Annotated in this window: 60 protein-coding genes and 1 tRNA gene (1 of these 61 running past the window's edge); 27 read left to right on the top strand and 34 right to left on the bottom strand. The window is 69.9% G+C overall.

What is annotated here, in order from left to right; genetic code table 11:
- The 5 genes from ACFVW6_RS16060 to ACFVW6_RS16040 form a co-directional block, all read right to left on the bottom strand.
- Positions 1-579, bottom strand: the 5' portion of a protein-coding gene (locus ACFVW6_RS16060) for a S1 family peptidase (RefSeq protein ID WP_378827148.1). Its footprint begins 126 nt before the window's first position; 579 of the gene's 705 nt are visible here — the first part of the coding sequence; its start codon is at positions 577-579; its stop codon lies off the left edge, out of view.
- 129 nt (positions 580-708) lie between these two features.
- Positions 709-1,860, bottom strand: coding sequence for a bifunctional RNase H/acid phosphatase (locus ACFVW6_RS16055; protein WP_378827150.1), 1,152 nt, complete (start codon positions 1,858-1,860; stop codon positions 709-711).
- Positions 1,861-1,864: 4 nt separating this feature from the next.
- Entirely contained in the window at positions 1,865-2,602 is a 738-nt protein-coding gene (locus ACFVW6_RS16050) for a C4-type zinc ribbon domain-containing protein (RefSeq protein ID WP_355279123.1), read from the bottom strand.
- A 161-nt stretch (positions 2,603-2,763) separates the two neighbouring features.
- Complete coding sequence (locus ACFVW6_RS16045) at positions 2,764-3,879, bottom strand: Nif3-like dinuclear metal center hexameric protein (RefSeq protein ID WP_378827153.1); 1,116 nt, start codon at positions 3,877-3,879, stop codon at positions 2,764-2,766.
- Between the two features lie 260 nt (positions 3,880-4,139).
- Positions 4,140-5,462: a pyridoxal phosphate-dependent aminotransferase gene (locus ACFVW6_RS16040; RefSeq protein ID WP_378827156.1), complete on the bottom strand. Its 1,323-nt coding sequence runs from the start codon at positions 5,460-5,462 to the stop codon at positions 4,140-4,142.
- 44 nt (positions 5,463-5,506) lie between these two features.
- Here ACFVW6_RS16040 and ACFVW6_RS16035 point away from each other — a divergent pair, with 44 nt between their 5' ends.
- Entirely contained in the window at positions 5,507-6,010 is a 504-nt protein-coding gene (locus ACFVW6_RS16035) for a low molecular weight protein-tyrosine-phosphatase (protein ID WP_355279119.1), read from the top strand.
- Positions 6,010-6,870: an SURF1 family protein gene (locus ACFVW6_RS16030; protein ID WP_378827159.1), complete on the top strand. Its 861-nt coding sequence runs from the start codon at positions 6,010-6,012 to the stop codon at positions 6,868-6,870. Before ACFVW6_RS16035 ends, ACFVW6_RS16030 begins: the two co-directional genes overlap by 1 nt.
- A gap of 13 nt (positions 6,871-6,883) precedes the next feature.
- On the opposite strand, the gene ACFVW6_RS16025 is transcribed toward ACFVW6_RS16030, so the two are convergent.
- Positions 6,884-7,435, bottom strand: a complete 552-nt coding sequence (locus ACFVW6_RS16025; protein ID WP_355279114.1) for a dihydrofolate reductase family protein — start codon at positions 7,433-7,435, stop codon at positions 6,884-6,886.
- 55 nt (positions 7,436-7,490) lie between these two features.
- Positions 7,491-8,423, bottom strand: coding sequence for a cobalamin biosynthesis protein (locus ACFVW6_RS16020; protein ID WP_378827161.1), 933 nt, complete (start codon positions 8,421-8,423; stop codon positions 7,491-7,493).
- Positions 8,424-8,541: 118 nt separating this feature from the next.
- Between ACFVW6_RS16020 and sigJ the strand changes: the two genes are divergently transcribed.
- On the top strand, positions 8,542-9,480 hold the full coding sequence (sigJ, locus tag ACFVW6_RS16015; protein WP_357347681.1) for an RNA polymerase sigma factor SigJ: 939 nt from the start codon (positions 8,542-8,544) through the stop codon (positions 9,478-9,480).
- A gap of 53 nt (positions 9,481-9,533) precedes the next feature.
- Here the strand turns inward: sigJ and ald are convergent, their stop codons facing one another.
- Positions 9,534-10,646, bottom strand: a complete 1,113-nt coding sequence (gene ald, locus ACFVW6_RS16010) for an alanine dehydrogenase (protein ID WP_378827163.1) — start codon at positions 10,644-10,646, stop codon at positions 9,534-9,536.
- Positions 10,647-10,749: 103 nt separating this feature from the next.
- Here ald and ACFVW6_RS16005 point away from each other — a divergent pair, with 103 nt between their 5' ends.
- Positions 10,750-11,013 (top strand): hypothetical protein, encoded by a 264-nt coding sequence (locus tag ACFVW6_RS16005; protein WP_378827166.1) that lies wholly within the window; start codon positions 10,750-10,752, stop codon positions 11,011-11,013.
- A gap of 90 nt (positions 11,014-11,103) precedes the next feature.
- On the opposite strand, the gene ACFVW6_RS16000 is transcribed toward ACFVW6_RS16005, so the two are convergent.
- Complete coding sequence (locus ACFVW6_RS16000) at positions 11,104-11,232, bottom strand: hypothetical protein (RefSeq protein WP_378827168.1); 129 nt, start codon at positions 11,230-11,232, stop codon at positions 11,104-11,106.
- Positions 11,233-11,398: 166 nt separating this feature from the next.
- On the bottom strand, positions 11,399-12,169 hold the full coding sequence (locus ACFVW6_RS15995) for an MBL fold metallo-hydrolase (protein ID WP_378827170.1): 771 nt from the start codon (positions 12,167-12,169) through the stop codon (positions 11,399-11,401).
- Positions 12,170-12,240: 71 nt separating this feature from the next.
- Between ACFVW6_RS15995 and ACFVW6_RS15990 the strand changes: the two genes are divergently transcribed.
- The 4 genes from ACFVW6_RS15990 to ACFVW6_RS15975 all read left to right on the top strand — a co-directional run bounded on the left by ACFVW6_RS15990 (position 12,241) and on the right by ACFVW6_RS15975 (position 14,656).
- Positions 12,241-13,197, top strand: coding sequence for a GlxA family transcriptional regulator (locus ACFVW6_RS15990; protein WP_378827172.1), 957 nt, complete (start codon positions 12,241-12,243; stop codon positions 13,195-13,197).
- A gap of 7 nt (positions 13,198-13,204) precedes the next feature.
- Positions 13,205-13,720, top strand: a complete 516-nt coding sequence (locus ACFVW6_RS15985) for a gamma carbonic anhydrase family protein (RefSeq protein WP_378827174.1) — start codon at positions 13,205-13,207, stop codon at positions 13,718-13,720.
- Positions 13,721-13,836: 116 nt separating this feature from the next.
- Entirely contained in the window at positions 13,837-14,019 is a 183-nt protein-coding gene (locus ACFVW6_RS15980) for a hypothetical protein (RefSeq protein WP_355279097.1), read from the top strand.
- Positions 14,020-14,032: 13 nt separating this feature from the next.
- Positions 14,033-14,656 (top strand): TetR/AcrR family transcriptional regulator, encoded by a 624-nt coding sequence (locus ACFVW6_RS15975; protein WP_378827178.1) that lies wholly within the window; start codon positions 14,033-14,035, stop codon positions 14,654-14,656.
- Here the strand turns inward: ACFVW6_RS15975 and ACFVW6_RS15970 are convergent.
- Entirely contained in the window at positions 14,650-16,506 is a 1,857-nt protein-coding gene (locus tag ACFVW6_RS15970) for an Eco57I restriction-modification methylase domain-containing protein (RefSeq protein ID WP_378827180.1), read from the bottom strand. The genes ACFVW6_RS15975 and ACFVW6_RS15970 overlap by 7 nt on opposite strands.
- Positions 16,507-16,714: 208 nt before the next feature.
- On the opposite strand from ACFVW6_RS15970, the gene ACFVW6_RS15965 reads away from it, so the two are divergent.
- Together ACFVW6_RS15965 and ACFVW6_RS15960 are read left to right on the top strand one after the other, a co-directional pair.
- The gene (locus ACFVW6_RS15965) at positions 16,715-18,568 is read left to right on the top strand and encodes a VWA domain-containing protein (RefSeq protein ID WP_378827182.1); all 1,854 of its coding nucleotides are present in this window, start codon (positions 16,715-16,717) and stop codon (positions 18,566-18,568) included.
- A gap of 123 nt (positions 18,569-18,691) precedes the next feature.
- Positions 18,692-19,387, top strand: a complete 696-nt coding sequence (locus ACFVW6_RS15960; RefSeq protein WP_378827184.1) for a nitroreductase — start codon at positions 18,692-18,694, stop codon at positions 19,385-19,387.
- Positions 19,388-19,391: 4 nt separating this feature from the next.
- On the opposite strand, the gene ACFVW6_RS15955 is transcribed toward ACFVW6_RS15960, so the two are convergent.
- The 4 genes from ACFVW6_RS15955 to ACFVW6_RS15940 form a co-directional block, all read right to left on the bottom strand.
- Entirely contained in the window at positions 19,392-19,757 is a 366-nt protein-coding gene (locus ACFVW6_RS15955; protein WP_378827187.1) for a DUF86 domain-containing protein, read from the bottom strand.
- Entirely contained in the window at positions 19,754-20,284 is a 531-nt protein-coding gene (locus ACFVW6_RS15950; RefSeq protein WP_378827189.1) for a nucleotidyltransferase domain-containing protein, read from the bottom strand. Before ACFVW6_RS15950 ends, ACFVW6_RS15955 begins: the two co-directional genes overlap by 4 nt.
- A 63-nt stretch (positions 20,285-20,347) precedes the next feature.
- Positions 20,348-20,815 carry a winged helix-turn-helix transcriptional regulator gene (locus ACFVW6_RS15945; protein ID WP_378827191.1) on the bottom strand — a complete coding sequence of 156 codons (468 nt, stop codon included), beginning with the start codon at positions 20,813-20,815 and terminating at the stop codon, positions 20,348-20,350.
- Between the two features lie 62 nt (positions 20,816-20,877).
- On the bottom strand, positions 20,878-21,507 hold the full coding sequence (locus tag ACFVW6_RS15940) for a TetR/AcrR family transcriptional regulator (RefSeq protein ID WP_378827193.1): 630 nt from the start codon (positions 21,505-21,507) through the stop codon (positions 20,878-20,880).
- A 101-nt stretch (positions 21,508-21,608) separates the two neighbouring features.
- Here ACFVW6_RS15940 and ACFVW6_RS15935 point away from each other — a divergent pair, with 101 nt between their 5' ends.
- From ACFVW6_RS15935 to ACFVW6_RS15920, 4 genes are read left to right on the top strand one after another with little or no spacing between them, the layout of a single operon-like run.
- Positions 21,609-22,946: an alpha/beta hydrolase family protein gene (locus ACFVW6_RS15935; RefSeq protein WP_378827196.1), complete on the top strand. Its 1,338-nt coding sequence runs from the start codon at positions 21,609-21,611 to the stop codon at positions 22,944-22,946.
- A 4-nt stretch (positions 22,947-22,950) separates the two neighbouring features.
- Positions 22,951-23,877 carry a fumarylacetoacetate hydrolase family protein gene (locus ACFVW6_RS15930; RefSeq protein WP_378827198.1) on the top strand — a complete coding sequence of 309 codons (927 nt, stop codon included), beginning with the start codon at positions 22,951-22,953 and terminating at the stop codon, positions 23,875-23,877.
- Between the two features lie 7 nt (positions 23,878-23,884).
- The gene (locus ACFVW6_RS15925; protein WP_378827200.1) at positions 23,885-24,601 is read left to right on the top strand and encodes an MBL fold metallo-hydrolase; all 717 of its coding nucleotides are present in this window, start codon (positions 23,885-23,887) and stop codon (positions 24,599-24,601) included.
- Positions 24,602-24,639: 38 nt separating this feature from the next.
- Positions 24,640-25,680, top strand: coding sequence for an MCE family protein (locus ACFVW6_RS15920; protein ID WP_378827202.1), 1,041 nt, complete (start codon positions 24,640-24,642; stop codon positions 25,678-25,680).
- Positions 25,681-25,888: 208 nt separating this feature from the next.
- On the opposite strand, the gene ACFVW6_RS15915 is transcribed toward ACFVW6_RS15920, so the two are convergent.
- Positions 25,889-27,436: a hypothetical protein gene (locus ACFVW6_RS15915; RefSeq protein WP_378827205.1), complete on the bottom strand. Its 1,548-nt coding sequence runs from the start codon at positions 27,434-27,436 to the stop codon at positions 25,889-25,891.
- 206 nt (positions 27,437-27,642) lie between these two features.
- On the bottom strand, positions 27,643-27,978 hold the full coding sequence (locus ACFVW6_RS15910; protein WP_378827207.1) for a hypothetical protein: 336 nt from the start codon (positions 27,976-27,978) through the stop codon (positions 27,643-27,645).
- Positions 27,979-28,112: 134 nt separating this feature from the next.
- On the opposite strand from ACFVW6_RS15910, the gene ACFVW6_RS15905 reads away from it, so the two are divergent.
- On the top strand, positions 28,113-28,559 hold the full coding sequence (locus tag ACFVW6_RS15905) for a DUF4279 domain-containing protein (RefSeq protein ID WP_378827209.1): 447 nt from the start codon (positions 28,113-28,115) through the stop codon (positions 28,557-28,559).
- 74 nt (positions 28,560-28,633) lie between these two features.
- Here the strand turns inward: ACFVW6_RS15905 and ACFVW6_RS15900 are convergent, their stop codons facing one another.
- From ACFVW6_RS15900 to aceE, 6 genes are all read right to left on the bottom strand, one after another.
- Positions 28,634-30,064 (bottom strand): acyl-CoA carboxylase subunit beta, encoded by a 1,431-nt coding sequence (locus ACFVW6_RS15900; RefSeq protein ID WP_218718887.1) that lies wholly within the window; start codon positions 30,062-30,064, stop codon positions 28,634-28,636.
- A 129-nt stretch (positions 30,065-30,193) separates the two neighbouring features.
- Positions 30,194-31,444 carry a KasA/KasB family beta-ketoacyl-ACP synthase gene (locus tag ACFVW6_RS15895; RefSeq protein ID WP_378827212.1) on the bottom strand — a complete coding sequence of 417 codons (1,251 nt, stop codon included), beginning with the start codon at positions 31,442-31,444 and terminating at the stop codon, positions 30,194-30,196.
- A gap of 10 nt (positions 31,445-31,454) precedes the next feature.
- Positions 31,455-31,754: a meromycolate extension acyl carrier protein AcpM gene (gene acpM, locus ACFVW6_RS15890; RefSeq protein ID WP_019046010.1), complete on the bottom strand. Its 300-nt coding sequence runs from the start codon at positions 31,752-31,754 to the stop codon at positions 31,455-31,457.
- An 81-nt stretch (positions 31,755-31,835) separates the two neighbouring features.
- Positions 31,836-32,750, bottom strand: a complete 915-nt coding sequence (locus tag ACFVW6_RS15885; RefSeq protein ID WP_378827214.1) for an ACP S-malonyltransferase — start codon at positions 32,748-32,750, stop codon at positions 31,836-31,838.
- 127 nt (positions 32,751-32,877) lie between these two features.
- The gene (locus tag ACFVW6_RS15880) at positions 32,878-34,209 is read right to left on the bottom strand and encodes a PucR family transcriptional regulator (RefSeq protein WP_378827216.1); all 1,332 of its coding nucleotides are present in this window, start codon (positions 34,207-34,209) and stop codon (positions 32,878-32,880) included.
- 14 nt (positions 34,210-34,223) lie between these two features.
- Positions 34,224-37,007, bottom strand: coding sequence for a pyruvate dehydrogenase (acetyl-transferring), homodimeric type (gene aceE, locus ACFVW6_RS15875; RefSeq protein WP_378828159.1), 2,784 nt, complete (start codon positions 37,005-37,007; stop codon positions 34,224-34,226).
- A gap of 445 nt (positions 37,008-37,452) precedes the next feature.
- Between aceE and ACFVW6_RS15870 the strand changes: the two genes are divergently transcribed.
- From ACFVW6_RS15870 to ACFVW6_RS15855, 4 genes are all read left to right on the top strand, one after another.
- A complete protein-coding gene (locus ACFVW6_RS15870; RefSeq protein WP_378827219.1) occupies positions 37,453-38,010 on the top strand; it encodes a hypothetical protein in 558 nt (185 codons plus the stop codon).
- Between the two features lie 117 nt (positions 38,011-38,127).
- Positions 38,128-38,550 (top strand): DUF3052 domain-containing protein, encoded by a 423-nt coding sequence (locus tag ACFVW6_RS15865; RefSeq protein ID WP_378827221.1) that lies wholly within the window; start codon positions 38,128-38,130, stop codon positions 38,548-38,550.
- 73 nt (positions 38,551-38,623) lie between these two features.
- Positions 38,624-39,088 carry a peroxiredoxin gene (locus tag ACFVW6_RS15860; protein ID WP_218718893.1) on the top strand — a complete coding sequence of 155 codons (465 nt, stop codon included), beginning with the start codon at positions 38,624-38,626 and terminating at the stop codon, positions 39,086-39,088.
- A gap of 32 nt (positions 39,089-39,120) precedes the next feature.
- A tRNA-Val gene (locus ACFVW6_RS15855) sits at positions 39,121-39,192 on the top strand.
- Positions 39,193-39,417: 225 nt separating this feature from the next.
- On the opposite strand, the gene ACFVW6_RS15850 is transcribed toward ACFVW6_RS15855, so the two are convergent.
- The gene (locus ACFVW6_RS15850) at positions 39,418-40,056 is read right to left on the bottom strand and encodes a TetR/AcrR family transcriptional regulator (RefSeq protein WP_378827224.1); all 639 of its coding nucleotides are present in this window, start codon (positions 40,054-40,056) and stop codon (positions 39,418-39,420) included.
- A 190-nt stretch (positions 40,057-40,246) separates the two neighbouring features.
- Between ACFVW6_RS15850 and ACFVW6_RS15845 the strand changes: the two genes are divergently transcribed.
- The 4 genes from ACFVW6_RS15845 (at position 40,247) to ACFVW6_RS15830 (ending at position 42,869) form a co-directional block, all read left to right on the top strand.
- Positions 40,247-41,122, top strand: coding sequence for an alpha/beta fold hydrolase (locus ACFVW6_RS15845; protein ID WP_378827226.1), 876 nt, complete (start codon positions 40,247-40,249; stop codon positions 41,120-41,122).
- Positions 41,123-41,126: 4 nt separating this feature from the next.
- Positions 41,127-41,618, top strand: coding sequence for a hypothetical protein (locus ACFVW6_RS15840; protein WP_378827228.1), 492 nt, complete (start codon positions 41,127-41,129; stop codon positions 41,616-41,618).
- 265 nt (positions 41,619-41,883) lie between these two features.
- Entirely contained in the window at positions 41,884-42,516 is a 633-nt protein-coding gene (locus tag ACFVW6_RS15835; RefSeq protein ID WP_378827230.1) for a histidine phosphatase family protein, read from the top strand.
- A gap of 23 nt (positions 42,517-42,539) precedes the next feature.
- Complete coding sequence (locus ACFVW6_RS15830; protein WP_378827233.1) at positions 42,540-42,869, top strand: hypothetical protein; 330 nt, start codon at positions 42,540-42,542, stop codon at positions 42,867-42,869.
- A gap of 33 nt (positions 42,870-42,902) precedes the next feature.
- Here ACFVW6_RS15830 and ACFVW6_RS15825 read toward each other — a convergent pair whose 3' ends face one another.
- The 7 genes from ACFVW6_RS15825 to ACFVW6_RS15795 form a co-directional block, all read right to left on the bottom strand.
- Positions 42,903-43,184 (bottom strand): hypothetical protein, encoded by a 282-nt coding sequence (locus ACFVW6_RS15825; protein WP_378827235.1) that lies wholly within the window; start codon positions 43,182-43,184, stop codon positions 42,903-42,905.
- On the bottom strand, positions 43,174-43,734 hold the full coding sequence (locus tag ACFVW6_RS15820; RefSeq protein WP_378827237.1) for an RNA polymerase sigma factor: 561 nt from the start codon (positions 43,732-43,734) through the stop codon (positions 43,174-43,176). Before ACFVW6_RS15820 ends, ACFVW6_RS15825 begins: the two co-directional genes overlap by 11 nt.
- Before the next feature lie 153 nt (positions 43,735-43,887).
- Positions 43,888-44,694 carry a class I SAM-dependent methyltransferase gene (locus ACFVW6_RS15815; protein WP_378827239.1) on the bottom strand — a complete coding sequence of 269 codons (807 nt, stop codon included), beginning with the start codon at positions 44,692-44,694 and terminating at the stop codon, positions 43,888-43,890.
- A 215-nt stretch (positions 44,695-44,909) separates the two neighbouring features.
- The gene (locus tag ACFVW6_RS15810) at positions 44,910-45,485 is read right to left on the bottom strand and encodes a hypothetical protein (RefSeq protein ID WP_378827241.1); all 576 of its coding nucleotides are present in this window, start codon (positions 45,483-45,485) and stop codon (positions 44,910-44,912) included.
- A 146-nt stretch (positions 45,486-45,631) separates the two neighbouring features.
- Entirely contained in the window at positions 45,632-47,257 is a 1,626-nt protein-coding gene (locus ACFVW6_RS15805) for a LuxR C-terminal-related transcriptional regulator (protein ID WP_378827242.1), read from the bottom strand.
- Positions 47,258-47,310: 53 nt separating this feature from the next.
- Positions 47,311-48,420 carry a flavin-containing monooxygenase gene (locus ACFVW6_RS15800; RefSeq protein WP_378827245.1) on the bottom strand — a complete coding sequence of 370 codons (1,110 nt, stop codon included), beginning with the start codon at positions 48,418-48,420 and terminating at the stop codon, positions 47,311-47,313.
- Between the two features lie 124 nt (positions 48,421-48,544).
- Entirely contained in the window at positions 48,545-48,886 is a 342-nt protein-coding gene (locus tag ACFVW6_RS15795; protein ID WP_378827247.1) for a DUF4377 domain-containing protein, read from the bottom strand.
- A 180-nt stretch (positions 48,887-49,066) separates the two neighbouring features.
- Here ACFVW6_RS15795 and ACFVW6_RS15790 point away from each other — a divergent pair, with 180 nt between their 5' ends.
- The 3 genes from ACFVW6_RS15790 to ACFVW6_RS15780 all read left to right on the top strand — a co-directional run bounded on the left by ACFVW6_RS15790 (position 49,067) and on the right by ACFVW6_RS15780 (position 51,374).
- On the top strand, positions 49,067-49,882 hold the full coding sequence (locus ACFVW6_RS15790; protein WP_378827249.1) for an SDR family oxidoreductase: 816 nt from the start codon (positions 49,067-49,069) through the stop codon (positions 49,880-49,882).
- Positions 49,883-49,998: 116 nt separating this feature from the next.
- Positions 49,999-50,598 carry a GNAT family N-acetyltransferase gene (locus tag ACFVW6_RS15785; protein ID WP_378827251.1) on the top strand — a complete coding sequence of 200 codons (600 nt, stop codon included), beginning with the start codon at positions 49,999-50,001 and terminating at the stop codon, positions 50,596-50,598.
- Entirely contained in the window at positions 50,595-51,374 is a 780-nt protein-coding gene (locus ACFVW6_RS15780) for a hypothetical protein (protein ID WP_378827254.1), read from the top strand. The genes ACFVW6_RS15785 and ACFVW6_RS15780 overlap by 4 nt, the downstream gene beginning before the upstream one ends.
- On the opposite strand, the gene ACFVW6_RS15775 is transcribed toward ACFVW6_RS15780, so the two are convergent.
- From ACFVW6_RS15775 to ACFVW6_RS15765, 3 genes are all read right to left on the bottom strand, one after another.
- The gene (locus tag ACFVW6_RS15775; RefSeq protein ID WP_378827256.1) at positions 51,302-51,655 is read right to left on the bottom strand and encodes a hypothetical protein; all 354 of its coding nucleotides are present in this window, start codon (positions 51,653-51,655) and stop codon (positions 51,302-51,304) included. The genes ACFVW6_RS15780 and ACFVW6_RS15775 overlap by 73 nt on opposite strands.
- Before the next feature lie 45 nt (positions 51,656-51,700).
- Positions 51,701-52,237: a DUF3145 domain-containing protein gene (locus ACFVW6_RS15770; RefSeq protein ID WP_355279011.1), complete on the bottom strand. Its 537-nt coding sequence runs from the start codon at positions 52,235-52,237 to the stop codon at positions 51,701-51,703.
- Positions 52,238-52,338: 101 nt separating this feature from the next.
- Positions 52,339-53,154 (bottom strand): serine hydrolase domain-containing protein, encoded by an 816-nt coding sequence (locus ACFVW6_RS15765; protein WP_378827259.1) that lies wholly within the window; start codon positions 53,152-53,154, stop codon positions 52,339-52,341.
- A gap of 38 nt (positions 53,155-53,192) precedes the next feature.
- Between ACFVW6_RS15765 and ACFVW6_RS15760 the strand changes: the two genes are divergently transcribed.
- Positions 53,193-54,389, top strand: coding sequence for a serine hydrolase domain-containing protein (locus ACFVW6_RS15760; protein ID WP_378827261.1), 1,197 nt, complete (start codon positions 53,193-53,195; stop codon positions 54,387-54,389).
- Positions 54,390-54,520 lie beyond the last annotated feature (131 nt).

Here is a 54,520-nt window from a genome sequence, read left to right as displayed (position 1 = left end):
GTCGACGGGGCCCAGGCCGGTGAGCCTGCCCTGGTTCATGCCGACCAGCCGGTCGCCGACGACGACCGGGCCGCCGGAATCACCGGGCTGGGAGCAGTACTGGTTGATCGAGGTGCCTTCGAGCTCACCCCACACCACGCCGCAGCTGCGACCGCTGGTGCGACCGTCCGAGCACACGGTGGTGCCGGGGCCGGGCGCGGCGCCGATGCCCGCGACGGTGGTCTGGCCGATGGTGCGAACGGGCAGCACCTTCGACGCGTCCAGCTGCAGGACCGCGAAGTCCAGGTAGTCGCCGTCGTCGGAGAACGCGACGGTGCCGATGACGCCCGCGTTCAGCGCCTGCTCGGCGCCGACCCGTGCCCCCGTCGGCGCGCAGTGCCCGGCGGTCAGACCCACCAGGCGACCGGCGTTGTCGTGGCCGATGGCGGTCAGCGAGCAACCGGAGTTGTTGTCGAAGACGATGCCCGAGGCCGCGCCGAGCACCACACTCGGATCGGCCGACACGCTGCCCGCACCAGCGGACGCGGTGAGCGCCCCCGCGATGGCCGCCGCGAACGCCGCCACCCGTAGAAACCTCATCAAGTACCTTTCTCGACGGCCGCGGTATCTCCGCACGCCCGAGATGCTTCTCGGGCGCCGGGGCATAGTCGTTACGCCGACCGCGAACCGGGGCCGACCGTACCGTGCCCGGGTGACAGGCGGCCAGCGCTAAAGATACGAGATGTCGTTGACCAGACGGACCGAAGCGCCACCGTCGGGATAGAACTCCGCGATGCACAGCGAGGCCAGGTCCAGGTGCAGGCGATACAGCAGCGACGGGCCGACCCCGAGCGCCAGCTGCAGCAGCGTCTTGATCGGCGTGACATGGCTGACCACGACGACGTTCTCGCCCGGATACAGCGCCACCAGATCGCGCCGGACCGATTCGATCCGCTCGCGCACCTGATCGAAGCTCTCGCCACCGGGCGCGGGCACCGACGGGTCACCCAGCCAGTCCGCGTGCAGCTGCGGATCGCGCTGCGCGGCCTCGGCGAAGGTGAGGCCCTCCCAGTCGCCGAAGTCGGTCTCGATGAGGCCGTCGAGCACCCGCAGCGGCACGTCGAGCGCGGCGGCGGCCGCCTCGGCGGTGGAGCGGGCCCGCTGCAGCGGCGAGGTCACCACCGCGGCGATATCGCCCTTGGCGGCCAGCATCTTCGCGGCCCGTTCGGCCTGTTCGCGGCCCAGGTCGGTCAGCGGCGGATTGCCGCGACCGGAGTAGCGGCGCTCGATCGACAGTTCGGTCTGCCCGTGCCGCAGCAGCAACAGCCGCGTCGGCCTGCCGATCGCGCCGGTCCAGCCGGGCGTGACCGGAATGCGCTGGGCGGCAGCGGAATCGCGGGTCTCGGTGGCGGGCACCGCGACCTGGTCGCCCGCCGCGTGCCCGGCCGCCACGGCGTCGCGGACGGTGCCGACGACCGCGCCGTCGTCCATCGCCTCGTTCGCCAGCCGGTCGGCATGGGAGTTCTCCGCGCGCGGAATCCAGGTGAAGCTGACCCGGTCGAACCCGGCGACCAGCCCGCGCGCCTGCTCGGCGAGCGGAATCATCGACGGGTGCTTGACCTTCCAGCGTCCCGACATCTGCTCGACGACGAGCTTGGAGTCCATCCGCACCGCGACCACCCGCGCGCCCAGCTCGGCCGCGGCGGCCAAACCGGCGATCAGACCGCGATATTCGGCCACATTGTTGGTGGTGACGCCGACGTATTCCTTGCGCTCGGCGAGCACCCGCACATGGTCGGCGGCGAACACCACCGCGCCGTAGCCGGCCGGGCCGGGGTTGCCACGCGACCCGCCGTCGGCCTCGACGATCACCTCGTTCATCCGGTTACAGCCCGGATTCCTTGGTGCGCACCATGATCGCGCTGCACTCGGGGCAGCGCAGGACGGCGTCGGGGGCGGCCTTGGCGATGCGCTGCATCTCGCCGCGATCGATCTCGATCCGGCAGGCGCCGCAGCGCCGGGCCTGCAGCAGGGCGGCGCCGACCCCGTGGGCCGCGCGCTGCTTGTCGTAGACGGCGAGCAGGTCGGCGGGGAACAGCCCGACCAGTCCGTCCCGGTCGGTCTCGCACCGCTGCTGGGCCACCGCGAGATCGGCCATCGCCTCGTCGCGCAGCCGTTCGGCGTCGGCGAGATCCTGGTCGGCTTTGCTCAGCCGGGCGCCGGCGTGGTCGTGATCGGCGGCCATCGCCTCGCGCTGTTCCATCACGGTCAGCAGCTCGTCCTCGAGCACCGAGCGGCGCCGCTCCAGGCTGCCCAGTTCGTGCTGGATCTCGGAGAGCTGCTTGGCGGCGACGGTGCCCGCGGTGAGCATGCCGCGGTCGCGGTCCTCCCGCTTGCGCACGGCGTCGACCTCACCCTCGAGCTTGCGGATGTCGCGGTCCAGATCGTCGATGCCGATCTCGACCGCGACGGCGGCGTCCTTGTAGCCGTTGCGCTCGGTCGACAGGCGCGCCACCTCCTGCTGTTCGGGCAGCGCGTTCCTGCGGTGCGCGATCCGCGTCAACTCGGCATCGACAGCGGCGAGCTGGAGCAGCTTGGACTGGACCGACGGTTCGACATTCAACGCGCACGAACTCCTGAACACGGTGGACGGATGGGTTCGTCAACCGTACCGCGCCCCGGGGCACGCGCACGCCATGACCCGAGGACCGGGCGACCGCTGTCGGGCGCGCGTGTCCCGGTACGCGCCCGCCCCCGTCGACGCGGGGAGGCTGGTCGCAGCGTTCAGCCCGTGACCGTCCATGGGTCGGTGCGCAGGGTGGAGACGCGGGTCTCGACGCCGGGCAGGGCCGCGCGGACGAACCGCTCCGCCTGCCCGCACCAGGGGAACTCGGTGGCCCAGTGGGCGGCGTCGATGAGGGCGGGGCCGCCGCGGCGGAGGTGTTCGTCGACGGGGTGGTGGCGCAGGTCGGAGGTGAGGTAGGCGTCGACGCCCGCGCGGATGGCCGCGGTCAGGTAGGAGTCGCCCGCGCCGCCGCAGACGGCGACCCGCCGGATGACACGGTCCGGGTCGCCCGCGGCGCGCACGCCCCAGACGGTGCGCGGCAGTCCGACGCCCACCCGGGCGGTGAAATCGCGCAGGGTCTCGGGCTCGGCGAGTTCGCCGATGCGGCCGATACCGAGCGAGGACGGCAGCGGCGCGCGCTCGGTGACGTGGTAGGCGGGTTCCTCGTACGGGTGGGCCGCGCGCAGGGCCGCCAGGACGGCCAGCCGGGAGGTCGGCGCCGCGACCACCTCGACGGCGTCCTCGGTGACGGTCTCGACCGTGCCGATCGCCCCGATCGCCGGGTTCGCGCCGGGCAGCGGCCGGAACTGGCCGGTGCCGGAGGTGTACCAGGCGGCCTCGCGGTAGTCGCCGATCGCGCCGGCGCCCGCGGTGAACAGCGCCGACATGAGCGAGGCGGTGTGCGTCTGCGGGACCTGGATCACCCATTTGTCCACGGAGGCCGCCGGTTTCGGGTCCAGCGGGCCGGTGACGGTCAGGCCGACGGCGGCGGCGAGCGCGTCCGAGACGCCGGGGTCGGCGGAGTCGGCGTTGGTGTGCGCGGAGAACAGGGCGCAGCCCGACCGGATCAGCCGGTGCAGCAGCGCACCCTTGGGGGTGTCGGCGGCGACGGTGTCGACGCCGCGCAGCAGCAGCGGGTGGTGCACGACCAGCGCCTGCGCGCCCCATTCGATCGCCTCGTCGACCACGGCGGCGGTGGCGTCGACGGCGAACACCACCTTGGTCACCTCCTGACCCGGGTCACCGCACACGAGCCCGACCGAATCCCACGATTCGGCCAGCCGCGGCGGATACGCCGCGTCGAGCACCCCGATCAGTTCGGCCAGGTCGGTCACCGCCGCCTCCTTCGTTCCGCTGCCTAACCCGTCACCATCGAAGCGACGGGATCACCTTGCACCACAATGCTTTCCACGACCATCTCGCGCCGCGCAATGGCCGTTGCCGCAGGCCGGTCCCTGTCACAGCACCGTCCGCCCTGGTCACCACGGCGCCGCTGCCCGGTCACCACAGCACCGTCCGCCCTGGTCACCACGACGCCGCTGCCCGGTCACCACGGCGCCGCCCGCTCCAGGCACCACAGTGCCGCTCGCTCCAGTCACCACAGCGCCGCTCGCAGACCCTCGATCAACCGATCGACCTCGGCCGCCCCGCGCACCGCGACCCGCAGGTGATCGGGACCCAGCCCGGGGAAGGTGTCGGCCCGGCGCACCGCGATGCCACGATCAGCCAAGCGCTTGCGCAGCAGTTCACCGTCGGGAACGCGCAGCAACAGGAAGGGACCGGCGGCCGGGGTATGCACCTCGACGCCCAGGTCCGCGAGGCGGTCGATCATGGCCGCGCGCTCGGCGGCGATCTCGTCGGCGTGCCGCCGGGACGCGGCGACGGCCGACGGTTCGGCGGTCGCGCTGATCGCCTCCAGCTGCAGGGTGCCCAGCGGCCAGTGCGGGCGGCCGTGGGTCAGCCGGGCCAGCACCTCCGGCGCACCGAGCACATAGCCGCACCGCAGCCCGGCCAGCGCCCAGGTCTTGGTCAGGCTGCGCAGGACGAGCACGTCCGGGGCGGACAGCCCGGCCAGCGACTCCGGTTCCCCGACGGTGTGCGACGTCGCCGAACCCGACCCCGGACGGGAGGTCGACCACACCGGCGCTCCCGGAACCACGTCGACGGCCGATGCCGTCCGGATGGACGACGCGTCCGGCGTGCTCGGGGTCGACGGCAGGCCCGGCGTCCCGCCCGCCGACGACGACGCGGGCCGCGCACCACCGGGACCGGCCGCCGCGCCGCGCATCGCGGCACCGGACGCGACGTTCCGGGCAGCGCCGGGCACGTTGTCGCCAGATCCGCCGTCTACTGCCGCACCGCCTGCGGCGCTCTCCGCGACCGCGTCGGCGAACGCCTCGTCGACCACGACGAGACGCCCCGGCCGACGCAACGCCTCGATGACGGCCGCCGGGTGCAGTACCGAGGTCGGATTGGTGGGGTTGCCGAGGACGACCAGATCGGCCTCCTCGGGAACGAGTGCCGGGTCGAGGGTGTACGGCGGTTCCAGGATCACCCGGGTCACCGGGACGCCCGCCTCCCGCAGCGCCAGTTCGGGCTCGGTGAAGGACGGGTGGATCACCGCGGCCAGGCGCGGGGCCAGGCGGGGCAGCATCGCGAAGCCCTCGGCCGCGCCCGCGAGCAGCAGGACCTCGTCGGGACGGCGGCCGTGCCGGGCGGCGACGGCGGCGCGGGCGGCGGCCTCGTCCTCGGCGCTCGGGTAGCGGCCCAGGTCGTCCAGGCGGGCGGCGAGGCGATCGCGCAGCCAGGCGGGCGGCGCGGTGCCGCGCACGTTCACGGCGAAATCGAGCATTCCAGGGCGCACGTCCACGTCGCCGTGGTGGCGCAGCATCGCGGGGTCGACAGAGTCCTGGAACACAACTGAACACCCTACGTGGCGGCGATTCGGCGGCTCGGGCGACAATGGCAGGCGTGGGTCAGCTGCACGTGTCATTCATCTGCACAGGGAACATCTGCCGGTCGCCGATGGCGGCGAAGATGTTCGAAGCGCATCTGTACCGTGCCGGTCTCGCGAACCGGGTACGGGTGACCAGCGCGGGCACCGGATCGTGGCACGTCGGCGATCCGGCCGATCCGCGTACCGAGGCGACGCTGCGCCGGGCGGGCTACCCCACCGAGCACACCGCGGCCACCTTCGGTCCCGAGCACCGCGACGCCGACCTGATCATCGCCCTGGACACCGGCCACGACCGGGAACTGGCCCAGCGCGGCGTCGGCACCGACCAGCGCCGCCTGCTGCGCAGCTTCGACCCCGCCGCCGACGGCCGCGACGTGCCCGATCCGTACTACGGCGACCAGTCCGACTTCGACCTGGTCCGCGACCAGATCGAGGCCGCCGTCCCCGGCCTGCTCGACTGGGTGCGCGCCGAACTCGACGCCCGTACCACCGCCGACGCGCACCGCTGATGCGCAAACTCACCTTCCTGCTGCGCCCGAGCTGGCTCATCCTCGCGGTGATCGTCGTCGCGTTCGCGTACCTGTGCTTCACCGTGCTCGCGCCCTGGCAGCTGGGCAAGAACACCAGCACCGAGCACCGCAACCAGCTGATCGCCGACTCCGTACAGGCCGATCCGGTGACCGTGAACAGCGTCCTCGACGGCGACCCGAGCGCGCACACCGAATGGCGCAAGGTCACCGCGAGTGGTACCTACGTCCCGGATTCGACCGTGCTGGTTCGGCTGCGTCACCTCGACGGCGCCCCCGGCTACGCCGTGCTCGACGCGTTCCGCCTCGACGACGGCCGTACCCTGCTGGTCGATCGCGGCCTGGTCGCCGCCGTCGACGGCACCCGGCCGCCGGTGATCGCCGCACCCCCGGCCGGGCAACAGAAGCTCGAAGCCCGCGTGCGCGCCTCGGAAGGGGTCGTCGCGGACAAGCCGCCGAGCACCCAGGACGGGTATCGCCAGGTCTACACCGTGGACACCGGCCAGGAAGCCACCGTCCTCGGCCTGCCCCTGGCTCCCATCCCCACCGGCACGGACAAGGGCGGCTACCTCCAGCTGGCCGAGGGCCAGCCCGGCGCCTTCACGCCGAGCCCGCTCCCCCAACTCGACGCGGGCCCGTACCTGTCCTACGGCCTGCAATGGCTGGCCTTCGGCATCATGGCCCCGCTCGGCCTCGGCTACTTCGTCGTGGCCGAACTGCGCGCGCGCCGCCGCGACCGCGCGGCAACGCCGGCGGCCGAGACCGCGACCGCCGCGCCGAGCGCTCCGGCGGCACCGACCACCGAAGCCCGCCTGGCCGACCGCTACGGCCGCAACCGCTGATCGCCCGTTCCCGTCACTCGGCGGCGTAGCGCAGCAGCACCGCCGTCTCGAAATGCCGGGTCTCGACCAGCCGGAGCCCGATGCGCTTGTCCAGCGCCGGGAACATCGGGGTGCCGCCGCCGAGGACCACCGGCGAGATGAACATCTGGTACTCGTCGATGAGCCCGTGCGGCATCAGTGTGGCCGCCAGGCTCGCGCCACCGACCTCCATGACGCCGTCGCCCTCGGCCTTGATCCTGCGCACCTCCTCGACCGCGTTCTCCGCGACCAGCGTGCTGTTCCACTGGACCTCGGTGAGCGTCCGGGAGAAGACGACCTTGGGCATGTCGGTCCAGAGCCGGCCGAAATCCTGCTGGATGGGCGGCGCGTCCGCGGGCACGTGCGGCCAGTACTCGGCCATCAGTTCGTACAGCCGACGGCCGTTCAGGATGATCTCGAGATCGCGGAACCGGTCGTTGTGGAACTGGTGCAGCTCGTCGTCCGGCTCGGTCCAGTCGATCTCGCCGTCGCGGTCGTTGACGTACCCGTCCACGGACAGGCCGAACCCATAGATCAGTTTCCTCATACCGTGTAGACCTCCTCCGCCCTCGAAACTCATCGGTCCGCGAAGAGATAGCAGGCTAACGGCGGCGCGCCCGCCCCAACACTCCGGCGGCCACCACCGCGATCACCAGCGACCCCACCTGCACCGCCTCCGACATGCGCACCGCACGCCGCAGATCGGCGGTGGTCGGCGCGGGCCCGTCACCGAGGGTCGGCCGCAGTTCCGCGCCGTGCCGGTACTGGGTGCGCCCGCCGAGCCGGATACCGAGTGCCCCGGCCATGGACGCCTCCACCACGCCCGCGTTCGGGCTCGGGTGCTTGCTCGCGTCACGCCGCCACGCCCGCCACGCGGCGGCGGGCCTGCCGCCGACCAGCGGGGCCAGCGCGGCCGTTAGCAGCCCGGTCGCCCGGGCGGGCACCACGTTCGCCAGGTCGTCGGTGCGCGCGGCGGCCCAGCCGAACCGGAGATAGCGCTCGTTGCGGTAGCCGATCATCGCGTCGAGGGTGTTGACGGCCCGGTACCCGAGCAGCCCCGGCACCCCCGCGACCGCACCCCACAGCAGCGGCGCGACGGTCGCGTCGGCGGTGTTCTCGGCGACCGATTCCAGCGCGGCCCTGGCCAGCCCGTCCGCGTCCAGGACCGACGGATCGCGGCCACACAGCGACGGCAGCAGTTCCCTGGCTCCGTCGATGTCGCCGGCGTCGAGCCGCTCGGCCATCGCGTGACCGGCCCTGGCCAGGCTGCGTCCACCGAGCGCGGTCCAGGTGGCCAGCGCGGTCGCGACCACACCGCCGCGCGCGGCGAGCACCCCGAAACCCACCACCGAACCGACCGCGACCACCTCGTGAACCACCCCGGCCCGCCGATCGTCGGCGTAGGTCGCCTGCTCCAATGCCACTGCCGCCGAACCGAATCCGGCCACCGGATGCCACCGGCGCGGATCGGCGAACACCCGATCGAGCGCGAATCCCAGCACCAGCCCGACCGCGGTCGATGTCCCCTTCTGCACCCGGCCGAGGGTAGCCGACACCGGGAATGTCACACCCCGCCCCGCTGGTTCGTCATCAGTGCGACGACCCCATACACTCGCCCGGTCCCCGGGCCAGACGACCGAACGGCGAACCACGATGACCGACCTACCGCAGCAGATCGACCAGGCCGAACTGGCCCGCCGTTTCGAGGAACACCGCCCCTACCTGCGCCGACTCGCCTACAGCACGCTCGGCAGCCTCACCGACGCCGAAGACGTCGTGCAGGACGCGTGGCTGCGCCTGCAGCGCCACCACGCGGCGGGCAAGGCGGGCGAGATCGACAACCTGCGCGCCTGGCTGACCACCGTCACCGGCCGGCTGGCCCTCGATCAGCTCGGGTCGGCGCGCGCCCGCCGCGAGCAGTACGTCGGCGACTGGCTGCCCGAGCCGGAGGTCACCACCTGGGACGACCCGGCCGACCGGATCTCCCAGGACGAGCGGGTCACCACCGCGCTGCTGGTGGTGCTGGAATCGCTGTCGCCCGCCGAACGCACGGCCTTCGTGCTGCAGGACGTGTTCGGCATGACCGGTCCCGAGGTCGCCGAGGTCGTCGGCCGCACCCCGGCCGCGGTCCGCCAGCTCGCCTCCCGCGCCCGCAAGCACGTCGAATCCGGGACCCCGCGGTTCCCCGCGTCACCCGCCGAACAGGAGAAGGTCGTCTCGGCGTTCGCGCTGGCCTGGCGCTCGGGTGATCTGAGCTCGCTGCTCGGCGTGCTCGACGAGAACGTGGTGCTCACCGCCGACGGCGGCGGCAAGGTGCCCGCGATCCGCAAGCCTCTGCACGGCGCCGAGCTCATCGCCAAGGCCCTGCTCGGCTGGTACCACGCGCCGTCGGCGTCGGGGGCCTGGGGCCGCGCGGTGCTGGTCAACGGCGCGCCGGGCCTGGTCGTCTTCGACGGCGCCAACACCGGCGTCTTCTCGTTCGTCGTCGACGCGGGCCGCATCGTGGCGATCAATATCGTCCGCAATCCCGACAAGCTGCATGACCTCCCCACCGAGGGCGCCCCCGACTGGTACCTGGGCGCGGGGCAGTAGCACGCGATCACCGTGCTCCGGTGGCAATCCCGCACCGGAGCACGGTGATCGGCTCACACGGTCAGCGAATACCCGTGGGCCGCGGCGACTTCGGCGGAGAGCAGCTTGCCGTCGACGGCGGTGAGACCGGCCGCGAGGCCGGGGTCGGCGGCGCAGGCGCCGCGCCAGCCCTTGTCGGCGATGGCGATCGCGAAGGGCAGGGTGGCGTTGGTGAGCGCGACCGTGGAGCTGTGCGGCACCGCGCCGGGCATGTTCGCGACGCAGTAGAACAGAGAATCCGCCACGGGGAAGGTCGGATCGGCGTGCGTCGTCGGACGGGTGGAGGCGAAGCAACCGCCCTGGTCGACGGCGATGTCGACGAGCACCGAGCCCGGTCGCATCCCGGCGACGAGCTCGTCGGACACCAATTTCGGCGCCTTCGCGCCGGGCACCAGCACCGACCCGATCACCAGATCCGCGGCGAGCACGGCCTTCTCGATCTCGAGCGCGTGCGAGGCGAGGGTGCCGACCCGGCCGCCGAAGCGGGCGTCGAGCTCGCGCAGCCGCCGCAGATTGGTGTCGAGCACGCTCACCCTCGCGCCCATCCCCACCGCGACGCTCGCCGCGTTGGTGCCCGCCACGCCGCCGCCGAGCACCACCACATCGGCGGGGCGGACACCGGGGACGCCGCCGAGCAGCACGCCCTCGCCACCCATCGGCGCCATCAGGTGATACGCGCCGACCTGCGTGCCGAGCTTGCCCGCGACCTCGCTCATCGGCGCGAGCAGCGGCAGCGAACCGTCGGCGGCGCGCACGGTCTCGTACGCGATGGCGGTGATCCCGGATTCCAGGATCGCGTCGGTGCACTCCTTCGACGCGGCCAGGTGCAGATAGGTGAACAGCACCTGGTCGCGCCGCATCCGCGAATACTCCTGCGCGATGGGCTCTTTCACCTTGAGGATCAGTCCGGCCGTGGCCCAGACCGTGTCGGCGTCGGGCACGATCACCGCGCCGGCGGCGAGATAGTCCTCGTCGCCGAAGCCCGAACCGGTTCCGGCCCCGGCCTGCACGAGTACCCGGTGTCCGTGCGCGGTCAGTTCGGTGGCGCCCGCCGGGGTGAGCGCCACCCGGAACTCCTGCGGTTTGACCTCCGCCGGCACACCGACCGTTCCGCCTGTTCCCGTCATTGCGCCAGCTTAGGACGCCCACCGACGGGAGTCAGCCCGTTGCGACGTCGCGTGTCGGGTTCACGGTGACGGCGTCACCGAGGCCGCCGCGGGAGCGGCGCCGGTGGTGGTCGTGGCGGACGGCGGGGCGGAGCCCGCCGCAGGCGTGGTCGTCACCGGCTGCGTCGTGGCAGGCGGTGCGACGGTGGTCGTCGGCGGTGTTTCGCCGCACTGGCCGGGGCCACAGTTGTCGGTGCCGCACTCCGGACCCGGCATGCAGTTGTGGCCCGGTGGCAGTCCGCATTCGTTGTGTCCACAGCTGTCCGTGCCGCACTCCGGGCCGGGCACACAGTTGTATCCCGGCGGCGGCTCCGGCGTCGGCGACTGATACCACGACGACTCCGGCGCCGGTGTGGGCGACTGATACCACGACGACTCCGGCGCCGCCTGGCCGCCGTTGCCCGGCACGGACGCACCGTCACCAGGTGCGCCGCCCGGATTCGCGGACGGTGTCACCGAACTCGTCGCGGACGTCGTCGGGGTGGCCGAGGTCGTGGACACCGTGCTCGATCCCGGCTGATCCGAACCGGACCCGTTCGACGAACACGCCGACAACGCGAGCACCAGTGCGACCAGGGCCAGCAGTAACCGCACCATCGTGCGCGACCGGCGGCCCATCCGTTTGTTCGGCAACTCTTCTCCTGCCATCGTGGGAAACCCGCGCCCGATGATTCGGGCGCGGGTGCTGGAAAAAATCTGTCGTCGAGGCGGTCTCAGACCGCGAACACCTCACCCCGCACCGGAATCCGGAGCTGCGCGGCGCGCTCGGCGTAGGCGAAGGTGCGCTCGAGGTAGTCCAGCGACTCGCTGAAGTGACCCCAGCCCTCCGCGTGCACCGCGACGACGACCGCGTCACCGAGGACGGTGGCCGCCTCGACGGCGGTCCTGGCATTGAGGGTGACGTCGCTGTCGCCGAACCGGCCGACATTGGCCGCGCCGATATTGAGCACCGCGACGTCGATCCGCCCGATCCGCTCGACGATCCGCTCGACCAGTTCCACCGACGCGTTGTCGCCGGAGACATACACCGTCGGTTCACCCGCCGCGCGCAGCACGAACCCGGTCACCACACCGCTGAGCGGCTCGCAGCCCTCGGGACCGTGCAGCGCGGGCACCGCGGTGACCTCCACCGCGCCGACGGTCACGACCTCCCACGGCGCCAGCCCGCGCACGCCCGCGATCCGTTCGGCGGCATCGGGAGTCGAGAGCACGGTCTCGACCTCGGCCAGCAGGGCGCGGCCGGCGGTGTCGAGATTGTCGGCGTGCTGGTCGTGCGAGAGCAGGACGACGTCGATCGCGCCGATCTCCTCGACCGGCACCGCCGGGCCGCTGAGCTTGTGCAGGGTGATCGGGCCGGGGTAATCGCCCGGCTCGTCGAAGGTCGGGTCGGTGAGCCAGGTCAGGCCCCCGTACCGGAAGCGCAGGGTCGGACCACCGATGTGCAGGACGTCGAGCAGGGTGGGGCGGGTGATCGTCTCGGTCATGCGCTCAACTTTCGCCGACCGCGACACCCCACGACAGTGGCCTTCAGGCCGACCATCGTTAAGATCGGGCCATGCGTTCGGTGGCGGTCGTCGCGTTCGACGGGATCAGTCCCTTCCACCTGTCGGTACCGACCCTGGTCTTCGGCCGCTCCGGCACCGGCGTCTTCGACGAGTCACCCTACGACGTGCGGGTCTGCGCGGAACAACCCGGAACCCTGTCCACCGCAGCGGGTTTCGACATCACCGTGCACCACGGCCTGGACGCCGTCGCCACCGCCGACCTGGTGGTCTTCCCCGGCTGGCGCCGCGACCTGGAGCTCTCCCCCGCACTCGACGAGGCCGCGCGCACCGCGCACGCGAACGGCGCCCGGCTGGTCGGCCTGTGCCTGGGTTCGTGGGCCATCGCGGCGACCGGGCTGGCCGACGGCCGCGAACTCACCACGCACTGGGCCGCCGCCGAGGCCATGGCCCGCGCCTATCCCCGGGTGCGGGTACGCGCGGACACGCTGTGGACCGATCTCGGCGACGTGATCACCTCCGCCGGCGTCGCCGCCGCGCTGGACTGCTGCCTGCACATCGTGCGCGGCGATCTCGGCACCCGCGCCGCCACCGATCTCGCTCGCGCGCTGGTCACCGCGCCGCACCGCAACGGCTCGCAGGCGCAGTTCATCCCGGTCGCGGTCCCCGACGACGACAGCGACGACCCGATCGAGCACGCCATGGTGTGGGCGCGCACCCACCTCGACGCCGGCATCGACCTCGACCACTGGTCGCGCGAGGCGCTCATGTCACGGCGCACCTTCACCCGCCGGTTCCGCGAACGCACCGGCACCAGCCCGCAGCAGTGGCTGCTGCAGCAGCGCACCGACCATGCCCGGCTGCTGCTGGAATCGACCGACGAGACCGTCGACCGGATCGCGCGCGACACCGGTTTCGGCAGCGCGGTGAGCCTGCGCCACCACTTCCACCGCATGCTCGGCACCAGTCCGGCGGCCCACCGCGCCCAGTTCCGCGGGGCGGCGCGATAATCACCGCATGATCATCAAGGTGTCCGGGTTCGCGCCGGAAATCGACGACACTGCCTGGATCGCGCCGAACGCGACCGTCATCGGCCGGGTGCGCCTGGGCGCCGAGGTCGGCATCTGGTACTCGGCGGTGCTGCGCGGCGACCTCGAGCAGCTCACCATCGGCGCGCGCACCAATATCCAGGACGGCTGCGTGCTGCACGCCGACCCCGGTTTCCCGCTCACCGTGGGCAGCGGAGTCTCGGTGGGCCACAACGCGATCCTGCACGGCTGCACCGTCGGCGACGACGTGCTCGTCGGCATGGGCGCCACCGTGCTCAACGGCGCCGTGATCGGCGCGGGCAGCCTGATCGCGGCCAATGCCCTGATCCCCGAGGGCGCGCAGATTCCGCCCGGATCGCTGGTCGCCGGCGTTCCCGGCAAGGTGCGCCGCGAGCTCACCGAGGCGCAGCTGGACGGGATCAAGCTCAATGCCGCCGTATACCTGCACAACCTGGCGGCGCATCGCGATGCCGAGATCTTGTGAGACGTCACACTGAGCAAGTGACCAGTAGGGATACCTGATAGCATTTGCCCTGCGTATTGCGTCCGGCCAATGAGTGTGGCGGCCGGCACCGGATACGCGAGGCAGGAGGTATCACGGTGGCATACGTGCAGTCCGGTGTGCACCGAGCGGGGGGACGGCTCAGCGTGGCCGACATCGCCGCCCAACCCGGCGGAATCGAGGCACTCCAGTGCCGGGTTCACGAACTACGTTCCCGCGGAGTCCATTTCGCCGCCAACGCGATCGAACAAGAGATGGCCGCCCTGGATCTGTCGCCGTAGGGATAATGGGGTCATGCCCACTGTCTCGTCCATCCTCGCGCGGATACTGGAAAAGCCCGTCACCGACGGGGAGAAGCTGCTCGACAGCGCGCTGTCGGCGTTTCTCGATTTCGGGATCAAACGGACGAGTATGGGCGAGATCGCCCGGCGGGCGGGGATCAGTCCGGCCACCCTGTACCGGCGCTTCGAATCGAAGAACGACCTGGTCGAGGCGGTCGGCGTGCGGGAGGCGCAGCGCTATGTGAGCGAGATCGATGAGCGGGTGCGGGCGGTCACCGAGCCGGGCGAACAGCTCGTGGAGATCTTCGTCGCGTTCGTGACGACCCTCGCGGGCAACGAGCTGCTACGCAGGCTGCTCAGCACCGAGCCGGAGATCATCCTGCCCAAGCTCACCACCGAGGCGGGCCCGATCCTCGCGGTCGGCCGCGAATACCTCGCCGACAAGCTGCGCGAACTCCAGGCGACCTCGACGGTGCCCGATTTCGAACCCGATCTGGTCGCCGAGGTCATGGCGCGGCTGGCGCTGTCGCTGGCGCTGACCCCCGACGGCCTCATCCCCCTCGACGACCCCGCGGCGGGCCGCGACTTCGCCCGCCGCACCCTGCTGCCGATGGTCGGCCTCCGCGTCACTCACTGAGCGGGCACCCCGAACGCGGCGGCGACGGCCTCGTCGATGCCCGCCGCCGCCACGGGCACGCCGTCCTCGAGCACACCGCGCACCCGCCCGACGACGGCGGCCGCAGCCGGGCAGGCCGGATCGGGCAGCGGTAGCCGGGCCACGTACTGGGTGATCCAGCGCCGTCGTCCCGAATACAGCCGGTTGCCGCAGACCGCGTCGTAGAACCGCAGCCCCAGCGCCGAATTCGCCACGCCCATCAGCAGATACGCGAGCTCGGTCGCCTGCTCGCCGCTCCCGAGATCGGTGAGCGAAATCCAGTAGCAGTCGCCGTTGACCACCGCGCCGGAGCGATCCAGCGCGAACCGCGGCCGCGCACTGATATCCGGGAACACCAGTTTCGGCGCACCCCACAGGTGCGGACGCTGCGGCACCCAGATCTCGAACCACTTGCGGCCGCCGTCGAGCACATACCGCCGCCCCGAGAGCACCTGTTCGTGCGAGCGCAGATACTCGGCCGCGCCGGGGAATTCGGCGAGGTCGATGGGCGTGCGGCGCGGCTGCCCGAGGTCGTAGGGGTAGAGCACCCTGGTGCCGCGATCGCGCCCGATCCGCCACGGTTGCAGGTCGTGATGGGTGATCAACTGCCGCAACAGTTCCGGCTCCGGGGTGGGGTCCATCTGGTCCCAGCGATCGGAGATGAACACCCGGTCCGCGGTGGTCTTGATGCCGACGCGGATACGGGCGGTGTCGCCGAAGGTGCGCCAGGTGCGCTCGGCGATCCGGCCGAGCCAGCGGTCGACGGCGGGGCGCGACATGCGCCAGGCGGTGTCGCCGGGGGGAATGACACCCGGTCTGCCGGGCGCGCCGGGGCGGCTCCGCGCTTCGGTCACCGGCGGCCGGTCGGGCTCCGGTCGGGCCGCTCCCGCGTGGCCTTTCCCCCGCGCCGAGGACCGGCTCCGCTTCGGATCGACGCTCCGCTGCCCCGCGGGACGCCCACCGGAGCCGCTGTCGGGGTCCGGCGCTCCCGCCGTCACACGCCCGCCGACCGCCCCGGTCGACAGCACCCCCACCTCGACGGCGAACACCCGGCCGCCTGTCCCGACCAGGCAGTCCGTGTCCCCGGCCAGCGCGTCGAACAGGTCGGTGGCACAGTCGGGTTCGGCGCCGAGCTCCTCGTACACCGAGACGTAGCGGCAGTCGCGATCCCTGGGTGCCCGCGTCGCGACGGTGACGGCGGGCAGCACCGCGGCGGCGAAGAGCTTGGTGTCGCCGAGGTCGTAGAGCTCGGCGGGATGCAGCTCGCCGGTGAGGATCCGGCGCAGGTTCGCCCCCGCCCTGGTGGTGAGGAACCGGTTGGCGCACAGCAATCCGAGGACGCCGTCGGCGCTGAGCAGCCGGGGGGTGATCGCCACGAACGGATGGGTGAGGTCGATCCGCCCGCGCAGCCCGAACTGCTTGCTCAGCAGCTGCGCGGTCGACCCGCCGAGCTGCTGGGTCCGCACGTACGGCGGATTGCTGATCACCAGGTCGAAGGAACCGTCGGCGATCCGGGCCGACGCGGCGAGGAAATCCCCTGCCCGGCACTCGATCTCGACCCCCTCGGCGGCGGCCCGCGCGGCCGTGTCGGCGACCGCGCTGCGGTTCAGGTCGTAACCGGTCAGCCGGACCGTGACATCGGCCGCGGCCAGTTCCCGGTGCACCGCCAGCAGGAGCTCGCCGTCGCCGCAGGCCGGATCGAGGACCCGCAGCTCACCGGCGCGCGGCGCGTGGAGTAGTGCCCGCCGCGCCAGGAACCGCGCCAGCGCCGGCGGGGTGTAGTGCCTGCCGTGCCGTTTGCGCTCCTGCGCGTCGCGGGCCTGCGAAGCCATGCGCTCGATTCTGCCCCGGGAGGCCGTCGTCGTGCGGCAGGCACGAGGCCGCGGACCGGTTTCCGGGCGAAAAACCGATCGTTACCTGCTGAAACATCATTTCGTCCGGCAAACGGTGGTTTGTGCCACCGATTTTGGGGTTACTCCCGGCCCTGACCAGTCTGTATCGTCTGTCCGGTTTCATTCCGAGTGATGAAGTTCGAGGACGATGTCGAGATTCCGGACGCTGGCCGCGGCACTGACCGCCACAGCGCTCACCCTGCTCCCCGCCGCCCTTCCCGCGACGGCCGACGCCGACCCGGGGCAGTACGCGCCGACCATGCTCATCCTGGACGCGTCCGGGTCGATGCAGCGTCCCGATCAGGGCGCCACCATGATGGACTCCGCCAAGAAGGCCGTACGCACCTTCGTCGAGTCGGCCCCGGCCGAAGCGAAGGTCGGCCTCACCACCTACGGCACCGGGACCGGCAACACCGAGGCCGAGAAGGCGGCGGGCTGCCGCGACGTCCGGATCCTGCAACCGCCGACGACCATCGACAAGCCCGCGCTGACCAGCGCCGTCGACAGCATCGAGGCACGCGGCTGGACCCCCATGGGCACCGCGCTGCGCCAGGCCGCCGAGGCGCTGCCGTCGTCGGGACCGCGCTCGATCGTGCTCGTCTCCGACGGTGACGACACCTGCGCGCCGCCGGACCCGTGCGAGGTCGCCAGGGAACTGAAGCAGCAGGGTGTCGACCTGGTCGTGCACTCGATCGGCTTCGCCGTCGACGACACCGCGCGCGCCCAGCTCACCTGCATGGCCCAGGCCACCGGCGGCACCTACAGCGACGCCGCCGACGGCGCGGCGCTGGAACGCATTCTGCCCCGGGTGAGTTCGGCGGCGCTGCGCAACTACCAGGCCACCGGCACCCCGATCACCGGCACCGCCACCTACGGCACCGCCCCGGTCGCGAAGGCGGGCCAGTACCTCGACACCATCGGCCAGCACGAGAAGCGGTGGTACGCCGTCGACGTGCCCGCCGGCGCGACGGCGTACTTCACCGGCATCGTCGCCTTCCCGCGCGCGGCCGCGGGCGCGGCCACCGGCGGCATCGCCGTGCTGGAATTGCGCGTGTACGGCCGCGACGGCACGTACTGCAGCATCCGGGAACGCGAGCTCGAATCGCGCACCGGCGACGGCGTCGCCTTCACGATCAGCAACACCCTGACCCGGGCCGACGAGGAGTCGAGCGATGGCCGACCCGACTCCTGCAAGGGCGGCGGCCGGTACTACTACGAACTCAACTGGGACGAGGCGCCCGGCGGCCTGCCCGCGCGGCTGCCGGTGGAGCTGATCATCGGCATCGAACCGGGCGTCACCGATCCCGGCCCTAGCGCGGTCACCGCGAAGACGGCGTTCGCCGAACCCGCCGGGGCTCCGAAGCCGGTCAGCGGCGGCGGCTCGTTCACCGTCGCCACCGGCCTGGACGGGAGCGGTAAGTACACCGACACGATCCAGAACGGCGAGTACGTCTTCTACAAGGTGCGCCTGAACTGGGGCCAGGGCCTGGCCTATCGCGTGCGCTTCACCGAGACCGGCGGCGCGGGTTACACCACCGCCACCAATGTCACCACAACCCTGTACTCACCGCTGGGCGGCGAGATCGACGACGACACGAACGCCTACACCGGGCGGCAGGCCACGACGCTCGAAGGCGCGACCGTGCCGATCCGCTACGCCAACCGGGAAGGCGGCGGCCCGGAGGCCCAGCGTCAGTCGGTGGCCGGGTGGTACTACCTCGCGGTCAAGGTCGGCATGCCGTCCGGCGTCACGTCCCTGCCGCCGACGCCGATCGAACTCGACCTCGTCGTCGCGGGCGAGACCGAAGCGGGTCCGACCTACGTGACCGCCAGCCCCGATGTGGTCGGCGAGCAGTCGCAGCCCGGCACCGAGAAGTCGGTGGCCGTGGGTGGTTCGGAGTCGTCGACGCCGTGGCTCGCGATCGTCGGTATCGGGGTCGGCGTGGTCGCGCTGATCGGCATCGGCGTCGCGATCTGGCTGGTCGCCCGGCGTCGCGCCTGATCCACCGCCGACGCCCGCCCGCACCAGAATTCGTGGTGCGGGCGGGTTCCGCGTTTCCGGCCCGACTGCTACCGTGGTCTCAAAATGAGACTAGTTCTCCGGATCGACCGAGGGAGCCGCGCCATGGCGCCGACCGACCACGACAGCAGTGATTTCGCCGCCCTCCAGCGCCTGGCCGACGCCCGCTGGACCTGCAGGCAGTTCCTTCCCGACGAGGTCGACCGGGCGACGATCGACCAGCTGCTGAGCCTGGGCGCGCGGACCCCGTCGTGGTGCAACACCCAGCCGTGGCAGGTCGTCGTCACCGCGGGCGAAGGCACCGAGAGCTTCCGCAAGGCACTGCTCACCCATATCCAAACCAACGGCGCCGCACCGGATTTCGAGTTTCCCGCGCAGTACGCGGGCGTCTACCGTGAGCGCAGGCGCGAGTGCGGGTTCCAGCTCTACGACAGCGTCGGCATCGCCAAGGGCGACCACGAGAACACAATGCGCCAGATGGTGCGCAACTTCGAACTCTTCGACGCGCCGCACGTCGCCATCGTCACCTCCGAAGCCGACCTCGGCACCTACGGCGCCGTCGACTGCGGCCTCTGGCTGCAGAGCTTCCTTCTCGGCGCCCAAGCCCTCGGCCTCGGCGCCGCCCCGCAGGCCGCCCTCGCCTCCTACTCCCCCTTCATCCGCGACTACTTCGACCTCCCCGACCACCGCAAGGTCGTCTTCGGCGTCTCCTTCGGCCACCCCGACCCCACCCACCCCATCAACACCTTCCGCACCGCCCGAGCCCCCCTCCCCGACCAGATCACCTGGCACACCAGCTGATCCGCTATTCGGGCGCCGCGGAGCCGATTCGCGCGCGAGCACCTTTGATCTCAGCCGCCAGCTGCTGGTGCAGATCGGCCGCGTGGATGTCGACGACTGTCCAGACGATGCCGTCGTCCACGAGCCAGTAGCTGTGCGCGATCCGGTTTCGCATCCCCTTGATCAAGCGCCATGGAATCTCCGGGTGCTCGGCCAACCACTCCTCGCCCATTCGCTCCAGATCGGCGGCCAACCGGATCACGCTGTATTGGCAGGCACGAGCCACCGCGATGTCGCCGTCGTAGGCCGTGCGTCCCCTGGCGGCCAGCTCGGCGATCTCACTCAGCGTGGCGTCGATGTACAGCAGCCGCTGGTCGGTTCGCTCGGTCACGCGGTGAATTCCAGCGGCAGCCGGTCGCGGTCGACGCCACGGCGCAACAGATCGTTCGACTCGGCTTCGGTGGTCGTCACGACGTCGACGGGGCATCCGAGCACGGCGGTGAGATCGTCGTCGAGACCGAGGATATCGATCACCGACGCGCCGGGCGCGAGCTCGACCAGCAGGTCCAGATCGGAGTCGGGTCTGTCGTCGCCACGCGCGACCGACCCGAACAGCCACACGTTCGCGATCGGATACCGGCCGAGGACCGCATGGAATTCGGCACGAAACCGGTCGAGCAACTCACTGGGCCGCACCGCATTGGCCAGGGCGGTGTCGAGCCGGAAACCAGCGGCGCCGAGCAACTGCTCGAGCATGGCCACCGATGGCTGCCTACGGCCGGATTCGATAGTGGCTACGGTGGATTGGGCGACCTCCGCCAGCCGAGCGAGTTCGCGTTGCGACAATCCTCGACGGCGTCGCGCGTCGAGGACGAGTTTCGCGGCGGTCGTGCGCGGTGCGGGGCGCGAGGCGGCCATGCTTCGATGATAGCGGATTCGCTATCATCGGCCCAGCGTGCGCGACGGAGCGTGGTGCTGTGATCAGGCGGGGCGGGCGGTGGTGGTGGTGATGCCGGGGCCCGGTTCGGGGGTGATGTCGCGGGCGGTGACTTCGGCGGCGCAGTCGTCGCAGGTGAGGTGGACGTGGGCCTCGCCGGTGCAGTCCTTGTGGCGGTATTCGACCGGGGGGCCGTCGGGGGCCATGTAGGTGTCGCCCCAGTCGCGGATGGCCATCAGGATCGGGTAGATGGCGTGGCCTTTTTCGGTGAGGCGGTATTCCTCGTAGGCGCCGTCTTTCGCGGGTTGCTTGACCAGGATCTCGTGCTCGATCAGCCGGTCGAGGCGGTCCTGGAGCCGGCTGCGGGAGATCCCGAGCGCGCTCTGGAAGGCGTTGAAACGCCGGATACCGGTGAAGCAGTACTTGAGCACCAGCAGTGTCCAGCGGTCGCCGAAGATCACCAGCGGCCGCGTGATCGAGCACGGGACGTCGGCGAGTTCTTCGTAGCGCACCCTGCCATTATGCGCGTCGCCGCCACTCGACGACGGCCCGTGTCAGCACCGGACGGGGGCGCTCATCCCGTTCCACCGCGCTCGTCGGCGATCGGCCCTTCAGCCCGCAGCGCCCGCACGACATGCGAGACCAGCTGGTCGACGACGTCGGCGTCGACCGGCTGCCGACTGAGCGTGGTGCGGAAATGCAGTGGACCGATGAGCAGTTCGAGGGCGAACCGCGGATCGGTGTCCGGCGGGATCTCCCCACGTTCGACAGCGCGCTCGAACAGCGGCCGCACGGCGCGGAATCGACCGTCCCAGAACGCGGCACGTACCTCGGCCATCTCCTCGGTATCGGTGACGTAGGCGAGCGCGCGGGACAGACCGCCGCCCAGCGGCGTCGCGAGATAGGCCGCGAGTTCGGTGGCGAATCCGGCGAGGTCGCCGCGGAATGTCCCGGTGTCGGGCAGCGGCAGCGCCTGTCTGCTGTATTCGAGGAGCACGTCGAGGAGCAGATTCTCCCGGCTCCCCCACCGCCGGTAGATGGAGCTGTCCCGCACCCCGGCCCGGCGGCTGATGTCGGGAATCCCGACCCGATCGACGCCGTGTTCGATGATCGCCTCCAGCACCGCCTGATGCACGGCCTCGCGAACGCGCGCCGACCGGCCGCCCGGCCGCCGCTGCGGAGCGTCTTCCTCTGTCGTCGTCACTCCCCGATCTTAAAGCAGAATTCCTTGCTTTTGATCACCAGGGCGCCTTACCCTCGCTGAAGCAGAAAGTTCTGCTTTTTCTGAGCTGGAGAGGTTCACCGATGACATCGTTGTCAGCATGGGCGAAGAAGGCGCTGGTCAGCATCTGCGCACTGACCGGCACCACCGAATACGCGACCCGCCGGGTCGGCCCCGCCCCGTTCCTGCCCGCCTTGTTCGTCGACCGCTTCACCCATCTGGGCGGGATCGCCGACGCGGAGTTCCGCGCCCAGCTCGACGCCTGCCGATCCTTCGACGACGCGCGATGGACCACGCACTGGCAGACCATCGCCGCGCGGCACGTGGCCCGCGCGAACGACGCCCTCGCCCAGCTCGGCATGCCGGACACCGACACGCTTCTCACGACTACCGAGCCACGCGCCGAGCTGGGCACGCGACTGGCACCCGCGGTCACCCTGCTCGCCGACCGCGGCCCGGTCGCCGACCCCGACGCGGTGGCGACGTTCTGCGCCGAACACCCCGATGCCGCGCCATCGGCCCTCGCCCTGGACGGCCTGATCAAGGCGATGGTCTACGAATTCGTCGCCGCGTGGCCGGGCTGGACGCCGCGCAGGCTGGCGGCCTACGAGCGATCGCACCGCCTCGCCGAACTCGTCCTCACCTGCCTGGCGCCGGCGATGGGCGTGTCCATCGAGCCGGTGCGCGTTCCGGTCCCGGGTGACGACGTGGTCCGCGGATACCTGATGTTCCCGCTCGATCAGGAGTCGGACGAGGTGCCGATCGTGGTGTGCAGCAATGGCATCGAGGGCACCCTCGCGGAGCTGCTCCTGCCGATGCTGACCCATCGCCGTGCCGGGATGGCCCTGTTCGTCATGGAGATGCCCGGCACCTACTCCTACCGGCAGCCCTTGGCGCCCGAGGTGGAGCGGGTGTACTCGACGGTCATCGAGCACCTCGCCGCGGATCCGCGGGTGGCCAGCGATCGCATCGGCATGCTCGGCGTCAGCTTCGGGGCTTACTGGGCGACCCGGATGGCGGCGGTCGAACCGCGACTCTCGGTCGCGGTCGCCAACGGCGCGCCCGCGCACCGCAGCTTCACTGCGGCGGCGGCACTCGGCCTTCCGGAGATCATGGTGTCGACGTTGCGCGAGGCGACGGGGTCGGCGAGCCTGCGCGAGATGGCGGGCAAGCTGCGCGAGCTCTCGATCGCCCACCTGTACGGCCACATCGACATTCCGATCCTGGTCATCAACGGCGCCGACGACACCCTGCTGAGCACCCAGGACTCCGTCGACATCGCCATCGGAGCGCCGCGCGCCCAGCTGGTCCTCTACGCCGACGACGACCACTGCGCCATGGGACACAGCGAGGAATGGAGCGCGCTGTCGGTGCGATTCCTGCGCGAGCACCTGGTCGTCCGGCAGAACGTGGGGTGCTGATCCGATGTCGCTGCCCCGGATCCACCGAACACTCGACCTCGACGCCCGCCGCATCACCCTGCACGCCGACACCGGCGCCGGGTGGACGGCCACCGACGACCCGCCGTCGTTCGCCGTCCCAGCCGCCTTCACCGAGGAGTACGAGATCGCCCGCTACGAACTGTTCGGCGTCCCCGACGGTGCCCGGGTGCTGCCCATCTGCCCGGTGTCGTTCCGCGATTTCATGGTCTACGAGAAGCACGCCGTCGATGCCGCGCGCGGGATGGCACGGCGCTTCGTGCCCGCGGGCTACCGCCTCGGTCGCCTGTTCGAGACCCTGACCCGGCGCACTTTCCCGCCCTACCGACCACATCGGCTCTGGAATCAGCAGCCCCTGTACTACATGTCCAACGCGTCGACGATGCTCCCGTCGGGAATTCCGGTCGCCTGTCCCGACTACAGCACGGCGCTCGACTTCGAGCTGGAACTGGGCGTCGTGCTGGGTGCGCCGCTGCGCGATGCGACCCCGGCGGAGGCCATCGCCGCGATCGGCGCCGTCGTCGTGATCAACGACTTCTCCGCGCGCGATGTCCAGCTGGCCGAGATGCGTTCGGGATTCGGGCCGCAGAAGTCCAAGCACTTCGCCACCTCGATGTCGGCGACCGCGGTCGCCGGCGCGGCGGTGGCCGATCGGCTCGACGCGCTCACCGCGTCGGTGCGGATCAACGGGCACACCGTCGCCCGGACCGGAACCCACGGCATGCGGCACAGTCTCGGCGCGGCGATCGCCCACGCGTCGCGGAGCGAACAGCTGTTCCCCGGTGAGCTGATCGCGACCGGGACGCTGCCCGGTGGCAGTGGGATGGAGCTGGGCCGATGGCTCGCGCCCGGCGATGTCCTGCGGCTGGAGATCGACGAGATCGGTGTCATCGAGCACCGGATCCAGGGGTGAGCGCGGCGTGACCATCGATCAGGTTTCCGACTCCGTGTATGTCGTCGCCGGAACGAATGTCAACTGGGCGCTGATCAGCGACGGCACCGGCGTGACCCTCGTCGACGCCGGGTACCCCGCCGACACCCCGCTCGTGCTCGACTCGATTCGCCAGATCGGCCACGAGCTCGCCGACATCACCGCCGTCCTGCTGACCCACGCGCATCTGGACCATATCGGCGCTGTCCCCCGGCTCGTCGACCTGCTCGGCGTTCCGGTCTACACCGGTGCCGAGGAGGTCCGGCACGCCAAACGTGAGTACCTGCAACAGATCACGCCGGGGCAGCTGGTGCGGACGCTGGTCGCGCCCGGCGGGGCGCGCTGGGTCGCGCAGACGCTGCGCGCGGTCCGCGGCGGTCTGGGTACCAGCGTGCCGACCGCGACAGCGGCGTCGACGCTTCCCGGCGGACTCGTCGCCCTGCCGACACCCGGTCACACCGACGGGCACACCGCGTATCTCCTTCCCGCCGAAGGGGTCCTGTTCTCCGGTGACGCGCTGGTGACCGGTCACCCGCTGTCGCCCCGGACCGGACCGCAACTGCTGCCGCCGGTGTTCCACCACGACCTCGCGCGCACGCTCGACAGCGCTCGATCGCTCACCCGGCAGCCCGCGCACACCCTCGTCCCCGGCCACGGGCGACCGACCCGGCTCGTCCTCGCGGACTTCACCGACACCGTCCGATGACCCCGCGACCACGACACCGAACAGCAGCGCGCTCGATCATGCTGGGCGCCACCGTACTGGCGCTGGGCAGTTGTGCACCGCTGCCGGACGCGCCGACCGAGATCACGGCGGATTTCGAGAACATCGCAGGCATGTACGAGGGCAACGACGTCATGGTCCTGGGCCTGGCGGTCGGCAAGGTCGACAAGATCATTCCCAAGGGCACCTACGTCGAGGTCCACATGACCATCGACGGCGGGGTGAAGATCCCCAAGGAAGCGATCGCCGCGATCATCTCCCCCTCGATCGTCACCGACCGCCACATCGAGATCACCCCGCCCTTCACCGGTGGTGAGTCGATGAAGTCCGGTGAGCACCTGCCCAAGGCGCGCACCCGAACCCCTGTCGAGCTGGACACGATGATCAAGACCATCGACCAGTTCTCCGCCTCACTCGAGCCCGAGCCCGGCCAGGAAGGACTCGGCCCGCTCTCGGGTCGCGTGCTCTACCCGGTCCTCAACGGCAACGGCCAGGAGATCCGCGAAACCCTCGACGCCCTGTCTTCGGCGTTGAAGATCGGTGTCGACAACAAGGACGCCATCTCCAACATCATCATCAAGCTCAACGAGCTGACGACGATGCTGGCCGACAACGACCAGTCGGTGCGCGACTTCAGCAACCGGGTCACCGCGATGTCGGGCCTGCTGGCCGAGCAGGCTCCCGGCTTGCAAGCCACCCTGGATCAGCTGAACGCGTTCCTGGCCAACACCTCCACGACGTTCGGCGACCATGAGGACGACCTGACCGAGGCGCTCCTCGGTCTCACCGAGGCCACCGCTCAGCTGCGCGCCAATTCGGGTGCGCTGGTCGAGATCGTCGACATCGTGCCGCTGTTGATGCAGAACATCGACGGCGCGATCGACCACGAGCGACGGTTCGTGCGAATACACGCTCTGGTCGGTACCGCGCTCTCCGGCGAGATCGTCAGCGTGTTCTGTGAGCGGGTCCAGATGAAGTCCGATGGCTGCCGTTCTGGGAACATGCAGGATTTCGGCCCGGACTACGGGCTCACCGCCGCATTGCTCGGGCTGACGAAATGATCACTCGGAGGCCGTCTTCCCGCTGTGCCGCGGGCAACCGCGTCGGCCGCGGTGGCGCACGCCCTGGCGGCCGGTCTGTTCCCGCAATGGCGCGCGCGAGTCCCCCAGTGCCCGAGCTGTCGCCCGGGCACTGGGTTTTCGCGAGCTGGGCGCTCAGTTGTGCGTCAGGATCGACCGGCCTGCGCTCCATCGCGCACAGCGTGCCGGATCAGCTTGAATCCTGCACGCCCCCAATGGTTTCCTCCCTGCGATCGGACCGCCGATCTTCTCCCTGTGCGCTCACCGGGTGCGCGGCGAGCCCGTCCTCCGCGCATCGAGGCACCGATTCCCCCGACGCGCGGAGGAACTCGATGAGCTGCGCACGGAGATCGTCGTCGGGTTCGACCTCGGCAGCCGCCGCCACCCGACCGGCGATCTCGGTCGGCAGCTCGTGGTCGTACCAGGCGGTCAGGACACCGATCGCCGCGCGCCGCAGCCGTACGGGATAGCCACGCAACGCGGCCCGCACCAGCGCTTCCCCCGTACCCGGCGTGGCGCGCCCCAGCATCGACAGCACGGATTCGAGAATACTGTCGCTGATGCCTTCCTCGCCCCATCGGATCACCCCGGCCCCTGGACCGCACGCGATCTCGTCGAGCGGGAGCAGCGCTCGGGCGAGGTCGGCGATGCGGGCTACATCGTCGTCCGGCGTTCGCTGCGCGACCCAGGCCCACACGTACCCGTTGCGGGAATCGTCGCCGAGGTGCGCCACAGCCTGTGCGTACGCATCGATTCCGACGGCTTTCGACAACCGCAGCGCCCTGTTGAACCCGAAGGGACCATGCGGGTCGGCGAGCCGCGCGGTCACGTACTCGGCCCAGTCGGGACGTACCAGCAATGCCGCGCAGACCTCGGCCAACCGGGTCGTTTCAGCCGGTGGCCAGTCCACTTCGGCGGGCGGTTCCCGCAACAGGTTTCGGATCGACTGGACGACCGAGATGCGGCTCAGTGTGGGTTCCGCGGCGCCCAGCAGCTCGGCGAACCGCGCCAGGACCGGCAGCGCGTCCGGGTACTGCCGCATGTCCGCGGCCGGGCCACCGATGCCCGAGAGCGCGTCGAGAATCTCGGCCGCGCCGTCGAGAAGTGCGTCGTCGACGACGGATTCGGCGAGCGCGGCCCGCAGATCACCGGTGGTCGCGGCGAGATGCGCGAGGTATTCGTTCATCACTTCGTTGCGGAAACCGTCCCGCAGCAGCCACGCCTTGATCTCCGGATCACCGGTGCGGGCCAGGCGCTCCACGGCGTGGATCCGTCCCCACCCGTCGACCCGGCGGGCCAGCTCGAACACCGCGCGATCGCGATCCGGCTGCGAATTGGCTAGCGCCACTGCCGCGTACAGGGTCAGATCACCCAGTGCGCCCAGGGTCAGCAGGACCTCCCGGTCGCGGCTGTCACCGACCACCCCGAGCATCACGATGCCGAGCGCCACCGCATTGCGTCGCGTCCCCAGATCGGTCAATTGCCGGGCCACCGACCGCACCCGCTCGGTGGGCAGTGCGGCGGCACGCAATTCCCGGCACAGGTCGTCGGCCACGGCGAGCGCGCGCCGTTCGGCGAGCGCATCGTGCAACGCCACCATCGCGGCGTCATCGGGCTCATCGACGAGCACCCGCATCGCCGCCACGATCTCGGCCGCTGGCGCGGTCTCGTTCGCGAAGTGATGCGTCTGGATACCGTCGAGAACAGTAGAACTCAGAATCTGCCGCTCATCGGGCACCTCATCCGGATACGGATGTCCCTCCCGCGGCCACGGTCCCGGACCGTGCACGGCGGCGAGAGCGAGTGCATGAGCGAGATACGTGGTCTGGTCGTCATCGGGAACCAGCCACGCGCCGGGCTTCACCGGCAGGGGCGCACGGCGCCCTTTCCACGAGAATTATTCACGGCCACACCGTAACCGACCCCACCCGAGAACACCAGTGCTCACCCATCCGCCTCGCTCGCCACCGCGTTCACCCGCGCCCGCCGTCGCAGCCTGGCCGCCACCACAACGCTCAGAGGCGCGTCCGGCCATTTCCGCCAGTAACCTTTCGCCGGCCGAATCGACCACAGCTCGGCCTCACACTGTTCGGCCGCAACCAGATCCACCGGCCCGGTCGCCCTGTCGACGACGCCTTCGCGGCGCCGGTCGACCCGATTCCGTCTGCGCTTGGCGCGCGGAATGTTCTTCCGCGAACTCTTGTCGTTCTCGCCGTACCAGTTCCGACGATCCTTCGCGTAACTGAGCGCCTTCTTCTCCTGCGGACTCCGCCGAACCACCGCTCCCCCATCCCTCCGTATCGAGGTCAGGCTACGGATCGGTCCGCCACACCGCACCCGAGTTTCCTGCGTGTCGAGACCCGACCCACGAATAATCACTCGGCAACGGGCCGCCCGCGTGGTGGGATCTCGCGGTGATCAAGATCCGCCAATACTCCTATTTCGCGCTGTACAGCGAGGCGATGACGGCGGTCGACATGACCGCGTACCTGGGCATGGAGCCCGACGAGATCCGGGTGCTGGGCAGCAAGTCCGCGGAGCATCGCATTCCCCGGTCCCACAGCTGGCAGGTCACCCGGCACAGCACCGAGAGCATCGACGAACAGATCGAATACCTCATCGACCGGCTGACACCGATTCGCTCCCAACTGCTCTCGCTGCTCGACAGTCCCGATGTCGAGGCGAGTATGCAGGTCGTGCGCCACTACGACGACCCCGACGGCGTCCACGGCGCGCCCGGCGGCACGGCATTCGCCGATGTCCACAAGTGGCCGCGTCCCCTGGGATGGCACCTCACGACCGCCGTCCTCGAGTTCCTGGTGGCGACCCGAGCGGAGCTCGATGTCGATGAATACAACTGAGGCGCACGCGAAACGGCCGCCGCCACTTCCCTTTCCGGGAAACGGCGACGGCCGGGACGACTACCGCGCTGGGGTCAGAGCGGGATGTTCTTGTGGTGGCTCTTGCGGGCCGGGGCCGAGGCCAGGGCCGCGGCGATGATGCTACGGGTCTTGGCGGGGTCGATGACCTCGTCGACGACGCCGATGGCGACGGCGCGTTCGACGCCGCCCGCGATCTGCTCGTGTTCGGCGGTCAGGCGCTCGTGGAGGGCTTCGCGCTCGTCCTCGGGGGCGGCCGCGAGTGCCTTCTTGTGCAGGATCCCAACTGCGGCCTTCGCGCCCATGACGGCGACTTCGGAACCGGGCCAGGCGTAGACCGCGGTGGCGCCGAGGGAGCGGGCGTTCATCGCGATGTAGGCGCCGCCGTAGATCTTGCGGGTCACCAGGGTGACGCGCGGGACACGGGCCTCGGCGAAGGCGTGCAGCAGCTTCGCGCCGCGGCGAACGACACCCTCGAGTTCCTGACCGACGCCGGGCAGGTAGCCGGGCACGTCGGTGACCACGATCAGCGGGATGCCGAACGCGTCGCACAGACGCACGAACCGCGACGCCTTCTCCGCGCTCTCGGAGTTCAGGCAGCCGCCCAGGCGCAGCGGGTTGTTGGCGAGCACGCCGACGGTGCGGCCACCGAGGCGACCCAGGCCGACGACCATGCTGCGGGCGTAGCCACCCTGCAGTTCCTCGAACGAGGATTCGCCGTCGACGTTGTCGAGCAGCTCGTGGATGATCGGCTTCACGTCGTAGGCGCGCTTGGCCGAGGCGGGCAGCATCGCCTTCAGGTCGACGTCACCGTGCTCGGCGACGGCCTGGTCGAATTCGCCCTGCTCGGCGAACATCGAGACCAGCCGGCGAGCGCGATGCATGGCATCGGCCTCGTCGTCGGCGGCGATGTGGCACACGCCCGACTTCTTGAAGTGTGTGGTGGGACCACCGAGGGTCTCCATGTCGACGTTCTCGCCGGTCACCGAACGCACCACGTCGGGACCGGTGACGAAGACGCGGCCCTCGGGCGCCATGATGACGATGTCGGTGAGCGCGGGACCGTACGCGGCACCACCGGCGGCGAAGCCGAGGACCACGGAAATCTGGGGAACCAGGCCGGACGCGCGGACCATGGCCTCGAAGACCAGGCCTACCGCGTGCAGGGCCTCGACACCCTCGGCCAGGCGGGCGCCACCGGAGTGCCACAGGCCGACGACCGGGAGGCCGGAATCGATGGCGGTGTCGATCGCGTCGACGATGTGCTTGCATCCCTCGACGCCCATCGCCCCGCCCATGACGGTGGCGTCCGAGCAGTAGGCCACGGTGCGCACACCGTCGACCTCGCCGATCGCGGCCAGCACACCGGACTTGTCCCGCGGGTGCAGGGGCAGCACCGTGCCGGGATCGAAGAACCGCTGCAGTCGGCCGAGCGGGTCGCGCGGATCGGTCGTCGTGTCGTGAAACGCGGGAGCAATGATGGTCATCGCGTTCGTCTCCTGCCTTCGAAGAAGAGTTGCCGCTACGGCGGCTGCGTATGGCGAACCGCCGGTGGGGTCGAACCATTCAGTTGGCGCGACCCCACCGGGGATCGTGAATGCAGTCGATCGGTGCGGCTAAGCCCGACCGAAGGCGAGCGCGACGTTGTGCCCACCGAAACCGAAGGAGTTGTTGATCGCGTACTCGATTTCCTGGTGCCGGGCCTGCCCGTGCACCACGTCGAGGTCGATCTCCGGATCCTGGTTGTCCAGGTTCAGCGTCGGCGGAACGACGCCGTCCCTGATGGCGAGCACGGTGAGCACGGACTCGAGGGCACCGACGGCGCCGATCGAGTGGCCCAGTGCCGACTTCGGCGCGTACACCGAAGCGTGGTTACCCACGGCCAGGTTGATCGCGTTGGCCTCGGCGGTGTCGCCGATGGGGGTCGCGGTCGCGTGGGCGTTGATGTGGGTGATGTCCTGCTTGGTCAGACCGGCGGTCTGGATCGCGCGGGTCATCGCCCTGGCCGCACCGGTGCCCTCGGGATCGGGAGCGACCAGGTGGAAGCCGTCGGACGTGATGCCGGCACCCAGCAGTCGAGCGTGGATGGTGGCACCGCGAGCCTTCGCGTGCTCCTCGGTCTCGATGACCATGAGCGCGCCCGCTTCGCCGAAGACGAAGCCGTCACGATCCTTGTCGAACGGACGCGAGGCGCCCTTCGGATCGTCGTTGCGAGTACTCATCGCCCGCATCATGGAGAACGCGGCGATCGGCACCGAGTCGATGAAGCCCTCGACGCCACCGGTGACGACGATGTCGGCGTCACCCATCACGATCATCCGCCACGCGTTGGCGATGGCCTCCGAACCCGACGAGCACGCCGAGACCGGAGTGACCACTCCCGCCCTGGCCTTCAGCTCGAGACCGACGACGGCCGACGGACCGTTCGGCATGACCATCTGAACAGCCAGCGGCGAGATCTTGCGGTAGCCGCCGTTCTTCAGCTTGTCGACCGAGTCGATCAGCGCGTCGCCACCACCGAGACCGGTGCCGATCGCGACGCCCAGGCGGTCGGGGTCGACCTCCGGGCTGCCCGCGTTCTTCCACACCTCGCGACCGAGGACGGTCGCCAGGCGCTCGACATACGCCATACGGCGGATCTCGACCCGGCTCAGGAGGGTGTCGGGGCTGACTTTCAGGTGACCGCCGATGCGCACCGGCAGGTCGTATTCCTCGATGAAGGAATCCTCGAGAACGTCGATTCCGCTCTCACCGTTGAGGAGTCCCTTCCACGTCGCATCGACATCACCCGCGATCGACGTGGTCGCCGCCATGCTGGTGACGACGACGTTGGGGAAATTCCCGTTCAAGGTGGAAGGAGTGGTCACTGGTTCAGCCCTACTCGGCGTCGAACTTGGCCTTGAGCTCCGCGGCGGCGTCGGAGTTCTCCGCCTCGAGCTTCTGGATGTAGGAGACAGCGTCACCCACGGTCTTCAGGCTGGCCAGATCCTCGTCGGGGATCTTGACGCCGTACTTGTCCTCGGTCTGCACAGCGATCTCGACCATGGACAGCGAGTCGATGTCCAGGTCGTCGACGAAGGACTTCTCGATGGTCACCTCGGAGGGTTCGATACCCGTAACCTCTTCGATGATCTTGCCGAGTTCTTCGACGATCTGTTCCTGGGTCAGAGCGGCCACTTTGGTGGCTCCCTTCTTGTTCTCATTTGTAGGGGTCTTGTACGGCCGGCACCTCGTCGTGCGCGACCGCCGGGGGGAAAGCTAGCCGGAGATGGTCAGTTCGACCAACGCGGGGAGGTCTTCCGGAGTCTTCAGGGCCAGGTTGGGCGTGCCCTTGAGCTCCCGCTTGGCGATACCGACGAGGGTGCCCGCCGGCGGCAGCTCGGCCACAGCGGAGACGCCCGCCTCGCGGACGGTCTCGGTGCACAGGTCCCAGCGCACGGGGCGAGTGACCTGGGCGGCGAGCTTATCGATCGCGTCGGCGCCCGAGGTGACCGGCTTGCCGTCGAAGTTCGACAGCAGCGTCCGGATCGGGTCGCTCGGCGAGATCTGAGCGATGGCATCGGCGACAGCAGCCTGGGCCGGGGCCATGAAAACGGTGTGGAACGCGCCGGCGACGGGCAATGCGCGGACCCGTGCCTTCTCCGGCGGGTTCGCGGCGAGCTCCGCCAGAGCTTCCAAGCGACCCGCCGCCACGATCTGGCCGACCGCGTTGCGGTTGGCCGGGACGAGGTCGAGCTCGGCGAGCCGTGCGAGCACGGTGGCTTCGTCACCACCGAGCACAGCGGACATACCGGTCGGCTCCAGCGCACACGCCTTGGCCATCTCCCGGCCGCGGATGGCGGCCAGGGTGACCGCCTCGTCGGCGGTGATGACGCCGGCGACAGCGGCCGCGGCGAATTCGCCGACCGAGTGTCCGGCGACGATGGTATCCGCCGGGATCGCCTCGGGGGCGATTTCGGCGAACGCGAGCAGTGCGGACGCGACGACGAGCGGCTGGGTCACCGCCGTGTCGACGATCTCCTCGGCCGTCGCGGTGGTACCGAGACGGACCAGGTCGAGGCCTGCGGCCTTCGACCACAGCTCGAGGCGGTCGGACGCACCGGGGAGGGCGAGCCAGGGCGCGAGCATGCCGGGTGTCTGGGACCCCTGTCCAGGGGTGAACAACGCGATCACTCCCTAAGAAAACACTGTGACCCCCGCCGCATGAGATGTCGGCGCGAATGAAGCTTTCGAACGGGTTTTGTAGGGGTCCCACAAAATCCGAGGTGGGGTGTCCCGATCGACCGATTCGCCGATCTCGTTACAGGGGCTCGTAGCCCACTGGGGTAGGCGGGGTTTCTGTGACGGGGGGTGATGATTCGTTATGCGTTCGTGTCAAACGGCCCACTGTCGCCGCGATTCGGAGCACATAAGCGTCTCGGGGATTCATGGGATCACGTCCGGTGATCTCGCCGATTCGTTTGAGACGGTACCGAACGGTATTTGGATGGACGTACAGCTGACGCGCGCACGTTTCTACTGCTCCACCACAATCCAGATAGGCGTCGAGTGTGTCGGACAACGAAGATCCGGCAGCAGCCAACGGGAGCACAAGATACTCGTTCAGCGCCTCGATCGCAGCTCTATCGCCCAGCAGGGCGCGTTCGGGCAGCAATTCCGAGGCGTGAACGGGCCTTGGCGCGCCACGCCAGCCCACCACGGCCTCCATCCCGGCCAGCGCCTCGATCGCGCTGGCATGCGCGGCGCCCAGGGTGCGCATGGTCGGGCCGATCACCACCGGGCCGTCGGAGAAGACGTCGGCCAGCAGATCGGCCAGGAACGGCGAGGCGATCCCGGCGTCGCCGAGATGTCCGCTGACCACCATCACCAGCCGTGCGCCCTGCACGACCGCCAGCGCGGCCCTGCCGTGCCTGGTCGCGATGGTGTGCACCGCGCCGACCGTCGAGACACCCTGATCCGCCGGCGGGGTGCCGACGAGCACGGTGGCGGGCGCGGTGGCGTCCCAGTTCAGCGTGGCCGCGCGGGAGAGCATGTCGGGACCGGTGTCGCCGCGGACCACCGCGTCGACCACCAGCGCCTCCAGGCGGGTGTCCCACGCGCCGCGCGACTCCGCGGCGCTGGCGTACACCGAGGCGGCCGCGAAACCGAGCTCACGCCCGTATCGCAGCACCGCCTCGGTGAGCGCGACCAGCTGCCGGTCGTTGCGCGCCAGGGCGGGCAGCCACTGCTCGAAGAAGTCCATGGCCACCCGCACCATGTCCACGGTCTGGCGCAGCGTCAGCCGCCGCGCCAGATCCTGCGGAATCACCTGGAACGCGTCCAGGCTGAAGCGGATGTCGGAATCGGGATCCTGCAACCACTCCAGGAAGTTCACGACCGCCGTCTGCACCAGCATCTGGACGCCCGCACGCTGCGCGGCGTCCAGATCGGCGAAGAACGGCAGCCGATCCTGCATCGACCCCACCGCCTCGGTGGACAGCCGGCCCGAGAACTGCTTGACCCGCTTGAGCAGCGTGTCGGGCAGCGGATCACGGGTCTGCCGATTCGGGGACAGTGCCCCGGTCGGCAGATAGACCTCGTGTTCGCTGGTGCCCTCGGTGATCCGACGGGGCCGCGGCGGTTTGCGCTCCACAGTCCAATAGTCCGCTACGCGAGTTCCTCGCCCGCGTCCGCACTGGGCTTGGGCGCGGCGGAGACGTCGTCGATGCGGTATTTCGCCGCCGCTTCCACCGCCTTCGCCTTGTCGAGCGTGCCGTCCTTGACCAGACCCTCGAGCACCGCGACCACGATCGACTGCGCGTCGACGTTGAACACCCGGCGCGCGGCCGGGCGGGTGTCGGAGAAACCGAACCCGTCGGTGCCCAGGGTGATGTAGTCGCCCGGCACCCACTGCCGGATCTGATCGGAGACCGCGCGCATCCAGTCCGTGGCGGCCACGACCGGGCCCTGCGTCTGCGCGAGCGCCTGGGTGACGTAGGGCACGCCCGGATCGGTGTCGGGGTGCTTGAGCGCCTGGATCTCCTTGTCCAGCGCCTCCCTGCGCAGTTCGCCGAACGAGGTCACCGACCACACGTCGGCGGCAACGCCCCACTCCTGCGCCAGGATCTCCTGGGCGCGCAGACCGTCGGGGACGGTCACGCCCGAGACCAGGATCTGGGCGCGGATGCTGCCCTCACCACCGCGCTGGTACAGGTAGAGACCCTTGAGCAGACCGGCCACGTCGAGGTCGTCCGGCTCGGCGGGCTGCTGGTAGGGCTCGTTGTACAGGGTGATGTAGTAGAAGATGTTCTCCCCGGCGAATCCGCCGGTCTCCGGCGGATTCGTGCCGGGCAGAGGGCTGGTCTCCGGCGTCGCGCCGCCGTACATCCGGCGCAGTCCGTCGCGCATGATGTGCGCGATCTCGAAGGAGAACGCCGGGTCGTAGGTCACCACGGCCGGGTTGGTCGAGGCGAGCAGCAGCGACTGGCCGTCGTTGTGCTGCAGACCCTCGCCGGTGAGCGTGGTGCGGCCCGCGGTGGCGCCGAGGACGAAACCGCGCGCCAGCTGATCGGCGGCGGCCCAGAAGCTGTCGCCGGTGCGCTGGAAGCCGAACATCGAATAGAAGATGTAGAGCGGGATCATCGGCTCGCCGTGGGTGGCGTAGGAGGTGCCCGCCGCGGTGAAGGTCGCGGTGGAACCGGCCTCGTTGATGCCCTCGTGCATGATCTGGCCGACGGTGCTCTCCTTGTAGGCGAGCATCAGCTCCGCGTCGACCGAGGTGTAGAGCTGGCCGTTGCGGTTGTAGATCTTCAGCGTCGGGAACCACGAGTCCATACCGAAGGTGCGGGCCTCGTCCGGGATGATCGGCACGATCCGCTTGCCGATCTCCTTGTCCCGCAGCAGCTCCTTGACCAGGCGCACCAGCGCCATGGTGGTCGCGACCTTCTGCTTGCCCGAGCCCTTGCGGACCGAGCGGTAGGCCTCGTCGCCGGGCAGGGTCAGCGGCTTGGGCGCCGTGCGCCGCTCCGGCACGAACCCGCCGAGCGACTGACGCCTGCTCAGCATGTACTGGATGGCCGGGTTGTCCATACCGGGGTGGTAGTACGGCGGCAGGTACGGATCCTTCTCCAGCTCGGCGTCCGTGATCGGGATGCGCTGCAGATCGCGGAAGTCCTTGAGGTCCTGCAGCGCCAGCTTCTTCATCTGGTGGGTGGCGTTGCGGCCCTCGAAGTGCTTGCCGAGGGTGTAGCCCTTGATCGTCTTGGCCAGGATCACCGTCGGCTGGCCCTTGTGCGCCATCGCCGCCGCGTAGGCCGCGTAGACCTTGCGGTAGTCGTGGCCGCCGCGCTTGAGGTTCCAGATGTCGCTGTCGGACATGTTCTGGACCAGTGCCTTGGTGCGCGGGTCGCGGCCGAAGAAGTGGTCGCGCACGTACGCGCCGTCGTTGGCCTTGTAGGTCTGGAAGTCGCCGTCGGGGGTGGTGTTCATCAGGTTCACCAGCGCGCCGTCGCGGTCGGCGCCGAGCAGCGCGTCCCACTCGCGGCCCCAGACCACCTTGATGACGTTCCAGCCCGCGCCGCGGAAGAACGACTCCAGCTCCTGGATGATCTTGCCGTTGCCGCGCACCGGACCGTCGAGCCGCTGCAGGTTGCAGTTGATCACGAAGGTCAGGTTGTCGAGCGCCTCGTTGGCGGCCACCTGGATCAGGCCGCGCGACTCCGGTTCGTCCATCTCGCCGTCGCCGAGGAACGCCCAGACGTGCTGGTCGGAGGTGTCCTTGATGCCGCGGTCGTGCAGGTAGTGGTTGAACCGCGCCTGGTAGATGGCGTTCATCGGGCCAAGGCCCATCGACACCGTCGGGAACTCCCAGAAGTCCGGCATCAACCGCGGGTGCGGGTAGGACGGCAGGCCGTGGCCCGGTCCGCCGTGGCTGTATTCCTGCCGGAAGCCGTCGAGCCGGTCGGTGCTCAGGCGGCCCTCCATGAAGGCGCGCGCGTAGATGCCGGGCGAGGCGTGGCCCTGGATGTAGATGTGGTCGCCGCCGCCGGGATGGTCCTTGCCGCGGAAGAAGTGGTTGAAGCCCACCTCGTAGAGCGCCGCCGAGGACGCGTAGGTCGAGATGTGGCCGCCGACGCCGATGCCGGGGCGCTGCGCGCGGTGCACCATGATCGCGGCGTTCCACCGGATCCAGGCGCGGTAGCGGCGCTCGACCTCCTCGTCACCGGGGAACCAGGGCTCATTCTCGGTGGGGATGGTGTTGACGTAGTCGGTGGAGGTGAGCGCGGGGATCGAGACGCGGCGCTCGCCTGCGCGCTCGAGCAGTCGCAGCATCAGGTACCGGGCGCGGCCCGGACCTTCGCGGTCGAGCATGTCGTCGAAGGATTCCAGCCATTCGCTGGTCTCCTCGGGGTCGATATCCGGAAGATACGACGCCACTCCCTCGCGGATCACCCGAACCCGCTCACCGGTAGGTCTGGTGGCGGACTCGGCGCCTGCGGCGGGTGCCGCCGCGGCGGGGTCGTTCGCGGAATTCGCTGATACAGAGTGGATCAGGTCGGTCAAATCTGCTCCTCGTACTGGGGGCTGAACTGCTTGTTGGCGTCGCTATCCCCGGGCCTGCCCGCTTGGTGTGCGGGCCACCCGTCACGAAAGTTTCGGGCGCACCTTTCATCCTTACCGAAAAGGCTGCCCGGGGCATCCCTCCCGAGCAGGTACTGCCCGGTATTTCGCTGGACCACGGCCTGCCGCTCCCCCAGCGGCCCCTGCTGCCTCATTCATATCACTTCCCTATGGATTCCGGACCGAACGTAAGTCCCGGAGCAGCGCCGATCCACGCGTCCGCGGATTCGACTAAGTTCTGCAGGGGAAGCAACCGAGCGAGAGGGATCGGGGAACGATGAGGCTGCTGGACGTGCGCCGGCTCGGGCTGGTCTGTGCCACTGTCGCCGTGACCGCGGGCATGGTCGTGGCCGGCTGCGCCGAGCAGGTGCCAGGCACCGCGACCACCGACCCCGCCGAGGTCGCCGCCTACCAGACCTCCGCCGCCGCGTCCGCCTCGGCCGCCGCCGCGTCCAAGGCCGCCGCCGCGCAGACCAAGGCGATCAGCGACAACTGCACCCAGTTCCCCACCACCACCGGCGCGGGCGTCACCGCCTTCAACGAGTTCGTCACCGCGCACGACCGCAACGCCCCCGACTACGCCGACAAGCGCGAGGCCGCGGCTACCACCCTCGACAACGCCGCGACCAAGGTCGAGACCGGCGTCACCGCGGCGGCCGGGTCGCTGCCCGCCGATCTCGCCGAGAAGTTCACCGCCTACGTCGTGGCCGCGCGCGAGCTGTCCGCCGAGACCAGGAAGATGACCTACAGCTCCCAGGTGACCAAGCTCAACGACGCCAGCCGCAAGATCAACCAGGCCCGCACCGCGGTCCACGACGCCTGCCCGAGCCGCTGAATTCGCCCCGCCGACACGCGGCATACGGTCCCAATTCATCCGATCGGCTTGCGCTGCGGCCGATAACCATGTTCGCTTGCACGTATCTACTGTCGGCAGTTTAGGGAGGACACCACCGTGGTCGCCGCGGCGGACGCGCAGAACTACGCTCAGAAGCTTGGCATTTCTCACGGCTTGGTCGTTCAGGAATTGGGCTGGGACGAGGACACCGACGACGATTTGCGCGCCGAGATCGAGGAGGTCAGCGGCGGCGAGATGGTCGACGTGGACTCCGACGAGGTCGTCGACGCAGTCCTGCTGTGGTGGCGAGAAGGTGACGGCGATCTGGCCGACGAGCTGATGGATGCCATCAGCCCGCTGGCCGATGAAGGCTTCATCTGGGTCCTCACACCCAAAACCGGTCAACCGGGCCATGTCGATCCGAGCGAGATCGCCGAAGCCGCGCCCACGGCCGGCCTGACCCAGACATCCACCATCAGCCTCGGCAGCTGGACGGGCTCGCGCCTGGTCCAGCCGAAGGCACCGTCCAAACAGCGCTGAATCCGCCGTTCGCTAAGGTCTCAGCCGGACGAGAACGCTCGGCTGAGACCCGACACGACGGAGGATTCGCTGTATGCCGCTAGAGGTTGGCACTCTCGCGCCGGACTTCACGCTCAAGGACCAGAACAACCAGCCGGTCTCGCTGTCGGATTACCGCGGCAAGAAGAACGTCCTGCTGGTGTTCTATCCCCTCGCCTTCACCGGCATCTGCCAGGGTGAGCTGTGCAAGGTGCGTGACGAACTGCCCAAGTTCCAGAACGACGACGCCGAGATCCTCGCGATCTCCGTCGGTCCCCCGCCCACCCACAAGATCTGGGCCGCCGAACAGGGTTACCTGTTCCCCCTGCTGTCCGATTTCTGGCCACACGGCGCGGTCACCCAGGCCTACGACGTCTTCAACGAGAAGTCCGGTTACCCCAACCGCGGCACCTTCGTCGTCGACAAGTCCGGCTACATCACTTTCGCCGAGATGAACGGGCCCGGAGAGGCCCGTGACCAGGCGGCTTGGGAGAAAGCGCTCGCCGCGCTAGATTCATAAACCGTCACCGCCGGTTCCCGCCGGCGGTGCCAGGGCGTATAGCTCAGCGGTAGAGCACTGGTTTTACACACCAGCGGTCGGGGGTTCGATCCCCTCTGCGCCCACCCACGAAAGATCGCGTGATCGCCCGCTATATCGGCGACAGTGTCGCCCTGTGTAGCCGGAACCAGCGTGAGATCACCGGCTCCTACCCCGAAGTCATCACAGCTCTGGCCGAAGTCGCCTACAGCCGCACCATGCTGCTCGACGGCGAACTCGGCGCCCCGACGGGTTCCACCGAATCGGTCGCCGGCCGATCAGCTGCTGCAAACCGGCTGGCCGTGTATTGGTCAGCCGGGGGTGTTCAGTACGGCGCCGACGGCTTCGACCATCAGGTCGGTGGTGCGCTGGAGGACATCGGTCAGGGGTTCGGTGAATTCGGTTGCCGCCCAGTGGTCGACGGCGGCGAGGTACCCCCAGGCAGCCTGGGCGGCGGCGTAGCGGATGGTCAGGTCGATGTCGTCGCGCCCGAGCCGCTGGGTCAGCAGGTGCTGGATCTGGTGCTCCAGGCGGTGGATCTGTTGCAGCTCACCGGTGCGGACTTCGGGTTCGGACGTCATCAGTCGGACTCGGCGCCGGATACGTTGCTCTTCACTCGAATGCGCAAGGGCCGCAATGACCATCGGCGCGACGGCGGTGACCGCGGCCAGTAGCTCGGCCGTTGTGACGACGTCGGTGCCTGCGGTCAGCAGGGTGAGGGCTTGGGTGTCGACGTGGTCCCAGACAACCAGTTGTTCCTTGGTGCCGAAGTAGCGGTAGATCGTGCTCGCCGAGACCCCGGCCGCTGCGGCGACCTGCTCCACCGACACCTTGCGGTAGCCGTCGGACTCGAACAATCCCAGGGCGACGTCCTGGATTTCCAGCATCGCCTGAATCTTGCGGCGCTCGAGCAGGCCGGGCGGTTGCGATTGACGGACGGGATCGGGCACCCCGAAACGATACGCGAGCCCAGTGCCGACGACTGACAGTGACTTGCACAACTTCCTCGAGCGGCGCTAGTCTCTGAAAGTCACTTTCAGGCAGCAAGTGACGTTCAGCGCGGTGGGACGAACTTCGGACTACCGACAGTGCGAGGCGGGAGCCAGGGTGGGCAGAAACTCCACAGTCAGCGTCGAATCCGTGAGCCGACCGGAGCCGATACGGCACGATGTCGTTGTCGACGGGCGCCGAGTCGCTTACGTGCAGGCCGGTGCCGGTGAACGCGTGTGTGTCCTCGTCCATGGACTGGGCGGGTGCTGGCGGCACTGGGCCGCGACGATCCCGGCGCTGGCGCGCACGCATCGCGTCCTCGCGGTCGACCTGCCGGGATTCGGCGATTCGGAGAAGCCGCGGGTGTCCAGCATGGGCAACGCCGTGGCGGTGATCGACGCACTGCGGGAACGGTGCGGGGTCGAGCGGATCGATCTGGTCGGGCATTCGATGGGCACTCTGGTGGCGTGCGAGGTCGCGGCCAGACTTCCCCACACGGTGGACCGAATTGTGTTGGCCGGTGGCCCGATCACCTCGGTGCTGGCGCTGTTCGACGCGCCGATCACCACCCTGCGCCGCGACCCCGGGCTGGTGAATTTCCTGGTCGAAGCGGCGACCGCGGGGCTACCGCTGCCGCCCTCGATCCAGGCACTGATCGTCCGAACCCCGTGGGCGCGAAAACTGGCGCTGGCGCCGTATGTTCCGCGTCCGGACGATATCTCCCAGGAGACGTTCGGCCACTTCCTCGCCGGTGTGGGCGGTCCCGGCACCCTGTCGACGTTGCGACAGGGATTCGGTTACGACTTCACCGCCGCGCTGACACTCACCCGTCCGACACTGCTGATCGGCGGCGAGCTCGACCGGATCGCCCCAGCGGCCGACCTGCGCGGCTTCGCCGCCGACAACCCGGCAGTGCAGCAGGTGGAAATCCTTTCCGGTGCCGGACACCTGCCGATGCTCGAAAAGCCCAACGAATTCAATCTGCTCGTCACCGAATTCCTCGCTACCGACACAGAATCCAGGTGAACTCATGACCACGATCCCCACCCGCATCGCCGCCGATCTGCACCGACTCGTCGAATCGGAAGATCTCGGCTCGTCCTTCTTCGCCGCTGCTGCCGATCACGCCTCGTCCGCCCGCCGCCGCGCCGGCTGGCAAGCCCTGCACGAGTTGGAGATCCGGACCCAGGCCGGCGTCAGCGCCTTCCTCGAACGCGCCGATCTGGCTATTCCATCGACCAATGCCATGGCCGACACCCTCGGCCGCATCGGTGGCAGCGGTTTGCACCTGATGCCCTACGGACTGCAACTGCGCATGGTCCGCGAAACGACCACCCGCTACCTGCCCGCCTTTCATCGTCTTGCCCGGCACTACGAAAATACCTCCGAGGCAAAGTTTTTCGACTACGTCGTCCGGCATGAACTGGCCATCATCGAGTTCACCAGCCACGCCCTCGCCGACGCTCCCGCCTGCATCGACCCCGTCCTACGCCTCCTCGACCACCCGGTCCCTCTCAACTGAACCGGCATGAGGACGACGAACGGCGCCGGAACCATGAGATTCCGGGGCCGTTCTGCGTCGTTGGCATGCCAGCGCGGATACCAGGTCCCGGTTCGAACGATGCGACTCGGCCGGATACTGGCCGTTACCTCGGTCGTTGGAGTAGAAAGGAACCGGGCCGAGAGCCTGCGCGGTTTACGCACCAGCGGTCGGGGGTTCGTTCCACTCTGCGCCCACTCACAGCGTCATCTGATCTGCCGATCGGCTCCCACGAGAAGGGTGCACCGTGCGCACTGTCTACGTCGTCACGCATCCGGAAGCGACGCATCACGTCGACCGCCTGGTGGGCGGCTGGTACGACTCCGCGCTCACCCCCGCCGGGTTACGGGACGCGGAAGCGATCGCCGCCGCCGTCCGCACGCGGATTCCCGAGGACGCCGAGGTCGAGCTGTACTCCTCGGATCTGCGGCGGACCGTCCAGACCGCCGATGCTCTCGCCGCGCGCCTGGGAGTCGTTGCGACACTGGACGACCGACTACGGGAGAAGTCGTACGGCGACGCCGGTGGGCGCCCCCAGCGCTGGCTCGACGACCGCTTCCGCCCACCCCCACCCGTCGGCGACCGCATGACCCACGACGAGGGCATCCCCGGCGCCGAAACCAAAGCCGCGCTCGCCCACCGCATCTACCCCGCCCTCGACGACATCCTCCGCAGCGACTGCCGCCACCAGATCATCGTCACCCATGGCGGCGCACTGACTTTCGTCATCGCCGCATGGATCCGCATGCCCCTCGACGCCGCGGGCTACGCCCACTTCCACGCCACCTCGGGCGGCATCACCGAACTCCGCGAAGACAACTACTTCCACAACCGCCAACTCCACACCCTCAACGACACCAGCCACCTCGCTGACCGGTAATCTATTCGGGTCATACTCGCTCGGTGCGGTGGATTCGTGACTACTACGCCGACGAAGGTCTCTGGCTGCTGATCGAACTCGATGACGATGGCCACCCGGTCCGCCAGGTCGACCTCCGTGGCCGGGATGGCGTCCCGGTGACCGCCACGGCACTCGACGAGGTGCTGCGGGCTCGCGATCAGGGCGGCATCAGTGCGGTTCAGGACTACGAACGGCGATATGGCGTGCTCGCGGAGGGTAACGCCGACAGCTGGGACCTGGCCGACAGCTCGCTCGAAGTGATCGGCCCGGACGAATTCGAGAAGATCTGGACGGCGGCTCGGCGGGCCATGGGGCAGCGTGCCCCACGGTGATTTCGTGGGGCACGCTGCGATCCAGCCCCTGAGCTAGGAGGGGACCTTGGCGCGGTCGGCGACGGTCAACGTGCAGACGCCGCCTTCGCAGGAGCGCTGGAGTTTTCCTCGGGAGAGGGTTTGCATCAGGCCGATGGCCCAGCAGGTCGGGCAGCCGCGCAGGGCGAACAGGCCGACGGGTAGGAGCAGGAGGCTGAGCAGGCCGGTGAGGGGGATGAGGGCGACGGAGCCGGTCAGGGCGAGGAAGCCAAGGGCGCCGCGCAGCAGGTGGATGGGGAGGGATGAGCTCGCGTAGTCGGGGGCCTCAGGTGTCATCGTGTTCTCCTGGGACCGGGTCGGTGTGCAGGGTGTCGCGTACGGCCGCGCGGGCACGGTGCAGGCGTGATTTCATCGCGGCGGTGCTGAGGCCGAGGGTGTCGGCGACCATGCGGCCGCTGTAGCCCTGGATGTCGCGCATGATCAGGACGCGGCGCTGATCGACGGGCAGGGCGGCGACCGCGGCCGCGACTCTGCCCGCTTCGAGACGTTGCAAGACCTCGTCCTCGGCCGACGCGGCCGACGCGATCGGCGGTACCGGCGGGCGATCCCGCAGGCCGAGCCGCGCGCGCCGCAGGCACTCGTTGCGCACGATGCGGAACATCCACGACGCGAGCGCCCCGGAGGCCCGCAGCATCCCGATCTTGCGATACAGGATGATCAGCGCCTCCTGGGCCGCGTCCTCCGCGTCTTCCGGTGTGGCGCACAGGGATCGGGCGAAGCGCTGGATGGTGGGGTGCGAGCCCGACACCAGCGCGGCGATCGAATCGACGTCACCACCCTGCGCGGCGACGATCAGCTGATGATCGGGCCAGCTCGCCTCAGCCACGCCCGGCTCGTTTGCGCCGCACGACGACCATGCACGTGCACAGCGCCATCAGCCCGACGACGATTCCGATTCCGATGAGCACAGCAACCTCCGTTTCCGTTCCCGACATTGTCGTCGGGACATGGATAAGAGGCACCGGCCGCGCAAAAGGATTCAGACACCCGATCGCGGGGGTCGGCGAGCGGTGACGATCCACGCGCGCGAGTCGAAGTACACGCCGTCACCGGTGTGATGCGCGTCGAGCAGTGCCCGCAGCCGCGCCCGCGCCGCCTCGGCGCCCGCGGGCCCCAGACCGGCGATGATGTCGCGGAACTCCACCAGCCGCAGCACATTGTCGAAGGCGGTGGCGCTGTCCCGGCCGTAGTAGACCGGCTCATGGACCTCGGCGAACGCGATATCGGTGAATCCGGCGGCCGCCAGGATGCCTTCGGTGACGGCCGGATCGGCGAGCGCGAACGCCCCGGGACCGTCCCCGGCGATCGCCGCCTCGGTCGTGAGGGTCTCGCGGATCACCGAGGTCCACTCGTTGCGGTCGCGGCCCTGCCACACCAGCAGCACCAGCCGCCCCGAGGGGCGCAGCGCACGACCGATATTGGTGAACGCGGTCACCGGGTCGGCGAAGAACATCGAGCCGAACCTGCTGATGCCCACGTCGAAGTATCCCGGCGGGAACGGATGCGTCTGAGCGTCCGCCAGCTGAAAACTCACATTGGCCAGACCCTCGTCGACGCTGAGGCGACGGGCGTGCGCGAGCATCCGCTCCGAGACATCGACGCCGACGACGGTGCCCTCCGCGGCGGCACGCGCCGCTTCCCGCGTGGTCTGCCCGGCGCCGCACCCGATATCGAGCACCCGGTCGTGGACGCGCACCCGCGCCGCGGCCCGGAAATGGGCATTGTGCAGGCGCAGCTCGGCGTCGTAGTCGAACACCTCGGCAGGCTTGTCCTCTGGTTCTGTCACCGGATCCCCTCAACGCTCGACCGGACATCGCGCAGGACGCCGTGCGCCCGATCTGCCGTCACCGGCGCGACCGCCACCGAGTCCCCCCGCTCCAGCGTAGAGCGTCGGGTCGGCAGCGCGAACAGGCTCGTGTTCGGCGCGCCACAGGTCGAGGAAGAGATTCCGTCGCTGTCGACGATGCGGTGGCCGGCCCTACCGACCACCGCATCCATTCACTAAGGCGTCGAGTAGCCGATGAGGGCGCCGATGCCCGCACCGATCGGAATGGTGATCAGCGCGCCGACACCGCCGAGGAAGAACCCGAGGACCGCGCCGATGCCCGCGCCGACCAGGGCGCCGATGCCCGCGTTGTGCTGCTTGCGGGCGAGGGTGTCGCTCGCTTCGTCGACGAAGGTCGCCAGGTTGTCGGTGACGAAGGTGGGCGCGGCGACCGGCCGTAGGGTGACCGACTGCCCGTCGGCGGCGATCCCCGCGGCCAGCTCGACATCGCCCGCGCCGGTGACGATGCGGGTCGGCACGGCGGCCACCACCCGCCCGGACCGATCGGAGAGGGTGACGACGCCCCCGGCGAGCCGGAACGTGCCGTCGGCGACGGCGGCGGTGAGTCCGGAGCCGTCGGCGAGCGGACTCGCCGTGAACGCCACTCCCCCTTCGACGCCTTGGACGGTCGGAACTGCTGCTGCTGGTCCGGCGTGCGCGGTGGTGGCCGCGAGGCCGAGAGCCCCTGCCGCGAGAACGGCGACGGTGCCGAATCGTCGTGCGCTGGAACTCGTTCGAGACGAGAAAAACATCTTGCCCCTCCAGTCTGCCCGCCGAGATCGGCGGAACATCCTCTGCTGGACCGGATCTCGATCCGCGCACATTTTCGCATCGTTAACGATCACAGGAAACCCCACCAGCGGTGATACCGGAAAAACATCACCGGATCCGCGTGAATTCAGGTGAGGTTGTGTTCGTAGGCGAAGGCGGCCGCCGCCGTCCGCGAGCCGACCTCGAGCTTGGTGAAGATATTCGACAGATGCCGCGCGACGGTCTTCTCGCTGACCACCAGCTCCCCCGCGATCTGCGGATTGCTGCGCCCCGCCGCCACCAGCCGCAGCACCTCGACCTCGCGCGCGGTCAGCCCGCCGGGCAGGGCGGGCGTGAGCAATCGCCCCACCTCGTCGGCGGCCGGAGTGGCGCCGAGCCGCGCGAAGATCCGCTGCGCGGCGGCGAATTCCATCCGGGCCGAGTCCTCGTCGGCGAGCGCCCGCAGCGCGCGCCCGAGATCGGTGCGGCAGCGAGCGGTCTCGTACGGCGCGTCGAGCGCCGACCACAGCCGGACCGCGCGACGCAGTTCGCCGACCGCGCCGACCGGGTCACCGTTCACCGCCGCCACGCAGCCGGCCGCGTGGGCGGCCGACGCCCGCAACGCGGTGCAGCCGAATCCCTCGGCCACCGCCGACAATTCGACACTCAGCGCGCTCGCCTCGGCCGACTCCCCTGAGGTGAGCAGAATGTCGACCGCGGCGGGCAGCACCCGGGAGCGACGCACGGGATCGGGTGTCTCGGCCACCAGCCGCCGCACGGTGGCCACGGCGGCGGCGGTGCGACCACGGGCCGCCCAGAGCAGCGCCAGCCCGGGCTGGGGATCATGGCCGTATCCGACGGCCTCGGCGTAGGCGTCACCGGCTGCGGGGAACGCGCCCCGCAGGCGCAGCACGTCACCGCGCTCCGCCAGCGCGAGACCGGCGGGCGCGACGGTCCCGGCCGCGAGATAGCGCCCGAGCGCCGACTCGAACTCCTCCAGCGCGGCATCGTAGGCGCCGTGCACCCGCATCAGCTGTCCGCGATGCACCGCGCACTGCCCGGTGAACAGCACCAGACCCGGTTGATCGGCACACCAGGTGGTCAGGGCCAGCGTCCACTGCTCCATCCTGGCGAAATCGGAGATCTCCTGGCACGCCTCGACCAGCGAGCAGTAGATCTCGCCGGCGAACAGCGTCGACACCTCACCCGCCGCGACCGCCGCCATCGCCTCGTCGAGCAGGGCGAGTCCTTCGCGCACCCGGCCCGCGTAGAGGGCCACCCGGCCCTGGACCGACAGGCCCATCGCGATCAGCTCCGGCACCTCGAAGCGGCGCCCGTAGTCGGTGACGCGGTCCGCGCAGGCCCCCAGCTCACCGAATTCGCCCGCGGCCAGATGTCGGTGCAGCACGGCCACCCACACGTAGCCGTGTTCGACGACCTCGCCGGGGATATCCGCCAGCAGCCGCTGCGCCCGGGCCACCCAGCCGCTGCCGACCGCGGCTTCCCCGCTGTTCAGCAGGGTCATCGCCAGCCAGAACGCGCAGCGCGCCGCCGCGGTGACCGCGCCCGCGTCCAGGTGCAGCTGGTACGCGCGCTGCATGGCCTGGATGCTGTCGTTGGTCCGGCCGGTGAGGTGGGCCGCGGTGGCGAGGCGGGCGAAGTCCTCGGCCCGGAGCAGGTCGGCGTCGGTCCCGGACAGCGCCTCGAAGGCGGCCACCCATTCCCGGCGCTCGTAGGCCTCCCGAGCCCGCAGCAGACTGTCGACCACGCTCATCGCACATCACCCTGTCTAGGAGGATACGCGCAGGTCACGGCGATTGTCGGTGGTCAGGCGGCGGCTACGTCCGGTGCGAGGTCACGCGAGCGGGCCACGATCCGGCGGGCGAGGTACTCGGCATCGCGGCCGACGCCGGGGAAGACCATCGAGGAGAACGCGTACTGGAAGCTCAATCCGCAGAAGAACAGCCCTGGCGCGTCGTCGACGACCCCGCGATATTCCCTCGGCCAGCCGTTCTCGTCGAAGACCGGCAGGTCGATCCAGTCGAACACCTGCCGGAATCCCGTGGCCCACACGATGTTCCGGACCTCGAGCAGCGTGCCGTCGTCGAGTTCGGGCCGGCCGTCGCGCACCCCGCGCACCCGCTGGGTGATCCGCTCGACACCGCGCTCGGCGAGATCGGCCCGCTTGACCCGCAGCATGGGTCCACCGTGGAAACGCACCTCGCGCAGCTGTTTCCGGCCGATCGGCGTGCGCCGGGTGACGATGTGCCGCCAGGCGAACACCAGGATCGGCAGCGCGACCCGGATCGCCCGCGAGTCCCAGCGCAGCGGAATCTGCCCGCAGTCGCGACCGCACAGGATCGTCGGGTGGGTGCGGGCGAGTTCGTAGGCGATATCGGTGCCCGAATGCGAGGCACCGACCACCAGCACCGGCCCGTCGCCGAGCTGGTCGGGACCGCGATACCGGCTCGAATGCAGTTGGGTGATCGACGGATCCAGCTCGGCCGCGAAGTCCGGCACGTGCGGCGTGCGGCCGAAGGTGCCCGTCGCGACGACGACATTGTCACAGCGGATGACGTCGTCACCGAGGTGGGCCAGGTAGCCGCCGCCCGGCCGCGCGGTGAGCCGGTCGACCCCGGTCCGCATCCGCACCGGCAGATCCCAGTGCAGGGCGTATTGCTCGAGATAGGCCGCCACCTCGTCCTTGCCGGGATAGCTCCAGCGGTCGGCCGCCGGGAACGGCAGGCCGGGCAGGCCGTCGTACTTGGCCGGGGTGTAGAGGCGCAGCGAGTCGTAGTGCCGTCGCCAGTTGTCGCCGATGCGCTCGCCGCGATCGACGATCAGGAACGGTTGTCCCGCCCTTCGCAGCGCACTGCCGGTCGATAAACCGGCCTGACCTGCGCCGATGATCAGTGTGTCGATGTATTGGATGGTCATGACGGCCTCCTGGCTCCTGGGTTCGCGTCCTGGATTCCGACGCTAGGGAGCCAGCCGTCACCGCCGCATCGGACGGATCACCCATTCGCCGCCGTCGCGGTCTGGGTCGATTCGCGTAGTCGGCTCAGGCCAGGGTTTTCGAGTCGACGCTGACGAGGTCGTAGCGACGGCTGGAGTGATCGGCGGGCGGGTTGTCGACCGGGCTGACCCGAACGGTCAGCTCGTAGGCGTAGCCGGGCTCATAGGTGAACCCGGTGATGCCCTCGTAGAACAGCTGCCAGCGCTCCTCGGGCGCGTACCTTATCTGCAGGCACCGCATGGGCGCGACGCCGACGCAGTCGACCTGCTCGGGCGCGACGAGCATCCGGACCGTCTCGTCGTGCGGCGCGGGCTGCTCATCGGCCGGACTCGCACAGCCGAGGACGCCGACGGCGAGCGCCGCGCCGAGCGGGAGGAGTCGTCGCATCGTGGTGCCCTTCGGCCGTCGGGAGGAGCTGGTCGCTTGCCCCGCCAGGGTAGCTGACCGGTAACCATGATCGATGTAGCCGTCCGCGACCTGCGGGAAGACGTCGAAAATTGCTACGTGCTGCCGACGAATTCCGTTGGCAGAATGGGGACCTCATCGAGTAGTACCGGAGGGAAATACATGACCATCCTGGTAACCGGGGCCACCGCGAACATCGGCCGCAAGGTCGTCGACCATCTGCTCGCCGCGGGGCACACCGAGGTCCGCGCGCTCACCACCGATCCACGCAAGGCCGCGCTGCCCGCCGGCGTGGAGGTGGTCGAGGGCTATCTGCGCCGCCCGGAGACGCTGCCCGCGGCGTTCGACGGCGTGGAGCGGGTGTACCTGGCGCCCACCCCCGACACGGTGGCCGAGGTGCTCGCGCTGGCCCGCGCGGCGGGGGTGAAGCACGTTGTCGATCTGTCGGGTGAACCGGAGAGCTGGTGGGGCACGGTGAGCACGGCCGTCGAGGACAGCGGTCTGGCCTGGACCCACCTGTGGCCCGCCGACTTCATGGAGAACACGCTCACCTGGTCGCAGCAGATCCGCGACACCGCCACCATCCGTGAGCCGTACCCCGACACCGCGACCGCGCCCATCGCGATGGACGACATCGCCGCCGTCGCCGCCACCGCCCTGCTCTCCGACACCCATCAGGGCCGCGCCTACCCGCTCGCAGGCCCCGAAATCCTCAGTCGCACAGCCCTCGTCGCCCACCTCGCCACCGCCCTCGGACGCGATCTGGCCTTCCGGCAGTCCACCCGCGAGGAAACCATCGCCGCCCTCACGCCCACCATGGGTGACAACGCCGTCTGGTACGTCGAGAATGTCCTCACCGACTACGCCCCCGACCCCGGCACCCTCCCCATCACCAGCGTCCACGACATCACCGGCCGCCCCGCCACCACTTTCGCCGAGTGGGCCGCCACCAACGCCTCCCGCTTCCTCGCCCCCTGACGTCTCCGCGCCGGCGAGCCGCCCGGCCTTCACTGCGGTCGCCCGCCGCGGGCGTCGGCGATCGGGGAATCGAATTCGCATTGCGCGCGTGCGGATCGGTGGACGACCATCGGGGTGTGGACACCGAACATCCCCCAGCACTGCCGCCGGGGACCGTGCCGCCCGATCGAGTGCTGGTCGGGGACCTGGTGATCCGGCGGTGGCAGGCCGAGGATCTGGCAGCCAAGTTCGCCGCGATCAACGCGTCGTTCGACCAACTGCACCACTGGATGGAGTGGGCGACCGAGCCGCCGGACTTCGACGACGTGGCCGCGAACCACGCGACGCTCTCGGCATGGCCGACACCGGACGGCGGATTCAACTACGGCGTCTTCGATCGCGCGAACTCCCTCCTCGGAGTCGTCGGCCTGCACGATCGCGTCGGCCCGGCCACCCTCGAAATCGGCTACTGGTGCCACACCGAACACGTCGGCCGCGGCGTGATCACCCGCGCCGCCGGCGCCCTGACCACCATCGCGCTGACCCTCCCCGGCATCCACCGCATCGAAATCCATTGCGACGCGGCCAACCTCCGCAGCGCCGCGGTAGCCCGCCGCCTCGGCTACCGCCTCGCGAGCACCGGCCCCCGAGCCGTCTCCACCCCCGGCGAATCGGGCCGCGGCATGCTCTGGGTCATGGACCGCCCCGCGCATCGCGGCCCTACAGTGGCCGGGTGAGCGATGCGACGCGTTCCGGCGCGGTGACCGGGCGGCCGAACGGCGGCCTGGGGTGGGCCGTGGCCACCGCCGCGGCGTCAGCGGTGGTGACCGTGCTGGTGGTCGCGGCGATCGGCGGCGCGGTGAGCACCGGAATCGCGGCCGCGGTCCACACGCCCGACCGGCTGACGGTCCTCGCCACCGCGGGCGTCTACCTCTGGATGGTGGTCGTGCCGGTGGCGATCGGAGCCGGTGTCACGGTCGGAATCGGCCTTTCCGCAGCGGCATTGGCCGATTCCGCCATCGCGGGCCGGAGTCCACGCGCGTTCCTCGGCCGCTGCGGCGCCGCCGGAATCGCGGGCGCCGCTCTGCTGTGGCCCTTCGCCGCGCTGTCCGGTGTCGTCGCGGCGACCTGGACTGCCCGGCTGGCGGACGGGGCCACCGTCGACAGCGCTTCGCGGATCATCATGCGGGTCCTGCGCTCGGTCGACGACTGGTCGTTCGGCTACACCCTGTCGACGGCCGCCGTCGGTGTGTTCGCCCCGATCCTCCTCCGTCGGCGAACCGGCGCTAACAACGGTCGAATCCTCGCCGCCACCACCGCCGTTCTGGCGGTGTGCGCGCTGGTGTTCACCGCTCACGCGACCTACCTCAACCGCCCGGTCGCCCCGGCATCCACCGAATCTCTTGCCGCCGTTCTGAACTGGCGGTCGGTGCGAGTCGGTCAGGCGCGGCCGAGCCACTCCTTGACCAGTTTGGTGCCGTCGGTCTTGCACATCGCCTGCACGATCTTGTAGTTGCTCGGGTTCACGAGCGTCTTGTATCCGAGCTGGTCGGCCAGGGCGGGCAGGGTCGATTTCTGGGTGGGATCGTCGAGGGCCAGGAACTGGGCGCAGGTCATGGTGGTCAGATCCCCCGCGGGGGCCGGTGCGCCGGATGTGGTCGGCTTGGTCGACGGTGCCGCGGTCGATGACGCGGGTGTCGCCGTTCCCGCCGTGTCACCGGAACATCCCGTCAGCGCCAGTACGGCGCCGACGAGCACGATCGACCACCCGAATTTCCCGCCCCCACGTGTCATACCGACGAAGGTAGCAGCGCCACGGCCGACGCGCGGATCGAGCGGTCAGCCGACGTCGCGGCGCAGCCAGGTGACTTCGGCGCCGACGCAGTCGGTGCCCTGGCGGTAGGCCTCGAGGTCCTCGTCCCACGCGGTCCCCAGGGCGCGGTCGATCTCGGCGGACAGGTCGTAGGTGCCGTGGCCGCCGAGTTCCCTGGCGGCCTGGAGTAAGGCGCGTAATCGCATCTCGCCGAGCATCACATCGCCGTTGGCGCCGGTGGAGCCGTGCCACAGGCCCAGGGCGGGGACGAAGCTGTAGCGCTCGCCGTCGACGCCTTCGCTGGGGTCCTCGGTGACCTCGAAGCGCAGAACCGGCCAGGCGCGCAATGATTGGGCAATCCGCGATGCCGTGCCGACGGGACCGATCCAATCGCTGCTGGCGCGCAGTTGTCCGTCGGCGGGTTGCGCGGTCCAGCGCAATTTCGCGGGGGCGGAGAGCGCGGTGGACAGTGCCCATTCGACGTGCGGGCACAACGCGGCGGGCGATGAGTGGATGTAGACCACACCCGCCGTCGCATCAGCGAACTGACTCGATGCGCGCACTACACAACACCTCCAGCCTCGACAAGGAGCGTCTTCCCCAACGACCCGTCGGACTGGCGTGGCCCGAGTGTACTGAAGTGTTCGGTGGTACGGGTGTTACTTCACAGCGTGTTGTGTGTCTCTGCGATCACGGAATCGCTGAATTTCGGCCACGCCGCTCGAGCCCAGTCGCCGAAATTCTCGTCGCTCAGCGCGATCGTCGCCACTCCTATTTCCGGGTCGACCCACAGGAACGTGCCGGACTGCCCGAAGTGCCCGTAGGTCCGCCCGGAATTGGCGGATCCGGTCCAGTGCGGGGATTTCCCGTCGCGGATTTCGAATCCCAATCCCCAGTCGTTGGGGCGCTGGGAGCCGAATCCGGGCAGGACTCCGTCGCGGCCGGGGAATTGCACCGAGGTCGCGTCGGCGAGAGTTTGCTCGGATATCAATCGAGGTGTCAGCAACTCGACGGCGAATCGAATCAGGTCGTCGACGGAAGCCTTCGCCGCGTGCCCGGCGGAACCGTCGAGGACCGCGGTGCGCATACCGAGCGGTTCGAATACCGCCTCGTGCAGATAGTGCGGGAAGGCGATGCCGGTATTCGCGGTGAGGAAATCGGCGAGCAGTTCGAAGCCCGCGCTGGAATAGATGCGCCGGGCGCCGGGCGCGGCGATGACGTCGGGGGTGGCGAAGGCGACGCCGGAGGTGTGGGCGAGCAGATGCCGCACGGTCGATCCGGGCGGACCGGCGGGCTGATCGAGCTCGACCGCGCCCTCCTCGATCGCGACGAGCGTGGCGTAGGCGACGAGGGGCTTGGTGACCGAGGCCAGCCGGAACACCCGCGCGGTGTCGCCGGTGGTCGACACGCCACCCGCGGTGACGACCGCGGCGGCGGCATTGGCGACCGGCCAGTGCTGGATCTGCTCGAACGAACGCATATCGGCAGCGTACGAGACGCCGCTACGATCGAGTCACCATGAGTCCCGCACCATCGATCCACGGCGACGTGGCGGCCGGTTTCGGCCCCGTCGCCGACGCCTTCCGCCGCAACTTCACCGAGCACGGGGAGATCGGCGCCGCCGTGGCCGTCTACGCAGGTGGCGAGCCCGTGGTCGACCTGTGGGCAGGCCATCGCGACCGCGCTCGCGCGGTGCCGTGGGAGCGCGACACCATCGTGCCGGTGTTCTCCTCCTCGAAGGGGATGTCGGCGTTCACGATCGCCACGGCCGTCTCGCGCGGCCTGCTCGACTACGAGCAGCCGGTGGCGACGTACTGGCCGGAGTTCGCCGCCAACGGCAAGGACGCGATCACCGTCCGGCAGCTGATCGACCATCAGGCCGGGCTGTCCGGGCTGGACCGGATCGTGAAACTGCGCGAGCTCGCCGATCGCGACGCCCTCGGCACGCTGCTGGCCGAGCAGAAGCCGGCGTGGCGGCCGGGCACCCGGCACGGTTACCACGCGCTGACCCTCGGCCTCTATCAGAGCGAGCTGCTGCGCCGCGTCGATCCGGCGGGCCGCAGCCTGGGCCGGTTCTTCGCCGAGGAGATCGCCGCCCCGGTCGAGGCCGATCTGTTCATCGGGCTGCCCGGGACCGAGCCGATGGAGCGGGTCGCCGAGCTGTCGGCGACCAAGGGCCTCGATATCCTGCGCTACGAACTCGCCGACATCCCGGTGCGGATCGGCGCCGAGGTCTACGCCAAGCGCGGGCTCTCCTACGCGGCGCTGACCAATCCGCGCCCCGGCGCGCCCGCCCGCGCCGCCCGCCGGGAATTCCTGGAGATCGAGTGGCCGGGCATGAACGGCGTCGGCAACGCCCGCGCGCTGGCCCGGGTCTACGGCGCGGCGGCCGGGCGCACCGGCGCGCTGCCGATCAGCGACACCGTGCTCGACCTGCTCGCCGCGGCCGACACCGCCGACGACGTGCCCGCCGACGACCTGGTGCTGCACACCAAGAGCCGCTACCACCTCGGTTTCCGCAAGTCGCGCGGCAGTTTCCGCTTCGGCTCGGACAAGCGCGCCTACGGCACCACCGGCCTCGGCGGCTCGTTCGGCTTCGCCGACCCGACGACGGGCCTCGGCTTCGGCTACAGCATGAACCGCCTCGGCATGGCGATCCTCGACGACGTCCGCAGCCGCAATCTGCGCGAGGCCGTCCTGCGCTGCGCCGGCTGACCTCGGCGCGGGGGGGGGGGGGGGGGCCCCCCCGGGCGCCCGCGGGGGGGGGGGGTGGGGGCCGGGGGGGGGTTAAAAAAAATAACCACCGGCCGAAGATAAAGGGGGTGTATAGGGGGGGGGGGGGGGAA

It is taken from the genome of Nocardia sp. NPDC058244, from assembly GCF_042882065.1.
Lineage (GTDB): Bacteria > Actinomycetota > Actinomycetes > Mycobacteriales > Mycobacteriaceae > Nocardia.
Note: the sequence above shows the minus strand (reverse complement) of the source record. Positions and strands in the feature narration are given on the sequence as shown.

Excerpts from the sequence above, each read along its gene's own strand:
- ACFVW6_RS15970 (WP_378827180.1), bottom strand. The coding sequence starts at position 16,506 with ATGGCTTCGCAGGCCCGCGACGCGCAGGAGCGCAAACGGCACGGCAGG.
- ACFVW6_RS15805 (WP_378827242.1), bottom strand. The coding sequence starts at position 47,257 with ATGAGCGTGGTCGACAGTCTGCTGCGGGCTCGGGAGGCCTACGAGCGC.
- ACFVW6_RS15800 (WP_378827245.1), bottom strand. The coding sequence starts at position 48,420 with ATGACCATCCAATACATCGACACACTGATCATCGGCGCAGGTCAGGCC.
- ACFVW6_RS15870 (WP_378827219.1), top strand. The coding sequence starts at position 37,453 with ATGAGGCTGCTGGACGTGCGCCGGCTCGGGCTGGTCTGTGCCACTGTC.
- ACFVW6_RS15840 (WP_378827228.1), top strand. The coding sequence starts at position 41,127 with ATGACCACGATCCCCACCCGCATCGCCGCCGATCTGCACCGACTCGTC.
- ACFVW6_RS15760 (WP_378827261.1), top strand. The coding sequence starts at position 53,193 with ATGAGTCCCGCACCATCGATCCACGGCGACGTGGCGGCCGGTTTCGGC.
- ACFVW6_RS15825 (WP_378827235.1), bottom strand. The coding sequence starts at position 43,184 with ATGACACCTGAGGCCCCCGACTACGCGAGCTCATCCCTCCCCATCCAC.
- ACFVW6_RS15810 (WP_378827241.1), bottom strand. The coding sequence starts at position 45,485 with ATGTTTTTCTCGTCTCGAACGAGTTCCAGCGCACGACGATTCGGCACC.
- ACFVW6_RS15990 (WP_378827172.1), top strand. The coding sequence starts at position 12,241 with ATGCGTTCGGTGGCGGTCGTCGCGTTCGACGGGATCAGTCCCTTCCAC.
- ACFVW6_RS16025 (WP_355279114.1), bottom strand. The coding sequence starts at position 7,435 with ATGAGGAAACTGATCTATGGGTTCGGCCTGTCCGTGGACGGGTACGTC.
- ACFVW6_RS15860 (WP_218718893.1), top strand. The coding sequence starts at position 38,624 with ATGCCGCTAGAGGTTGGCACTCTCGCGCCGGACTTCACGCTCAAGGAC.
- ACFVW6_RS15950 (WP_378827189.1), bottom strand. The coding sequence starts at position 20,284 with ATGGCCGCCTCGCGCCCCGCACCGCGCACGACCGCCGCGAAACTCGTC.
- ACFVW6_RS15900 (WP_218718887.1), bottom strand. The coding sequence starts at position 30,064 with ATGACCATCATTGCTCCCGCGTTTCACGACACGACGACCGATCCGCGC.
- ACFVW6_RS15775 (WP_378827256.1), bottom strand. The coding sequence starts at position 51,655 with ATGACACGTGGGGGCGGGAAATTCGGGTGGTCGATCGTGCTCGTCGGC.
- ACFVW6_RS15985 (WP_378827174.1), top strand. The coding sequence starts at position 13,205 with ATGATCATCAAGGTGTCCGGGTTCGCGCCGGAAATCGACGACACTGCC.
- ACFVW6_RS15790 (WP_378827249.1), top strand. The coding sequence starts at position 49,067 with ATGACCATCCTGGTAACCGGGGCCACCGCGAACATCGGCCGCAAGGTC.
- ACFVW6_RS15930 (WP_378827198.1), top strand. The coding sequence starts at position 22,951 with ATGTCGCTGCCCCGGATCCACCGAACACTCGACCTCGACGCCCGCCGC.
- ACFVW6_RS16035 (WP_355279119.1), top strand. The coding sequence starts at position 5,507 with ATGGCAGGCGTGGGTCAGCTGCACGTGTCATTCATCTGCACAGGGAAC.
- ACFVW6_RS15935 (WP_378827196.1), top strand. The coding sequence starts at position 21,609 with ATGACATCGTTGTCAGCATGGGCGAAGAAGGCGCTGGTCAGCATCTGC.
- sigJ (WP_357347681.1), top strand. The coding sequence starts at position 8,542 with ATGACCGACCTACCGCAGCAGATCGACCAGGCCGAACTGGCCCGCCGT.
- ACFVW6_RS15975 (WP_378827178.1), top strand. The coding sequence starts at position 14,033 with ATGCCCACTGTCTCGTCCATCCTCGCGCGGATACTGGAAAAGCCCGTC.
- ACFVW6_RS15960 (WP_378827184.1), top strand. The coding sequence starts at position 18,692 with ATGGCGCCGACCGACCACGACAGCAGTGATTTCGCCGCCCTCCAGCGC.
- ACFVW6_RS15995 (WP_378827170.1), bottom strand. The coding sequence starts at position 12,169 with ATGACCGAGACGATCACCCGCCCCACCCTGCTCGACGTCCTGCACATC.
- ACFVW6_RS16030 (WP_378827159.1), top strand. The coding sequence starts at position 6,010 with ATGCGCAAACTCACCTTCCTGCTGCGCCCGAGCTGGCTCATCCTCGCG.
- ald (WP_378827163.1), bottom strand. The coding sequence starts at position 10,646 with ATGACGGGAACAGGCGGAACGGTCGGTGTGCCGGCGGAGGTCAAACCG.
- ACFVW6_RS15920 (WP_378827202.1), top strand. The coding sequence starts at position 24,640 with ATGCTGGGCGCCACCGTACTGGCGCTGGGCAGTTGTGCACCGCTGCCG.
- ACFVW6_RS15795 (WP_378827247.1), bottom strand. The coding sequence starts at position 48,886 with ATGCGACGACTCCTCCCGCTCGGCGCGGCGCTCGCCGTCGGCGTCCTC.
- ACFVW6_RS15765 (WP_378827259.1), bottom strand. The coding sequence starts at position 53,154 with ATGCGTTCGTTCGAGCAGATCCAGCACTGGCCGGTCGCCAATGCCGCC.
- ACFVW6_RS16055 (WP_378827150.1), bottom strand. The coding sequence starts at position 1,860 with ATGAACGAGGTGATCGTCGAGGCCGACGGCGGGTCGCGTGGCAACCCC.
- ACFVW6_RS15965 (WP_378827182.1), top strand. The coding sequence starts at position 16,715 with ATGTCGAGATTCCGGACGCTGGCCGCGGCACTGACCGCCACAGCGCTC.